We start from the raw sequence: 55,752 nt of genomic DNA, 5'->3' as shown, positions 1-55,752 counted from the left end.
GCCTCCGTATAGGCCGCACGCGCGCCATGACGCGAGCCGCAGTAAACGCAGACGGATTTCTGAGCGGTTGCGGCGGTCATGAGGCACCTCTGGGGATGATGAGCGAAAAGGGTTTCCTTGAGCGGTGATAGCGGGCTTGCTAAGGTCACTCAACCCATTGGCGCCGCAGACGTGCCTCGGGACGCAAAAGGGGACGGCGAATGACGGATAAGAACACGGGCGGCGAGACGGGAGCCAGATCGGGCGGGATGGGGCCGGGCGCTGCCGGGGCGCTGATTGGCGCCGCGGTCGTGGCGGCGGTGATGGGGTGGTTCGTGCTGACCTCTGCCCCCGAAACGCCGGAGAGCGGGGTACCGGCCGCCGCGGAGACCGGCGCAGAGGCCCCGGCGACGGGGGCCGCACCACAGGAAGCCGCAGGCAGCGCCGCCGCCACGCCGGAGGCGCAGACATCTGCCGCCAGCACGCCCGACACCGCGGCCCCGAATGCGGCCCCGAATGCGGCGCCGAATGCTGCCCCGAATGCGGGCCCCGATGCTGAGGGGGGCGACCTTCCCGCCACGGCGGCGGATGCATCCGCTTCGGGCACGCAAGACCCGGCGGCGGAGGGCGCGGCAAACCCGGCGACCGGCGCCACGGCCAGCACGGCCACAGATGCGCCTGCCGCCGACACCGCTGCGACAGCGGGCAGCGCAGCCGAGGCGGGATCCTCTTCAGACGCGGGCACCCCGGCCGGGGCGGCAGCGGTGGCGCCGCTCGGGGTGCCGAAATTCGACACGCTGCGCGCCGGGGCCGATGGCTCGGTGCTGGTGGCTGGGCAGGCGGATGCCGGGGTGGCGATTTCAGTGGTGGTTGACGGGGCTGAAACCGCACAGGCCGAAACCAATGCGCGCGGCCAATTCGCCGCGCTGTTCACGCTGCCGCTGTCGGATCAGCCGCGCATCGTGGCACTGACCGCCAAGCGCGGGACCGAGGTGCGGCAATCGGCAGAGACGATGATCATCGCGCCGCGCAGCGCGGAAGAGATCGCGGCGGCACAGGCATCAGCCCCGGTGGCACAGCCCACGGGGGCAGAGGCCCCGGCCCCGCAAGATATGGCGGCGGCAACCGGTGCCGGCGCGGCGGCGCCCACGGCAGATGGTGCGGCGACATCACCGGCGGCCGCCTTGGGTGCCGGAGCGGGCGCGGGCACGGCTGCAGGCACGGGCACGGGCGCGGATACAGGCACGGGCGCGGCCACGGTGGCGGGCGCATCTGCGGCGGCTGCCGCACCTTCGGTGCTGGTCTCCAATGCAGACGGGGTGCGGGTTCTGGCACCGGCGGCGGCGGAGCTGGTGATCGATGCGATCAGCTATGACAGCGGCACCGATGTCACCGTGACCGGGCGCGGCGCGGGCGAGGCCGGGCAGCCGGGATTCGTGCGCGCCTATCTGAACAACGCCGATGTGGGACTGGGCCATGTGGCAGCGGATGGCAGCTGGAGCCTCGCGCTCAAGGACGTGGCGCCGGGCACCTATACCTTGCGCATCGATGCGGTCAGCGCCGGGGGCCGGGTGACCGGCCGCGCCGAAACGCCCTTCCGCCGCGAGACGCCGGAAGTGCTGGCGGCGGCGCAGCCCGCAGCACCGGCGCCGGGGCAGGTGGCGGCGAAAGTGGTCACCGTGCAGCCCGGCTTTACCCTCTGGGGCATCGCGCGCGACACCTATGGCGACGGGTTCCTTTATGTGCGGGTGTTTGACGCCAACAAGGGCCAGATCCGCAACCCGGATCTGATCTATCCGGGCCAGGTCTTTGCATTGCCGCAGTGACCCCTGTGCGGCGGCGGGCCTTGGCGCGCCCCTTGCGACGGGGTAGAGGAGGTCGGGGCGGCGCGAGCGGCCCGGACCGGGCGGGGGGCTGTCTGCCCCCCGGTGCTTTTGAAAAAGCACCTCCCCCCGAGGATATTTGTACCAAAGCAAGGGGGTAGCCCCGGAGCGAGGCAGAATGCGTGGCATGTCACGAGATACGGATGCACGGGGCAAAGGTGCCGATGCTGCCGCAAAGGCGGGCGAAAAGGCCACAGAGAAGGCAGCCGCACAGGCGCGCGGGATGCGCACGATCCGCGGGGTTGTGCCCTATCTCTGGCCCGACAATGCGCCCTGGGTGAAAAAGCGGGTGGTGCTGGCGCTGTCGTTCCTGCTGCTGGCCAAGGTGATCTCGGTGTCGACGCCGTTCCTCTACAAGGCGGCGGTGGACGGGCTGGCGGGCGAGAGCCGGGATGACGGGTTCTTGCTGGGGCTCGGCGCGGTGGCGCTGACCATTGCCTATGGTCTGGCGCGGCTGGGCAATGTCGGTTTTTCCGAGCTGCGCGACGCGGTTTTCGTGCGGGTTGGGCAGCGGGCGCTGCGCAGCCTGGCGCTGGAGACCTTCACCCATATTCACCGCCTCTCGATGCGCTATCACATCACCCGCAAGACCGGGGGGCTGAGCCGGATCATCGAACGGGGGGTGAAGGGCGTCGACTTTCTCTTGCGCTTCCTGCTGTTCTCGATCGGGCCGCTGATCCTTGAACTGACCATGGTGGCCATCATCTTCGCGGTGATGTTCAACGTCTGGTATATGGCCGTGGTGGTGGTGACGATCTGGGCCTATGTGACCTATACGTTCAAGGTCACCGAATGGCGGGTCAAGATCCGCAAGGCGATGAACGATCAGGATACGGATGCCAATCAAAAGGCCATCGACAGCCTGCTGAACTTTGAAACCGTGAAATATTTCGGCGCCGAGGCGCGCGAGGCCGAGCGGTATGACGGCGCGATGTCGCAATATGAACGGCTCGCCGTGCGGACCGGCCAGAGCCTCTCGGTGCTGAACTTCGGCCAGTCGCTGATCATCACCACCGGGCTGGTGGCGGTGATGGTGATGGCGGCGCAAGGCGTGATGGCGGGCAAGCTGACGGTCGGCGATTTCGTCATGGTCAATGCCTATATGATCCAGATCACCATGCCGCTCGGCTTTCTGGGCACCGTCTACCGCGAGATCCGGCAGGCTTTGGTGGATATGGGCGAGATGTTTGACCTCTTGCATCAGCCCGCCGAGATCACCGATGCGCCCGCGGCCCCCGATCTGGAGATCCGCGGCGGTGAGGTGATGTTTGAGGATGTGCATTTCGGCTATGACGCGGCGCGGCCGATCCTGAAGGGCATCACGCTGAGCGTGCCCGCCGGGCAGACGGTGGCGCTTGTGGGGCCCTCGGGCTCGGGCAAATCCACCATCGGGCGGCTCTTGTTCCGCTTTTACGATGTGACCGGCGGCGCGCTGAAGATCGACGGGCAGGATGTGCGCGCCATCACCCAGGACAGTCTGCACAAATCCATCGGCGTCGTGCCGCAGGACACGGTGCTCTTCAACGACACCATCTATTACAACATCGCCTATGGCCGCCCGGAGGCCAGCCGCGCCGAGGTGGAGGCCGCCGCCCGCGCCGCGCGCATCCATGATTTCGTTGAAAGCCTGCCGGAGGGCTATGAGACCACCGTGGGCGAACGCGGGCTGAAGCTTTCGGGCGGCGAAAAGCAACGGGTGGGGATTGCGCGGACGATCCTGAAGAACCCGGCGATTCTGCTTTTGGATGAGGCGACCTCGGCCTTGGACACCCAGACCGAGCGCGACATTCAGGAAAGCCTGAAGGCGATGGGGCAGGGGCGCACGGTGATCACCATCGCGCACCGTCTCTCGACCATTGCCGATGCCGACCGCATCGTGGTGCTGGAGGCGGGGCGCATCGTCGAAGAGGGGCGGCATGAGGAGCTGCTGAGCCATAACGGCCGCTATGCCGCCATGTGGGCGCGGCAGTCGGCAGAAGAGGAAGAAGAGGCCGCCTGAGGCGAATCTTCTCCGGCATTCAGGGCAGGGGCGCGGCGTGGCCGCGCCCTTTGTCGTTACGTGGAGCCGGGTGAATCGGACCGAAGCCGGTGCTTTGGCTGGGTTTTTGCCTCTTTGCCGGGCGATGGCGCCCGTCTTGGCGCAACCTCTGGCAGCGCGCGATGTCAGGTGACGCAACGACAAATGTCGCAGGCCTTCGCGGCATCCCCCGCATTCCTGTGGAAATGGGCCTCTGCGGCACAAATATACCGTTCCTGATATGGATGATGCACAATTATGAATTTGTCGGTTATGCCCCCACTTGCCTATCGTGGCGGCGGACCGGTCAGGACCCTGGGCAATGCGCGCCCGGGGAAAGGGAGCCGGCATCAGGGAGGGAAATATGAAGGTTTTCACGTCATTCATGGCGACGTTGGCGGTTGGCGCCTCGCTTTGGGGCAGCACTGCGATTGCGGCCGACAAGGGCTTGGTGGGCATCGCCATGCCGACGAAATCCTCGGCCCGTTGGATCACCGACGGCGAGTCGATGGTCGAGCGCTTCAAGGCTGCGGGCTATGACACCGATCTGCAATATGCAGAGGACGACATTCCGAACCAGCTCGCGCAGATCGAGAACATGATCACCAAAGGGGTGGATGTTCTGGTTGTGGCCGCGATTGACGGCACCACGCTGACCAACGCGCTGGAAAACGCCGCCGCCGCCGACATCAAGGTCATCGCCTATGACCGCCTGATCCGCGACAGCGACGCCGTCTCCTACTACGCCACCTTCGACAACTTCAAAGTCGGCGTGCAGCAGGCCAGCTCGATCGTCGACGGCATGAAGAAGCGCTTCCCGGATCAGCATCCGTGGAACGTGGAACTCTTCGGCGGCAGCCCGGACGACAACAACGCCTATTTCTTCTACAACGGCGCCATGTCGGTGCTGCAGCCGCTGATCGACAGCGGCGACATCGTGATCCCCTCGGGTCAGATGGGCATGGAAAAAGTCGGCACGCTGCGTTGGGATGGTGCTGTGGCACAGGCCCGTATGGATAACCTTCTGTCGGCCAACTACACCGACAAGCAGGTGCATGGCGTCCTGTCGCCCTACGATGGCCTGTCCATCGGGATCCTGTCGTCGCTGAAAGGCGTGGGCTATGGTTCGGGCGATGTGCAGCTGCCGATCGTTTCGGGTCAGGATGCCGAAGTCCAGTCGATCAAATCGATCATCGCGGGCGAGCAATATTCGACCATCTTCAAGGATACCCGTGCGCTGGCACAGGTGACCGTGGGCATGGTGGACGCGCTCCTCTCGGGGTCGGAGCCGGAAATCAACGACACCACCACCTATGACAACGGCGTGAAAGTCGTGCCGTCCTACCTGCTGGAGCCGATCGAAGTCGACGCGTCCAACTGGGAGCAAGTGGTGATCGGTTCGGGTTACTACACCATGGACCAGGTGAAGTAATCTATCCCCGTCTGGCCCGCGGGGGGGAGTCCCTCCCGCGGGCCTTTCGCTTCTGTACGGAGGCAGGAATGACCCCGATTCTGGAGATGCGCGGCATCACCAAAACCTTCCCTGGTGTGAAGGCCCTCGACAATGTCAGCCTCAGCGTCGCCAAAGGCGAGATCCACGCGATCTGCGGTGAGAATGGCGCTGGCAAATCCACGCTGATGAAGGTGCTCTCGGGCGTCTATCCGGCGGGCAGCTATGATGGCGAAATCTGGTATGACGGCGCCAAAATGGCGTTCAGCGGCACGCATGACAGCGAAAAGCTGGGCCTGATCATCATCCATCAGGAGCTGGCGCTGGTGCCGCTCCTGTCCATCGCCGAGAATATCTTTCTGGGCCATGAGATCACCGAAAACGGCATGATCAACTGGGCCGAGACCTTCTCGCGCACCGAGAAATTGCTGGCGAAGGTCGGGCTGAAGGAAAATCCGGCGACGCCGGTGGGCAAGCTTGGTGTCGGCAAGCAGCAGCTGGTCGAGATCGCCAAGGCTTTGGCCAAGGAAGTGCGGGTGCTGATCCTTGATGAGCCGACCGCCGCCTTGCAGGAAAATGACAGTGCCGCGCTGCTGGAGCTGATGAAGGAATTCCGCAGCCAGGGCATCACCTCGATCCTGATTTCGCACAAGCTGAACGAGATCCGCGAAGTGGCCGACCGGGTGACGATCATCCGCGACGGCGCCTCGATCTCGACACTGGATGCGCATCAGGGCGAAGTGACCGAAGACCGCATCATCCGCGACATGGTGGGCCGCGACATGGCGCACCGCTATCCGCCGCGCACCCCCAATCCGGGGGCGGTGGTGATGGAGGTCGAGAACTGGTGCGTGCGTCACCCCGAGCAGGACCGCGCGGTGATCCGCGACATCTGCTTCAACGTGCGCGCGGGCGAGGTTCTGGGGATTGCCGGGCTGATGGGTTCGGGGCGCACCGAACTCGCGATGAGCCTTTTTGGCCGCAGCTGGGGCCGCGACATCACCGGCACCGCGCGGATGCATGGCGCCGAGGTCGATCTGTCGGATGTGCCGCGCGCGATTGATGCGGGCCTTGCCTATGTGACCGAGGACCGCAAGCATCTGGGGCTGATCCTTGAGGAATCCATTCTCAAGAACACCTCGCTGGCGAACCTTCCGGGCATCTCGACCCGCGGCGTGATCAACCCGAGCCAGGAGCAGAACGTCGCCGAGGGCTACCGGACCGCGATGGCGATCCGCACGCCGGGGGTGTTCCAGAAGGTGATGAACCTTTCGGGCGGCAACCAGCAAAAGGTGGTGCTGTCGAAATGGCTGTTCACCGATCCGGATGTGCTGATCCTTGATGAACCCACGCGGGGCATCGATGTCGGCGCAAAGTTTGAAATTTACAATATCATCAATGAGCTGGCGGCACGCGGCAAGGCCGTGATCATGATCTCTTCCGAGATGCCCGAGCTTTTGGGCATGTGCGACCGCATCCATGTGATGAATGAGGGCCGCTTTGCGGGAGAGCTGACGGCGGCGGAAGCCAGTCAGGAAAAAATCATGTCGATGATCGTCAGGGGCTGAGGGGCAGAGCGATGGCACAAGGATCAATGGGCAGTTACCTAAAGGGGCATCTGCGCGAATATGGGATGATGATCGCGCTGGTGGCGATCATGGTGTTCTTCCAGATGGCCACCGACGGCACGCTGATGAAGCCGGTGAACCTGACCAACATCTTCCTGCAAAACAGCTATATCATCATCATGGCCTGCGGGATGCTGCTGGTCATCGTGGCGGGGCATATCGACCTTTCGGTCGGCTCGGTGGTGGGGTTTGTCGGCGCGCTGGCGGCGGTGATGGTGGTGAACTGGCACTGGCCGGTGCTGGTCGTTGTGCCGGTCTGTCTGGTGGTGGGGGCGCTGATCGGCGCCGCGCAGGGCTATTGGATTGCCTATTGGCGGATCCCCTCCTTTATCGTGACGCTGGCGGGGATGCTGGTGTTCCGCGGGGCGACCCTCTGGCTTTTGGCCGGGCAATCGGTCGGGCCTTTCCCGAAAAGCTTTCAGCTGATGTCGACCGGGTTCATCCCCGACATCTTCGGCCCCGACAAACCGAACTGGACCGCCGTCATCCTCGGCGCCGTGGTCGCGCTGATCATCGTCTTTTTGTCGCTGCGCAGCCGCAAACAGGCGCTGAAATACAATATCGAGACCGAGCCGGTCGGCTTTTTCTGGGGCAAGAACATCGTTCTCTCCGCGGCGATCATCTATATCTCCTGGCTTTTGGCCACCTATCGCGGCCTGCCGAACGTGCTGATCACGATGGGGATTCTGGTTGGCGCCTATAGTTTCCTGACCTCCTCGACCACTTTGGGGCGGCGGGTCTATGCTTTGGGCGGCAATGAAAAGGCCGCCAAACTCTCGGGGATCAAGACCGAGCGGCTGACCTTCCTCACCTTCATCAACATGGGGATGCTGGCGGCGCTGGCGGGTCTGATCTTTGCCGCCCGTCTGAACACCGCAACGCCGAAGGCGGGTGTGTCGTTCGAGCTTGATGTGATCGCGGCGGTGTTCATCGGCGGCGCCTCGATGTCGGGCGGCGCGGGCAAGGTTGTGGGCGCGGTGATCGGGGCGCTGATCATGGGCGTGATGAACAACGGCATGTCGATCCTGGGGATCGGGATTGACTATCAACAGGTGATCAAGGGTCTGGTGCTGCTCGCGGCGGTGATCTTTGACGTCTGGAACCGCAGCAAACAGGGGTGATCCGATGCATGATGTGATCCTGGTGGGCGTGGGCAAGATCGCCCGCGACCAGCATCTGCCGGCGATTGCGGCCAATCCGGATTTCCGGCTGGTGGCGGCGGTGTCGCGGCATGGCACGGTGGAGGGGGTGCCGAACTTCACCGATTTCGACGACTTCCTGCAAAACGGGCCGGAGGGGGCGCTGGCGCTCTGCACCCCGCCCGCCGTGCGCACCGAAATGGTGCTGAAGGCGGTGGCGGCGGGGCGTGATCTTCTGATCGAGAAACCCCCTGCCGCGACGATGGGCGAGGCAGAGGCGATGGTGCAGGCCGCGCGCGAGGCCGGTGTGGTTTTGTTCGCCACCTGGCATTCGCGCCATGCGGCGGCAGCGGCGGCGGCGCGCGACTGGCTGGCCGAGCGGGTGCTGGAGAATGTCGAGATCACCTGGAAAGAGGATGTCCGCCGCTGGCACCCGAACCAGGAGTGGATCTGGCAGCCGGGCGGCTTTGGCGTCTTTGATCCGGGCATCAACGCGCTCAGCCTGCTGACCACCGTGGTGCCGGGGCCGATGCATGTGACCCGCGCGCAGCTCGAAACCCCCGAGAACCGCCAGACCCCGATCGGGGTTGAGATGGAGATTGCCACCGTCACCGGCGCGCCGGTGAAGGCGGTGTTTGACTGGCGGCAAGAGGGCCCTCAAAGCTGGAACATCCGCATCAACGCCTCCGGGCAGGTGCTGGATCTCAGCGATGGCGGTGCGCATATGGCGGTGGACGGCGTGGCGCATCCGGTGGCGCCTTTGGGCGAATATCCCGACATCTACCGCCGCTTTTCGGAGCTGTTGTCGTCGCGCGAAAGCGACGCCGATCTCAGCCCGCTGCGGCTGGTGGCGGATGCCTTCATGCTGGGCGAGCGGGTCACCACCGCCGCCTTTCACGACTGAGCGACCCCGCCGGGATGCGATATCGACAGGGGCCTTCGGGCCCCTTTTCGCATCTTGGCGTTTGACAGCAGGCCGCACCCGGCTTTAGCTGAGTGATATAGCGGCTTTGGTATGGAGATCCGGTTATGAAATACCCGTCACATCCGCTGAAACTGACGCATTTCCGGCTGATCGACGCGGTGGCGACGCATGGTCAGCTGAGCCGCGCGGCCGAGGTGATGGCGATCACCCAGCCCGCCGCCTCGCGCATGCTCTCGGAGATTGAGGCGCTGATCGGCGCACCCTTGTTTGAGCGGCGCTCGAAAGGCATGGAGCCGACCGAGCTGGGGGTGGCCGTCGCGCGTCGCGCGCAGGCCCTCAGCCGCGAGATGCAGGACATCGCCCGCGAGGTGGAAGAGCTGAAGGCCGGCTCGGCGGGCGAGGTGCATGTGGGCGCGGTGACCGGGGCCGCCGTGGGCTTTGTGGTGGGGGCGATCACCAAATTGCAAAACACCCATCCGCAGGTGCAGGTCCATGCCGCCGTCGCCCCCAGCCGGGCGCTGATCACAAGGCTGATGGCGCGCGAGTTTGACTTTGTTCTGTCGCGTATCCCCTTGGAAATGGACGCGACTTTATTTCACGCCCGCTCGGCCTGGCCCGAACGCGTGGCGTTTTTGGCGCATCGGAGCCATCCTTTGGCGCGACTGCGCAACATCGGGACGGCGCAGCTGGCCGCCTGGCCCTGGGTGGTGCAGCCCGCCGGAACCCCGATCCGCGAGGCGCTGACCCGCGCCTTTCTGGCCGAGGGGGTAACGCCGCCGACCAAGCTGGTGAACACCACCTCGCTGATGATGGTCGCGGCGCTTTTGGGGCGTACGCAGAGCATTGCACCGCTGGCGCGCGAGGTGGCGGATCTCTTTGCCGGGCCGGGGGTGACCTCGGATCTTGTCGCGCTTGATCTCGCGCAAGAGGTCACCATCGCCCCCTATTCGCTGGTCAGCCTGCGCGACCGTGCCCTCTCGCCCGCCGCCGCGCGGATGTATGCGATGATCGGCGAGGCGATTGCGGCGCCGATCAGCTGATTTCGTTAACATATACCCGTAATGGTATGCTTGCAGACCGATATGTAATTTGTTTGGCAAGCCATGGCCCCCTATCCTGCGGCGACCGGGTGGGAGGCTGTCCGGCGGGAGGAATACGAGGAGCTTTAAATGCATCTGTCACAGGTGATCGGCGGCGGCGTGATCTGCCGTAACGGCGCGGATGCGCGCCGCGTTCAGGGCGTGGAGACGATCTTCGCGCTGGCGCAGGCGGCCATGGCCGAGGGTGTGGGGCTGGCCGAAAAGGTGCAGGCACTGGGGCTTGGCGAGGCGGTCGACCTCTTGGCGCTGGTCGCGCGCGGTGCGCTCGACATGCCGCTGCGGCACCCGGATCCGGCGCATATGTTCCTGACCGGCACCGGCCTGACGCATACCGGCTCGGCCTCGGCGCGCGATGCGATGCATGCCGACACCAAGGGCATGAGCGATTCGATGAAGATGTTCAAAATGGGCATCGAGGGCGGCAAACCCGCCGCGGGCGAGGTCGGCGCGCAGCCGGAATGGTTCTACAAGGGCACCGGTCACGCAGCGCTCGGCACCGGCCAGCCGCTGGTCAGCCCGGGTTTCGCGCTGGATGGCGGCGAAGAGCCGGAACTGGCCGCCTATTACCTGATTGCCGCGGATGGCACGCCCTGCCGGGTGGGCTGGTCCCTCGCCAATGAATTCTCCGACCATGTGACGGAAAAGATCAACTATCTCTACCTCGCGCATTCCAAGCTGCGGCAGGCCTCGTTTGGCCCCGAGCTTTTGGTGGGTGAGCTGCCCGCCGACATTCGCGGCACCAGCCGGGTGCTGCGCGGCGGCAAGGTGATCTTTGAGGCGCCGTTCCTGTCGGGCAGCGCCAACATGTCGCACAGCTTTGAAAACCTTGAACATCACCATTTCAAATACGGCATCTTCTGCCAGCCGGGCGATCTGCATGTGCATATGTTCGGCACCGCAACGCTGAGCTTTGCGGCGGGCGTTGAGACGCAAGCGGGCGATGTCTTTGAAATTTCGGCACCCGATTTCGGGCTGCCTTTGTCCAATCCGTTGCAGGTTGCGGCGCCCTCGGGCCTCGTCACCGTGCGCGCCCTCTGATCCGCGGGAGATATTCATGGGCTTTACCCCGAAACCCTGGCCGCGCAAACTGCGCTCGCAAGAATGGTACGGCGGCACCTCGCGCGATGTGATCTATCACCGCGGCTGGATGAAGAACCAGGGCTATCCGCATGATTTGTTTGATGGTCGCCCGATCATCGGCATTCTGAACACCTGGTCTGACATGACGCCCTGCAACGGGCATCTGCGCGATCTGGCCGAGAAGGTGAAGGCCGGCGTCTGGGAGGCCGGTGGTTTCCCGATGGAAGTGCCAGTGTTCTCGGCCTCGGAAAACACCTTCCGCCCGACGGCGATGATGTACCGCAACCTCGCCGCGCTGGCGGTGGAAGAGGCGATGCGCGGCCAGCCGATGGATGGCGCGGTGCTGCTGGTGGGCTGCGACAAGACCACGCCGAGCCTGCTGATGGGCGCGGCCTCGACCGATATCCCCTCGATCGTCGTTACCGGCGGGCCGATGCTGAACGGCTATTTCCGCGGTGAGCGGGTCGGCTCGGGCACGCATCTGTGGAAATTCTCCGAAGCCGTGAAGGCGGGTGAGATGACGCAGGAGGAATTCCTGGAGGCCGAGGCGTCGATGAGCCGCTCGTCGGGCACCTGCAACACGATGGGCACCGCCTCGACCATGGCCTCGATGGCGGAAGCGCTTGGCATGGCGCTCTCGGGCAATGCGGCAATCCCGGCGGTGGACAGCCGCCGCCGCGTGATGGCGCAGATGACCGGACGGCGCATCGTGCAGATGGTCAAGGATGACCTGAAACCCTCGGATATCATGACCAAAGCGGCGTTTGAAAACGCGATCCGCACCAACGGGGCCATCGGCGGTTCGACCAATGCGGTGATCCATCTGCTCGCCATGGCGGGCCGGGTCGGCATTGATCTGACGCTGGATGATTGGGACCGCTGTGGCCGCGACGTGCCGACGATTGTGAACCTGATGCCCTCGGGCAAATACCTGATGGAAGAATTCTTCTATGCGGGCGGTCTGCCGGTGGTGCTGAAACGTCTGGGCGAGTCGGGTCTGTTGAACAAGGACGCGCTGACCGTCTCGGGGGAAACCATCTGGGATGAGGTGAAGGACGTCACCAACTGGAACGAGGACGTCATTCTGCCGACCGAAAAGGCGCTGACCGCCTCGGGTGGTGTCGCGGTGCTCAAGGGCAATCTGGCACCCAAAGGTGCGGTGCTGAAACCCTCGGCCGCGACCGCATCCTTGATGGTGCACCGGGGCCGGGCGGTCGTCTTTGAGGACATCGACGATTACAAGGCCAAGATCAACGATGAGGCGCTCGACATCGACGAGACCTGCGTGATGGTGCTGAAGAACTGCGGCCCGAAAGGCTATCCGGGCATGGCGGAGGTCGGCAATATGGGCCTGCCGCCGAAGGTCCTGCGCAAGGGCATCACCGATATGGTGCGGATCTCGGATGCGCGGATGTCGGGCACCGCCTATGGCACCGTCGTCCTGCACACCTCGCCGGAAGCGGCGGCCGGTGGCCCGCTGGCGGTGGTGCAGAACGGCGATTTCATCGAGCTGGATGTGCCGAACCGCCGCCTGCATCTCGATATTTCGGAGGATGAGCTGGCCGCGCGTCTGGCCAAGTGGACCCCGCGCGAAGCACCGCCCGAGGCGGGCTATGCCTTCTTGCACAACAGCTTTGTGGAGGGCGCCGATACCGGGGCCGATCTGAGCTTCCTCAAGGGCTGCCGTGGCGCGGAAGTCGGCAAAGACAGCCACTGAGCGGCGATAAAAGAACCGGAAACGGCGGGGCAGGGCTCCGCCGTTTTGCCATGCGGGGCGGGCGGGGCGGCAGCCCGGGTTTCACTTTTGCGCAAGGCCCCGGCAAAGATCCTGCCGATCAAGGTCTTGGCGGCAGCGCGGGGTGGGCGGATGACTTGGCAAGGCCCGCCACTTGCGTGTAAGACAGGGCCAACGGCCCGAGCGAGCCCGGGCACGAGGAGACAGGCATGAGCGATACCGACAGTTTCATTGACGAAGTGACCGATGAGGTCCGCCGCGACCGCCTGTTCGCCTTTTTCAGACGCTATGGCTGGATCGGTGTGGCGGCGGTGGTGCTCATCGTCGGTGGTGCCTCCTATGCCGAGTGGAAAAAGGCGCGGGACGCTGCCGGGGCGCAGGCCTTTGGCGATGCGGTGATGGCAGCGGTCGATTCCGATGCGCCGGGCGAAAAACTGCGCGAGATCACGGTGGATGGCAGCGGCCGTCAGGCAATGGTCGAGTTTCTGATCGCGGCTGATGCGCTCTCGGGCGATGATGCGGTGACCGCGCAAAAACAGCTGCAGACCATTGCCGAAGACGCGACGCTGCCCGACAGCCTGCGGCAGCTGGCGCAGCTGAAGCTGGTGATCCTTGGCGGTGCCGATATGCCCGCGGCAGATCGTGACGCCATCCTCGCCACGCTGGCGGCCCCCGGTGCGCCCTATCGGTTGCTGGCCCAAGAGCAGCAGGCCCTTGCGCTGGTGCGCGATGGCAAGAAAGATGAAGCCGTGGCGCTGGCCCGGCAGATCCTGCGCGAAGCGGATCTGACGGCGGGCTTGCGTCGGCGGGCGTCCGAGTTGATTGTGACGCTCGGTGCGGATCCGAAGGCAGAATGACCTCGGGCAGGGGCGCTGGGGCTGGGGGCGGCGCGACGCGGCACCCGACCCGAAGGCCCCGCAAGCCCACAAAGGAGATGACGGCGTGACCCTTACCCAACGCATCGGCCTCGTAAGCTTACTGGCGCTGGCGACCGCCTGCGCGCCCAAGGAACCCATCCTGCAGGGAGAGCGGTTGGCGCCGCGGGATTTGTTGACCGGGGTCGTCGCCGGGCCCTCCGCCACGCCGGTGCCGGGGGCCGCGCTGCCCGCGTTGCGCTTGCCGGGCGTGCAGGCCAATGCCGAATGGACGCATCGTGCGGGCAATGCCGCGCATGATCTGGTGCAGGCCGCGCTGCCGGGCGGCGGGCTGACCCCGGTCTGGTCGGCCAATGTCGGCACCGGCGGCGGCCGCAAGCACCGCATCACCGCCGATCCGGTGGTGGGGGCAGGGCGCATCTACACGCTCGACAGCCGCTCGGATGTGACGGCGACCGCCACCAACGGCGCGACGCTCTGGACCGCAGATCTCTCGCCCGCCTCCGAAAGCGCCGATGACGCCTCGGGCGGTGGTCTGGCCTATGACGCGGGCACGGTCTACGCGACCACCGGCTTTGGTGAGCTGATCGCGCTGGATGCGGCAACGGGTGCCGTGCGCTGGCGGCAGGATTTCGACGCCGCCGTGGGCGGTGCACCGACGGTGCGCGACGGGATGGTCTATGTCGTGGCGCGCGATGCTTCGGGCTGGGCGATCCGCGCCTCGGATGGCCGCGTGCAATGGCAGCTGCCGGGCACGCCCTCGCCCTCGGGGGTGACCGGTGTCTCGGCTCCGGCGGCCAATGCGACCACGGTGGTGTTTCCCTTTGCCTCCGGCGAAATGGTCACCTCGCTGCGCAAAAGTGGCCTGAACCTCTGGACCGCGAAAGTGGCGGGGGCGCGGCTGGGCCGGGCCTATGCCAGCGTCACCGATCTGACCGGCGATCCGGTCATCGTGGGCAATGTGGTCTATGCGGGGTCTTCCGCCGGGAAACTCGGCGCCTTTGATCTGGCCACGGGCGAGCGGATCTGGACGGCGCCCGAAGGCGCGGTCAGCCCGGTGCAGGTGGCGGGCGGCTCGATCTTCCTCGTCTCGGACGAATCGCAGCTGATGCGGATTGATGCGGCGACGGGGGATGCGCTCTGGTCGGTGGCCTTGCCCTATTTCACCAAGGAAAAGGTCAAGAAGCAGAACGAGATCGTGGCGCATTACGGCCCGGTTCTGGCGGGCGGTCGTCTCTTCGTGGCCTCGGGTGACGGGGCCTTGCAGGCCTTTGATCCGGCGACCGGCGCCCTGTTGGGGCAGGCGGCGATCCCGGGCGGGGCATCTTCGGCACCGGTCGTGGCGGGCGGCACGCTCTATGTTCTGGGCGAGAACGCGCAGCTTCACGCTTTCCGCTGACGGAAATTCCGTGTATGGGGGCCGCTTGCGCCCCGGAATACGTCCGGAAGGCGTCTGCCCAAGGAGGGCACCATGAGCTTTACGATGGCCATTGTAGGCCGGCCCAATGTGGGCAAATCCACGCTGTTCAACCGTCTGGTCGGCAAGCGTCTGGCGCTGGTCGATGACCAGCCGGGGGTGACGCGTGACCTGCGCGAAGGCGCCGCCAAGCTGGGCGATCTGCGGTTTGTTGTTGTGGACAGCGCCGGTCTGGAACTGGTGGATGATGACAGTCTTCAGGGCCGGATGCGGCGCCTGACCGAGCGGGCGGTGGACGAGGCGGATATCTGCCTTTTCGTCATCGACGCGCGGGTGGGGGTGACCCCGGCTGATGAGATTTTCGCCGATATCCTGCGCCGTAAGAACGCGCATGTGATTGTGGCGGCAAATAAATCCGAAGGTCACGCCGGGGAAATCGGCGCGATGGAGGCCTGGAGCCTTGGTCTGGGCGAGCCGCTGCGGATCTCGGCCGAGCATGGCGAGGGGATGGACGATCTCTACCGCGTGCTGATGCCGCTGGCCGATGAGTTCGAGGCGAAAGCCGCGCTGACCACGCCGGAAACCGATGTGGATGTGGAAGAGGGCTCGGAAGACGAAGACGCCTATCAGGCGCCGACCAAACTCAAACCGCTGCAGATCGCTGTAATTGGCCGTCCGAATGCTGGGAAATCGACGCTGATCAACAAGATCATCGGCGAGGACCGTCTGCTGACCGGCCCGGAGGCGGGAATCACCCGCGACGCGATTTCGGTGCAGACCGAATTCATGGGCACCCATATGCGGATCTTTGACACCGCCGGGATGCGCAAGAAGGCCAAGATCAACGACAAGGTCGAGAAGCTCTCGGTCGCCGATGGTCTGCGCGCGGTGCGCTTTGCCGAGGTTGTCGTCGTGCTTCTCGATGTGGATATCCCGTTCGAACAGCAGGATCTGCGCATCGCCGATTATGCGGAATCCGAGGGCCGTGCGGTGGTGATTGCCGCCAATAAATGGGACCTTGAGGAAGACAAACCCGCCAAGCTGAACGAGCTGCGCGAGGCGTTTGAGCGGCTTCTGCCGCAGCTGCGCGGCGCGCCTCTGGTCACGGTTTCGGCCAAGACCGGCAAGGGGCTGGACCGGTTGCATGACGCGGTGCTGAAGGCGCATGCGGTGTGGAACCGCCGGATCCCGACCGCGCGTCTGAACGCCTGGCTGGGCGCGATGACGGAATCGCACCCGCCCCCGGCCCCCGGCGGGCGCCGGATCAAGCTGCGCTACATGACGCAGGTCAAGACCCGGCCGCCGGGATTCGTGGTGATGGCGACGCATGTCGACAAGCTGCCCGACAGCTATCAGCGCTATCTGGTGAACGGTCTGCGCGACAGTTTTGACATGCCGGGCACGCCGATCCGGCTGCATTTCCGCGATCAGGGGACGAAAAACCCCTATAAAGACAAGAAGTTCAACACGCCTTCGCGGCTGCGCAAGCACTCGGCGGTCAATACCGGACCCGAGAAGAGCAAGCGCTGAGGCGCGGGGACATCTGGATGAAGGGAAGGGGGCGGGCCGTGAGGGTTCGCCCTTTTTCGCATCGGTCATCCCGGGGTGGGCGGCGGATGCCTCCGGCGGGGATATTTGGGACGAAGCAATTGTCAGGGGGCTCAATGCCCCGGCGGCCTCAGGCGCTGACGCGGATGATGGCAAGACCGAGGAGCGCGATCCCGGTCACGGCCATTGCGGGCAGGAGCAGCGAGGCGCCGAGATTGGCCACGATGATGCCGATCAGCGCCCAGATCACCGTCAGCGCATATTCCGGGGCGCGGTCGAGGGCGAGTTGCATCGCCATCGCGATGGCGGCGATCAGGGTCAGCATGGCGGCGCTCGTCAGAAGCGGGCTGGCGATGCCATAGCCGATGATCACCACGCCCAGAGAGACGCCGGTGGCGGCGGTCAGCCAGCCTGCATAGATCGCCAGCGGGAAGAGAAGGAGGAGGCGGTCGCGTTGATAGGGGGCGCGCCAGAGCGCCCAGAGCGCGGTGAGCAGCATGAGGATGATCTGCAGCGTGGCCAGCACGGGGGCGCGTTGGGCCACCTCCAGCCAGCTCGCGCCCAGACCGAGCGACAGGATAAGCGGCCAGCGGACCCTGTCCCAGGCGGGGTCGTTCCGCCGCGCGACAAGGCCAAAGGCCGCATGGGCGATGAGGGCGAGGTAGATCAGCCCCCAGATCGAAAAGGCCCAGCCCGCAGGTTGGATCGGCGGGTCGATGGTGGGAACGGGGAAGGCATTCCCGTCATAGCCCCGGAAGGAGGTCGCGAAAAAGGGGGCGATGGCAAAGGCCAACGTCGCGAGCAACAGGAGGGGGGCTTTGAGCTGTTTCATGACAGTAAAACGCCGCGCAGGGCGCGGCGGTTCACTTTTATCATTCTGATTTTTAAAATCAGGCGAGATGCCCCTCGGCGGTCAGGATACTCTTGCCACCGAGGTAGGGGTGCAGCACGGCAGGCAGGGTGACAGAGCCATCTGCCTGCTGGCCGTTTTCCAGCACCGCGATCAGGCAGCGCCCCACCGCGAGGCCCGAGCCGTTCAGCGTGTGCACGAATTCCGGCTTGCCGCCGCCTGCCGGTTTGAACCGCGCATTCATCCGCCGCGCCTGGAAATCACCGCAGGTCGAGACCGAGGAGATTTCGCGGTAGGTGTTCTGCCCCGGCAGCCAGACCTCGAGGTCATGGGTTTTCACCGCGCCAAAGCCCATGTCGCCGGTGCAAAGCACGATCGTGCGGTAGGGCAGTTCCAGCCCTTCGAGGATCGCCTCGGCGCAGCGGGTCATCCGGTCATGCTCGGCCATCGACTGATCAGGATGGGTGACCGACACCATCTCGACCTTTTCGAACTGATGCTGACGCAGCATCCCCGCCGTGTCGCGCCCCGCCGAGCCCGCTTCGGAGCGGAAGCATTGCGTATGGGCGACCATGCGTTTGGGCAGCGCGCTTTCCTCCAGCGTGTCGCCGTAGACGGTGTTGGTCAGCGTCACCTCGGCGGTCGGCACCAGCCACCAGCCATTGGTCGTCTCATAGCTGTCCTCGCCGAATTTCGGCAGCTGCCCGGTGCCATACATCATCTCGGGTTTCACCAGAACCGGGGTCCAGGTCTCGGTCAGCCCGTGCTGGTCGATATGGGTGTCGAGCATATGTTGTGCGAGCGCGCGCTGCACGCGGGCCACCGCGCCCGAGAGCACGACAAAGCGCGCGCCCGAGAGTTTGGCGGCGGTTTCAAAATCCATCCCGGCCTTGACGGCGGGCAGCTGGTAATGCTCCAGCGCCGCGAAATCGAGGCTGCGCGGGCTGCCCCAGCGGCGGATCTCGACATTGTCCGCCTCATCCTTGCCATCGGGCACCGAGGCGTCGGGGCGGTTCGGCAGCGCCATCAGCATGTCGCGGAGTGCGGCATCTTTTTCGCCAGCCTCGGCGTTCAGCGCGGCGATTTCGGCCTTTTTCTCGGCGACCAGTGCGCGCAGACGCTCAAATTCCGCGTCATCGCCCCGGGCTTTGGCGGCGCCCACCTCTTTGCTGGCGGCGTTTTGCGCGGCCTGCGCGGTTTCGGCGGCCAGGATGCAGGCGCGGCGCGCCTCGTCCAGCGCGAGGATCTCCGACGACAGCGCCGACAGCCCCCGACGGGAGAGAGCAGCGTCGAATTGGGCCGGGTTTTCGCGGATGGCGCGGATATCATGCATGGCAGACCTCATCAGATTGCGCGCCGGGTTTAGCGCATTGCGGCGCTTGGGAAAAGGGCGGTGATGCGCCGGGCCCCGTCGCAGCGCCGCAGGCTTGGAAAAGGGGTTGAAATCCGGGCGGCATGGATTCATATTCAAAACAATGAATGTAACGGGTCTCGGCCCGGGAGAGGGATTCTGTCATGCGCCTGCCTGTATTTGCCCTGGTCATCGGGCTGACGACGCTGCCTGCTGTGCTCCCGGCGGCCGGGGAACCGGTGGGTTTTCGGGTCGCACCACAACAGGTCACCGATTGGAAGCCGGTCTTTGGCACCATTGAGGCGCGCGACCGTTTGCCCGCCCGGGCGCGGCTCGGGGGCACGCTGACCGCGCTGAGCGTGGCGGCGGGGGATGAGGTGACGGCGGGGCAGGAGCTGGCGCGGGTGGTGGACCCCAAGCTCGACAGCCAATTGAAGGCGCTGTCGGCGGGGATCGCGGCGCTGACGGCGCAACTCTCCAATGCCGAGACCGAACTGGCGCGGGCCACCGATCTGGCCGCGCGCGGTGCCACGACGACGCAAAAGCTGGAGACGGCGCAAACGCAGGTGACGGTGCTGCGCGCGCAGGTCGCCGCGCAAGAGGCCGAGCGGCAGGTGGTGATGCAGCAGCAGGCCGAGGGCGCGGTGCTGGCGCCGATTGCGGGCCGGGTGCTGACGGTGCCGCAGGCGATCGGCGGCGTGGTGATGGCGGGCGAGACGGTGGCGGAACTTGGCGGCGGCGGCTTTTACCTGCGCCTCTCGCTGCCCGAACGGCTGAGCGCCGGGCTGCATCTGGGCGATGCGATCACGGTGGAGCTGACGGGCGGGGCCACCACGGGCCGTCTGGCGCGGATCTATCCGCTGATCGCGGGGGGGCGGGTGCAGGCGGATGTCGAGCTGCCCGATCTTGATGCCGGTTTCGTCGGCGCGCGGGTGCTGGTGCAATTGCCGCTGGCCGAACGTGCGGCGCTGATGGTGCCTGCGGATTATATCACCCTGCGCGAGGGGCTGGATTTTGTGACGCTGGCCGATGGCTCGCAGCGGCTGGTGGTGCCGGGCGCTGTGCGGCACATCGACGGGGCCGCGATGGTGGAAATTCTCAGCGGTTTGACCGCTGGCGAAACGCTGGTGCCGCATGAGTGACCTGACCCCTGCGCCCGCCGCCCCGGCCCTGCCGCCCGAGGCCAAGCTCGGGCTGGCCGGACGGCTGACCCGCGCCTTCATCACCTCGCCGCTGACGCCGCTGATGATCCTTGCGGCGCTGGCCGTGGGCCTTGTCGCGCTGATCAGCCTGCCGCGCGAGGAAGAGCCGCAGATCTCGGTGCCTTTGGTCGATATTCACATCGCTGCACCGGGGCTGAAGGCCGAGGATGCGGTGAAACTGGTGACCGAACCCTTGGAGATTCTGGTTCAGAGCATCAATGACGTCGAGCATGTCTATTCGCAAACCAGCGATGATGGCGCGCTGGTGACGGCGCGGTTCAAGGTGGGCACCGCGTCGGATGCCGCCGTCTTGCGGGTGCATGACAAGATCCGCGCCAATCTGGACCGGATCCCGAAGGGGATACCCGAGCCTTTGGTGGTGGCGCGCGGCATTGATGATGTGGCGATTGTCGGGCTGACCTTCACCAGCCCGACGCTCGGCGCCAATGACCTGACGCGGATCGCGCGGGCGGTGCAGACCGAGGTGGTCAAGACCCCGGATGTCGGCCTGACCTATCTGGTGGGCGAGGCGCATGAGGCGATCCGCATCGCCCCCGATCCAGCGCGGCTGGCACTTTACGGCATCACGCTGCAGCAGCTGGCCTATAAGGTGGAGCAGGCGAACCGGGCGTTTTCCGCCGGAACCCTGCGCGACGGGGGCCAGCAGATCGACCTTGCCGTGGGGCAGACGCTGACCGCGCCCGCCGAGATCGCGGGGCTTTTGCTGACCGCCCGCGATGGCCGCCCGGTCTATCTGGCCGATGTGGCGGATGTGGCCTATGTGCCCGATCTGAATGATGCCCGCGCGGCCTTTGTCACCCGCGATGACGCGGGGTTGCACCGGCAGCCCGCCGTGACGCTGGCGGTGGCCAAGCGTGCAGGTGCCAATGCCGTGGTCGTGGCCGAGGCGGCCCTCGCGCGGGTCGAGGCGCTGAAGGGCAATCTGATCCCCGGGGATGTCACCCTGGCCGTGACGCGCAATTACGGCGAAAGCGCCAATGAAAAGGCCAATGAGCTGCTGTTCCACCTTGGCCTTGCGACACTCTCGATCATCGGCCTCGTCTTCATCGCGATTGGCTGGCGCGAAAGTCTGGTGGTGGCGATTGTCATTCCGGTGACCATCCTGCTCACGCTCTTTGCGGCCTGGGTCATGGGCTATACGCTGAACCGGGTCAGCCTCTTCGCGCTGATCTTCTCGATCGGGATTCTGGTCGATGACGCGATCGTGGTGATCGAGAATATCGCCCGCCACTGGGGGATGGCGGGGCCCGAAGGTGAACGCACGCCGAGCCGCGCGGAACAGGCGATTGCGGCGGTGGCCGAGGTGGGCAACCCCACCATTGTCGCCACGCTGACCGTGGTGGCGGCGCTGTTGCCGATGCTCTTCGTCTCCGGGCTGATGGGGCCCTATATGTCGCCGATCCCGGCCAATGCTTCGGCGGCGATGATCTTTTCCTTCTTTGTCGCGGTGCTGATCACCCCCTGGCTGATGCTTAAAATCGCCGGCAAAGCCCCGCTGCACCATGATGCGGGGGAATATGGCGGGCGGCTGGGCCGGGCCTATGCGCGCCTCGCGCGGCCGATCCTTGCGACCAAGGGGCGGGCGCTGTTCTTCTTGCTGGCGGTGGTGGTGCTGTCCTTTGGCTCGCTGAGCCTGCTTTATACCAAGCATGTCACCGTCAAACTCCTGCCCTTCGACAACAAATCCGAACTGTCGGTGATGGTCGATCTGCCCGAAGGCGCCAGCACCGAGGCCACCGATGCGGTGGCGCAGGCGGTGGCGGCGGTGGTGACCGAACTGCCCGAGGTGATCTCGGTCCAGACGCAGGCGGGGACGGCGGCGCCCTTCAACTTCAACGGCCTCGTGCGGCATTACTATCTGCGCGCGCAGCCGCATCTGGGGGATGTGCAGATCAACCTGACGCCGAAGGGCGACCGGGTCCGCACCAGCCATGAGATCGCGCTGGACATCCGCAGCCGTCTGGCGGCTCTCGCGTTGCCCGCGGGCACCGTGCTGAAAACCGTGGAACTGCCGCCGGGACCGCCGGTGATCGCCACCCTGCTGGCCGAGGTCTATGGCCCGACGCCCGAGGCACGGCGCGCGGCGGCGGCGCAGATCCGCAAGGCGTTCGAGAGTGTGCCCTATATCGTCGATGTCGATGACAGCTATGGCACGCCCGCGCGGCGGCTGCGGGCGGTGATTGCCTCGGATGAGCTGGATTTCTATCAGGTGGCCGAGGGCGATGTCTTCGACACGCTCTCGATCCTGAACGGTGGTCAGGTGGTGGGCTATTCGCACCGGGGAGAGGGGCGCGTGCCCTTGCCGATCACCCTCGCGCGGCCGACGGCGGAGCGGGTGCTGGATGCGGCGGCGCTCTCCACGCCGATCCCCGCTGATCTTTTGCCCGGCGGGCGCGGGGTGGTGGAGCTGGGCGATGTGATCCGTGTGGCACCCGAGACCGCGAGTTTTCCGATTTTCCGCCACAACGGGCGGTTCGCCGAAATGGTGACCGGCGAGATGGCGGGGGATTATGAGGCCCCCCTCTACGGGATGATCGCAGTGGGGGAGGCGCTGGACCGCATGGACTGGGCGCCGGGCACCAAGCCTGAGGTGGCGCTGCATGGCCAGCCGGTGGATGAGCGGCAGGCGACGCTGCTCTGGGATGGCGAATGGGAAGTGACCTGGGTCACCTTCCGCGACATGGGGGCGGCCTTTGGCGTGGCGCTTCTGGGGATTTATATCCTCGTGGTGGCGCAGTTTGGCAGCTTTAAACTGCCGCTGGTGATCCTGACGCCGATTCCGCTGACCTTCCTCGGCATCATGGGGGGGCATTGGCTGTTTGGTGCGCCCTTCTCGGCCACCTCGATGATCGGCTTTATCGCGCTGGCGGGGATCATCGTGCGCAACTCGATCCTGCTGGTGGATTTCATCCGGCATGCGGACCGGACGGGGAAATCTTCGCTCGACATCCTGATCGAGGCGGGGGCGATCCGGTTCAAGCCGATCCTGCTGACCGCATTGGCCGCGATGATCGGCGCGGTGGTGATCCTGTCGGACCCGATCTTTCAGGGGCTGGCGATCAGCCTTCTGTTCGGGCTGCTCAGCTCAACCCTGCTGACGGTGCTGGTGATCCCGGCGATCTACCGGGTGTTTCGCAGCTGACACCGGCCCCCGGTCACGACAAACGCCCGCCTGTCTCAGGCGGGCGTTTGTCGTTTGCGGCCCAGGAAAACGCAGGGCCGGGAAGCGCAGGGCAGGAAAGAGCGGGGCAGGTGGCCCGCTCCTCAGGCGGCGTCGCTGGTCAGCTCTGTGCCCTGCTCGGCCTCAGGTGCGCAGAACATTTCATACATCAGGGCGATCAGGCGCTGGGCACGGCTGTCGGCCAGCGAATAATACATCGCCTTACCCTCACGGCGGCATGCCACCAGCCCCTCTTCGCGCAGACGCGAGAGCTGTTGGCTGACCGCGGCCTGTCGCACGGACAAAAGTTGCTCCAGCTCGGTCACCGAGCGTTCCCCCGCCGAGAGATGGCACAGGATCATCAGCCGCCCCTCATGCGCCAACGCCTTGAGAAAGGCCGAAGCCGCTTCGGCGCGCACCACCATCTCTTCCGTCGAGATCGCAGCGCAACCGGGCGCGTCGGTCGGGGCGGTATCGGGAAGGGGGTTCTGGTCGGCTGCCATGCGTGGCTCCTGTCGCAACATATCGGGAAAAGGTAATATATCAAAAGGGGCCAGACAAGATTGCCCGGCGCTGCTTCACGCGATTGCGCGATATGCCGCTCTCGCGGATCTTCCCCGTGTCCCGTGTCCCGTGTCCCGTGTCCCGTGTCCCGTGTCCCGTGTCCCGTGTCCCGTGTCCCGTGTCCCGTGTCCCCGCGTGCCGACCTCCGCGTCCCGTCCCTACGTGCTGCTATGCGTGTTTTGCCGGGCCAAGCGTGCCCGGCCCGTCCCATCGGGCACAAGGTGGGGGGCGGGCGCAGGGGGGGGCTGTCACATAAGTTTCGCACCTCTGCCGCCCGGCTGTAACGACGGCCCCCTATCCCTCCACCTCGAACGAGGGGCCCGCAACGGGCGCCGGTTGCTGAGGCCTGCCGCACCAACCCATCCGGGGCAGCGCGGCCTTTTGCTGGGGAATGCGATGCTGATGGAAGTGCGGGGCGTCACGCGCCTGTTTGGTCAGACGCGGGCGGTGGACAATGCCACCTTCACCGTGGAACGCCCGATGATGATCGGCATCATTGGCCGTTCCGGCGCGGGGAAATCCACCTTTCTGCGGATGATGAACCGGCTGACGGATGCCAGCGACGGACAGCTTATCGTCGACGGGCGCGATGTGCTGGCGCTGAAGGGCGCTGACAAACGTGCCTGGCAAAGCCAATGCGCGATGATTTTTCAGCAGTTCAACCTCGTCCCCCGGATGGATGTGGTCTCGAACGTCCTCCACGGCCTTCTCAACCGCCGCGGCACCTTGCAGACGCTGTTCAGCCTCTGGCCGCGCGAGGATATCCACCGCGCCATCGACATTCTGGCCCGCCTTGGCATTGCCGAGCAGGCCGGTAAACGCGCCGAGGCGCTCTCGGGCGGGCAACAGCAACGCGTGGCGATTGCCCGCGCGCTGATGCAGGACCCGAAATTCATTCTGGCCGATGAGCCGATTGCCAGCCTCGATCCGATGAATGCGCAGGTGGTGATGCAGGCCCTGCGCGACATCCATGAAGAGGATGGCCGCACCGTCATCGCCAACCTTCACACGCTGGACACCGCGCGCCGCTATTGCGACCGGGTGATCGGCATGCGGGCCGGACGCATCGTCTTTGACGGCGCGCCCGCGCAACTGACCACCTCTGCCGCGCGCGAGATCTATGGCGCGGATGCCTCGTTTTCCGAGGCCGCCACCTCGACCTCGATCGAGGCGCTGGCGGCGCATGACACCGATGGCGGCACGCCGGAGGCGGCCGATGCCGCCTATGCGCAAAAACTGCTGGCTGACTGAATTTTCACAGACCGACCCTTTCACAGACCCCGAACACCGGCACCCCGAAGGGGGCCGCAGTACAAACCGGAGAGAGACCATGAAAAAACTGCTTTTGGCGCTTTTGGCCAGCTCGACCCTCGCCGCACCGCTCTCGGCGCAGGAGATCAAGGAATTCAACATCGGCATCCTCGGCGGTGAAAACGCGCAGGACCGGATGACCTCGAACGAATGCTACCGCGCGAAAATCGAAGCGGCGCTGGGCGTGCCGGTCAAGGTTTTCACCCCGGCCGATTATGACGGCGTGATCCAGGGCCTGCTCGGCGGTACGCTTGACATGGCCTGGCTGGGTGCTTCGTCCTATGCCAAGATCTACCTGACCGACCCGGAAGCGGTTGAGCCGGTGCTGGTGAAGCAGAACGAAGATGGCTCGATCGGCTATTACTCGATCGGTTTTGCCCGCAAGGACAGCGGCATCACCACGCTCGCCGATCTCAAGGGCAAGAGCTTTGGCTTTGGCGATCCCAACTCGACCTCGGGCTATCTGATCCCGAACATCGAGATCACCGCGGCGGGCTATTCGATGAAGCCGGGCGAGTTCTTCGGCGACATCAAATTCACCGGCGGCCATGAGCAGACCATCGTTGCCGTGGCCAATGGCGATGTGGATGCAGGCGTGACCTGGGCCGACGGTCTGGGCAACTGGGAAGACGGCTATAACACCGGCGCGTTGCGCAAGGCTGCCGATGCGGGCCTCGTCGACATGAACGATCTGGTGCAGATCTGGCAATCCAACCTGATCGTCGAAGGTCCGATGGTGGTGCGCAAGGCGCTGCCGGCGGATGTGAAGGAAAAAGTCACGCAACTGACCGCGGACCTTCACGAGACTGACAAAGACTGCGCCTATGGTGTGGCTCAGGGTGATGCAAAAGACTTTATCCCCGTCACCCACGACCAATATGCCTCGATCATCGCGGCGCGCAAATCCTTGGGTAACTAAGACTTTTCAGTACCATCGGGCGGGCCTCTTGCGGGGCCCGCTCTTTTTCATGGGCCGCGTCCTTTGGGGCGGGTCCGGGTCAGGACGGGGGCGCGGATGAGCGGGCAAGTGGTACAGCGCAGCAGCGGCGCTGCGGGCGGCGGGGTCAGGGCAGAGAGCGATCTGACGGCGATCCGGGCCGACTACATGGCGATGACGCAGCGCAAGCGGCTTTATACCGGGATCCTGCTCACGATCTTTGTGCTCCTGATGGCGGGCGGTTTCGATCTGGCCGATGCGCGCAATGCGGGGGGCTTTTGGTCCGGCCTGCACCGCGTTTTTGACTTTCCGCAGGAGCTGATCTCCGAAGCCCTGCGCGACTGGCGCGATCTGCCCGCCCTGATGCTGCAATTTCTGCCCGCGCTGATCGAGACGGTGAACATCGCCGCGGTTTCCACCCTGTTGGGCGCGCTCTTTGCGGGGCTTTTGTCGCTGCTGGCCACACCGGGGCTGGCGCCCATGCCCGCGCTGGTCGGGCCGCTGCGGCGGATCCTCGACATCACCCGGGCGATGCCCGATGTGGTGATTGCGCTCGTCCTGATCTTTTTGCTCGGCGGCGGGCCGGTGCCCGCCATGCTCGCCATCGCCTTTCACAGCATCGGTGCTTTGGGCAAGCAATTCTCGGAGGTGGCCGAAAACGCCGATCTGAAACCGGTGGAGGGGCTGACCTCGGTGGGGGCCAGTTGGTTCCAGCGGGTCTGGCTGGGGATCATCCCGCAGGTGGCGCCGAACTGGCTCTCCTACATGCTGATGCGGTTCGAGATCAACATCCGCGCCTCGGCCATTCTGGGCTTCGTCGGCGCGGGCGGCATCGGTTATGAGCTGAAGATCGCCATTGGCTGGGGGCAGGGTCGTTACGCCGCCGCCGCCGCGATCTTTCTCTTGCTCTTTGCCGCCATCGTCACCTTTGACCAGCTGTCCAGCTATTGGCGCAACAAGATCACCGGGGAGAGCCACTGATGGTTGCGATGGATTTCGGGGCCGGAGAGGCCCCTGCGAAACGCGAGGCCGACCGCCTCTTTGCCCGCAAAAAGCTGCGCGCATTGGCGGTGCCCGCCGTGCTGCTGGCCTATCTGACCTATATTTTCTTTGCCTTTGACATCGGTGGTCTGGCCGGACGGCTGCGCCCGGAAAATGCCGCGATCCTTCTGTCGGATTTCTGGAGCTACAAGACCCATGTCACCCGCGACAGCCGCTCGGGCGAGACCTCCGTCTCGATCGAGGGCGAGCGCAAGGGCACCTATCCCGCCGACCGCTGGCCCGATTGGGTGACGGCCGAGGGGGAGGCGACGCGGGTCGCGCTGCCCGGCGATGAAACCGTGCTGATCGGGCCCGCGGGGGCAGAGATGCAGATCGCGGGCTATGGTGTGCTGGAGATTGCGCAGACCCCGGCGGGCATCACCCTGACCACGCCCGATGGCACGGTGCCGGACTGGATCAGCGCCAGCCGCACGCGGGTGGGGGTGACGACGGAGGGTGGCCGCCTGACGGTGACCAAATCCAAGGTCGAGGTGTTCCGCCGCTTCGCGGGCTGGGAGATGTTCTTTTTCACCCTCGACAGCCCCTATTTCGGCAAATCGCCGCTGGAACTCTTGACCCTCGCCACCACCGCGCCGCGTCTTGACCCGGCACAGAGCAACATCGCGGGAATGGCGGATGATTTTTGGCACAACGCCGTCTGGCGGCATTCGGATGTGGCCTGGGCGCTGTTCGAGACCCTCTTGATGGCGTTTCTGGGCACCTTTGGTGCCGGGCTGATCGCGCTGCCTCTGGCCTTTCTCTCGGCCAAGGGGTTCGCGCCGAGCGGCGTGGTGCGGCAGCTGATGCGGCGGCTCTTTGACTTTCTGCGCGGGGTGGACGGGCTGATCTGGACCATCGTGCTCAGCCGTGCTTTCGGGCCGGGGCCGCTGACCGGGGCGCTGGCGATCCTGCTGACCGATACCGGCAGTTTCGGCAAGCTCTTCTCGGAGGCGCTGGAGAATTCCGACCGCAAACAGGTGGAGGGGCTGCGCGCCACCGGGGCCAATGCCCTGCAGCGCAACCGCTTTGGCGTCTTGCCGCAGATCGCGCCGGTGATCCTGTCGCAGCTGCTCTATTACCTCGAGTCAAACACCCGCAGCGCCACGGTGATCGGGGCAATTGTCGGCGGCGGCATCGGGCTGTTGCTGACGCAGGCGATCATCACCCAGCGCGATTGGGAGGAGGTCAGCTATTATATCGTGCTGATCATTCTGCTGGTGATGCTGATGGATTGGGTTTCCGGCAAGATCCGTCGGAAACTGATCGGCGGGTCGCGCTAGGGTCCCGGCCGGGGAAGCCTCCGGCGGGGATATTTGGAACGAAGCAAAGGGGGGCGGGTGTGCCCTTCCGGGGAGCGGGATGATGGCGAAACTATCCGAAGGGCGGCCGCTGCTGCATGCGGGGGCCGAGGTTGTGGCCTCGACGCTGGGGCGGTTTTGTGAGGTGGGTGAGGGCGCGCGGTTGCTGAATTCCGAACTGGGGGATTACAGCTATTGCGAGCGGTTTTGCGACATTGCCAATACCCGGATCGGCAAGTTCGCCAATATCGCGGCCTTTTGCCGGGTGGGGCCGACGGATCATCCGATGGACCGCGCCAGCCTGCACCATTTCCTCTATCGTTCGGAATATTACTGGGATGATGTCGCGGCGGATGCGGATTTCTTTGCCGCCCGCGCGGCGCGGCGCTCGGTGATCGGCCATGACACCTGGCTGGGGCATGGGGTGATCGTCAAGCCCGAGGTGACCATTGGGCATGGGGCGGTGGTGGCGGCGGGCGCGGTGGTGACCCGCGATGTTGCCCCTTACATGATCGTGGCGGGGGTGCCCGCCGTGCCCCTGCGGGCGCGTTTTGCCGCGCCGATTGCCGAGCGGCTGATGGCGCTGGCCTGGTGGGATTGGGACCATGCCCGTCTGCGCGGCGCCTTGCAGGACTTCCGGTCGCTGGAGATTGAAGCGTTTCTGGAGGCCTACGGCGGCTGAGGGATCTGCCTGCCGGGCGTCAGCGCCTCGCCGGGCGGTCACTCCGCGGCGAGTTGCAGCCCGGCATCCGCGCCCAGAAACCGCCGCCCGGCCTCGCCCGCCAGATAGGTCAGGCGGCCACCGGAGATGGTCGCTTCAACGCTGCGGGTCTCGGCATTCACCACCGTCACATCGGCGCGCATGCCGTAGCCCAGATGCCCGCGGTCGGCGAGGCGGAGGATCTCGGCGGGGCGGGTCGAGATCATCGCCCAGGCTTCGGCCAAGGTTTTCAGCCTGAGATCGACCAGCCGGAAGGCCGCCTGCACCAGCGCGGGGTAGTAGTAATCCGAGACCAGCGCATCGCAAAGCCCGGCGGCGATCAGATCGGTCGCGGCGATATTGCCCGATTGCGAGCCGCCGCGCACCACATTCGGCGCCCCCATCAGCACCGGATCACCCATCGCCCGCGCCGCCGCCGCCGCCTCATGCGCGGTGGGGAATTCCGAAATCCGCGCGCCGATCATGGAAAAACGCTCGCGGGTTTCGCCGTCCATATCGTCATGGCTGCCATAGGCGACGCCCAGGGCGTCAAAGGCCTCGGCCAAAGTGCACAGATGCCGGGGCACCTCGCGTTTGCGCTCAGAGGCATAGCGGATCGCGGCGTGATGCGCCTCGGTGCTGCGGCCCAGTTTGCGCGCCCAGAGAGCGAAATCCTCGGGCGAGCGGCGGGCGATTTCCAGCGCCTCATCCAGATGGTTGTTGAAGACCACATAATCGACATCATAGCGCTGCACGGCCGCGATCAGGCGGCGGCCATGGTCGACCAGATGCGTCTCGGCGCGCAGCTGCACGCGGATGTCGGTCAGGGCGCGCGGGCGGTAATCGCTCACTGCCTGCAGCACCGCTTCGGCATGGTCGGGGCCGCGGTGACCGCCCTCCCAGCTCCAGCCCTGCGCGAACCAGGCGGTGGTGACGCCATTCGCCGCCGCCTCGCGGTCGGCGCTGGCGATGCCGTCAATCAGCGGAAACGGGGCGGAGGGGCGGGGCGCGATATGCCGCTCAAACGCGTCGCCATGCAGGTCGATCACGCCGGGCATCAGATAATAGCCGCTCAGATCCACCGCCGGAAGCGGCCCTTTGGTGACCCGACCCTCGGCTAGGGCCAGTGACCGCCGCTGCATCTGGCCGTCGCGCAGGATCTCGGCGCCAACCAGACGCAGGGGGGGAAGGGGCGGGCACATCACGGGGACAAAAACTCCAGAAACCTTTTCGATGGGGTACTTGATGACTGTATCGCGGGCGTGACAATGCGCCGCGCATCGGCCCCCGTTGGCGATTTCATGCCCGCGGCGCCGCCTCGGCCGCATCGCCCGCCAGCACCAGCGTCACCCGGTCGCCTGCAAACCAGGTGATCCCGTATTCCACCGGCACGCCACCGGGGTCGATGTTGACCGAGGTCGTGCGGATCAGCGCCGCCCCTTCGGGCAGGCGCAGATGCAGCGCCTGCGTGGCGCTGGCGGTGGTGGCGGTCAGCCGCGTCTCGAGCCGCGTGTAATCCTGCACCCCCTCGGCCTGCAGCGCGGCGGTGATCGAGCCGCTCTCGCTCAGCGCCTGCATCAGCCCCGGCAAGCGCTCCGCCGGAAAGGCCGAGCGGAAAACCGCGAGCGGCTCGTTGTCGGCAAAGGAAATCCCCTCGCTCACATGCAGCGGGGCGCCGGGGGCGAGGTCGAGGGCGCGGGCCTCGGTGGCATCGGCGGGGCGGGTGATCAGCGACAAGAGCTTGCGCCCCGGCAGCCGCCCGGCCAGCGCCAGGTTCTGGTGAAAGCGCACGCGCGCGCCCAGGGGGTAATCCACCGGCCGCGCGGCCACAAACACCCCGGAGCCGCGCCGCGAATGCGTGAGACCTGAGTCGCTGAGGCTGGCCAGCGCCTGCCGCACCGTGTGCCGGTTGACCCCGAAACGGGCGGAGAGTTCGGCTTCGGTCGGCAGTTTCGCGCCGGGGGGGAAATGCCCCTCGGCCATCTCGGATTTCAATGCGCTGGCAATGGATTGCCAGAGAGGCGTGCGGGTTTTGGGGGGCTTTGGAGCGGCGGGCATCTGCGACCTGTCATCAAAATTTCACCAAAAGCCGCTTGCCATTCCGGGCCGGGCGGCGCAACATTTGTCTAGTTGTATAGTGTTCTAGACAAATCTGCAAGCTGTCTGGAGCGGGAAAGCTGAAAAGCAAAAAGCGGAACGGCGAGGATCGGCGGATATGGACCGGAAAACCTGGATGGGGCTGATGGCGCGGGCAGAGCCGCCGCAACTGGCGGCGCGCCTGGCGGATCTTGGGGCGGAGCCTGCGCATGAGATGCTGCGCGCGCCCGAGGTCGGATCGGTGATGGTGCAGGGGCGGATGGGCGGCACCGGCGCGCCGTTCAATCTGGGCGAGATCACCGTCACCCGCTGTGTGCTGCGGCTGACGGAAACGGAAGCGGCGGGCGCTGAGGCGGTGGGCCATGCGCATGTGCAGGGCCGCGACCGGGCGCATGCGCGCCGCGCCGCCCTTGTGGATGCGCTGATGCAGACACCGCAGGCCGGGGCCGTGCGGGCCGCCGTGCTGACCCCTCTGGCAGAGGCTGAGGCGGCTCGTCGGGCCAGCCGCGCGGCCAAGGCCGCAGCGACGAAGGTTGAATTTTTCACCATGGTGCGGGGAGAGGACTGATGGCCGCGATGATGCACATGGCCGCCTTGCAGGGCGGATTTTCCGAGGCGCCGCAGGAATCCGCCGCCGCCTTCCGCGCGGCGATGGAGGCGATGGCGCGTCCGGGCCGCCTGCAAGAGGTGCGCGGGGCGACGCCGCCCGAGGGGCTCTCGGTCGCTGCCGCCGTCCTCTTGCTGACGCTGGTGGACCGGACCACGCCGCTCCACCTCGCGCCGGGGCATGACGGCGCGGCGGTCCGCGACTGGATCACCTTTCACTGCGGCGCGCCGCTGGTCGCGGCAGAGGCGGCGGTGTTCGCGTTGGGTGCTTGGGCGGGATTGATGCCCGCCTCGCGCTTTGCCATCGGCACGCCGGAATACCCGGACCGCGCGGCGACGCTGATTGTCGAAATGCCGGAATTGCGCGCCGAAGGGTTGACGCTGACCGGTCCCGGCATTCGGACGACCGCCGCGTTGAACCTGCCGGAGACAGAGGCTTTCGCGGCAAATCATGCTTTGTTTCCCTTGGGGTGGGATGCGTTTTTCACCTGCGGCACGCAGCTTGCGGCGCTGCCGCGCTCAACCCGGATCGGAGCTTTCTGATGTATGTGGCGGTAAAGGGTGGCGAGCGCGCCATCGACAATGCGCATGCCTGGTTGGCCGAAGAACGGCGCGGCAATCCCGAGGTGGCCGAGTTGGGCTGTGACCAGATTGCCGAGCAGCTCAGCCTCGCGGTGAACCGGGTGATGGCCGAAGGCTCGCTCTATGATCCGGAACTGGCGGCGCTGGCGATCAAACAGGCGCGGGGCGATCTGATCGAGGCGATCTTTCTGATCCGCGCCTATCGCACGACGCTGCCGCGCCTTGGGGCCTCGCGTCCGGTCGAGACCGGCGAAATGGCCTGCATCCGCCGGATCAGCGCCACCTTCAAGGATGTGCCGGGCGGGCAGGTGCTGGGGCCGACCTTTGACTACACGCATCGCCTGTTGGATTTCAAACTGCTGGCCGAAGGCGGGGATCTGCCGCCGGTGCCGCAGGCAGAACCGCTGGGCGCCGAAGTGCCGCATGTTCTGGAATTTCTCAACAAAGACGGGATGATCGAGGATGAAGTTCGCGCGGATGACCTGCCGCCCGATCTGACGCGCGAGCCGATGGAGCTGCCCGCCGCCCGCGCGCTGCGCCTGCAGGCGCTGACGCGCGGGGATGAAGGGTTTGTGCTCGGCATGGCCTATTCCACCCAGCGCGGCTATGCGCGCAACCATGCCTTTGTCGGCGAGCTGCGCATCGGCACCGTGCCGGTCGAGATGGAGATCCCCGAGCTGGGCTTTGCCGTCGAGATCGGCGAGATCACCCTCACGGAATGCGAAACCGTCAACCAGTTCAAAGGCTCAAAGACCGAGCCCGCGCAATTCACCCGTGGCTATGGCCTCTGTTTCGGCCAGACCGAGCGCAAGGCGATTTCGATGGCGCTGGTCGACCGGGCTTTGCGCTGGCGTGAACTGGGGGAAGAGGATCAGGGGGCCCCGGCGCAGGACGAGGAATTCGTGCTGATGCATGCCGACAACATTCAGGCGACGGGCTTTCTCGAGCATATCAAACTGCCGCATTACGTTGATTTCCAATCGGAACTGGAACTCGTGCGGCGGCTGCGGGCGGATGCGGCCCGCGCGGCAGCGCTGTCTCAGGAGGAGCTGTCTTGAGACATCCGCAACAGGGGCGCGCGCCGGGGGCGGCGGATCCAGACCTCACGGGCCGCGGCCAGCGAAATCACGATCAGGGCCAGCGTATCAAAGGAAATCATCGGTCTGCCGGCTCCGTCTTGGGGTGTTCGGTTAAGACTTCGCCAGAGAATGAGGCAAGACTATGACCGCATCAGGGCAATACAATTTCGCCTATCTGGATGAGGATACCAAGCGGATGATCCGCCGGGCGATCCTGAAGGCACTGGCGGTGCCGGGCTATCAGGTGCCCTTTGCCAGCCGGGAAATGCCGATGCCCTATGGCTGGGGCACCGGCGGCGTGCAGGTGACGGCGGCCTGTCTGACGCCGGGCGATGTGCTGAAGGTGATTGATCAGGGCGCCGATGACACCACCAATGCCGTCTCGATCCGGCGGTTCTTTGAGCGGACGGCAGGGGTGGAGACCACCACCCGCACCACTGAGGCGAGCGTGATCCAGACCCGCCACCGCATCCCGGAAGTGGCGCTGCGCGAGGGGCAGATCCTCGTCTATCAGGTGCCGATCCCGGAACCCCTGCGGTTTCTGGAACCGCGCGAGGTCGAGACGCGGCGGATGCATGCGCTGGCCGATTACGGGCTGATGCAGGTGCGGCTCTATGAGGATATCGCCCGGCATGGGGCGATTGCCACCGCTTATGCCTATCCGGTGAAAGTGGCGGGGCGCTATGTGATGGACCCCTCACCGATCCCGAAATTCGACAATCCGAAGCTGAACGATTGTCCGGCGATTCAGCTCTTTGGTGCCGGGCGCGAGCAGCGCATCCATGCTTTGCCGCCCTATACCGAGGTGGTGAGCCTCGACTTCGACGATTACCCGTTTGAGGCCTCGAAGGCGGATCATGCCTGTGCGCTCTGCGGGGCGGGGACGAGCTATCTTGATGAGGTGATCGTCGATGATGCGGGCGGGCGGATGTTCGTCTGTTCGGACACGGATTTTTGCAAGGACCGCCAGGTGGCGGCGGAGGCAGCAGCATGAGCGGCGTGCAGATACGGGGTGCGGGAGCCTCCGGCGGGGATATTTTGAACGAAGCAAGCCTGGGGTTTGGCGCGGGGGTCAAGGGCGAGCGGCCCTTGTTGCAGGTGCGCGGGGTCGGGAAGTTTTATGGCGCGCGGATCGGCTGCACCGATGTTTCCTTTGATCTTTACCCCGGCGAGGTGATGGGGATCGTGGGCGAGAGCGGATCGGGGAAATCGACGCTGCTCTCGTGTCTCGCGGGGCATCTGGCGCCGGATGCGGGGCAGGTGATTTTTGACACAAGGGATCACGGGCCGCGCGACACGGTGGCGATGGCCGAACCGGAGCGGCGGCAGCTGGGGCGCACCGATTGGGCCTTTGTGCATCAAAATCCGCGCGACGGTTTGCGGATGGGGGTCTCGGCGGGCGGCAATGTCGGCGAGCGGCTGATGGCCGTCGGCGCGCGGCACTACGGGGATATTCGCGCCACGGCCGAGGATTGGCTGGGCCGGGTGGAGATTGATCCGGGCCGGATCGACGACCGCCCGCGCGCCTTTTCCGGCGGCATGCAGCAGCGCTTGCAGATTGCGCGCAATCTGGTGACCGGGCCGCGCCTTGTGTTCATGGACGAGCCGACGGGGGGCCTTGATGTCAGCGTGCAGGCGCGGCTTCTGGATCTGTTGCGCGGGCTTGTGCGGCGGATGGGCCTCTCGGCGGTGATCGTGACGCATGATCTGGCGGTGGTGCGTTTGCTCGCCGATCGGCTGATGGTGATGAAGTCCGGCCGGGTGATCGAGACCGGCCTGACGGATCAAGTGCTTGACGATCCGCAGCATGGGTATACCCAGTTGCTCGTCTCTTCCGTTTTGCAGGTATGATCCCATGCTCTTTGCCTATGTCCCCGGACCGCGCGGCCTGAAACTCCTGCCCCCGGGCGAGGATATTTCCAAGGCGCGTTGGGTCGATCTCTACCGTCCCCTCGATGCGCAGGTGGCGGCGGTGACCGAATTGGGGATCGAGGTGCCCAGCCTGGCCGATATGGAGGAGATCGAGATCTCGAACCGCCTCTACCGCGAGGAAAAGGCCGATTACATGACGGTGGTGCTGCCGGGCCTGTCGATGACCAAGACCGCGATGTCGGGGCCGGTCACCTTCATCCTGACGCCCGAGCGGCTGGTGACCGTGCGCCACCATGCGCCGCGCCCGTTCGAGACCTTCCCCGAGCGGTGTGAGCGCTCGGCGGCGGGGGTGGCCAGTGCCGAGCGGCTGTTTCTGGGGCTGATCGAAGAGATCGTCTCGCGCATGGCCGACCTTTTGGAGGGGGCGGGGCGGGCGCTTGACGGGGTTTCGGGGGCGGTGCTGAGCGGTGCCGGGCAAAAGGCGGAACAATTGCAGGCCGCGCTGGAGGAAGTCGGGCGGCAGGGCGAATTGCTGGGCAGGGTGCGGCTGTCGCTCCTCACGCTGGAGCGGGCCCTGTCCTTCTTTGGCCAGACCCTCGGGGCGCGGCCGGAGAGCGAGGAGCTGAAGGAGCTTTTGAAGGGCGAGATGCGCGACATTCAGGCACTCTCGGTGCATGGGGATTTCCTCTCCTCGCGCGTCAGCCTGGCGGTGGATGCGACGATGGGGATGATCAACCTGGCGCAGAACGCCACGGTGCGGATCCTGTCGGTGGTGGCGGCCTTGTTCCTGCCGCCAACGCTGATCGCCAGCATTTATGGAATGAATTTCCGGGTGATGCCGGAGCTGGATTGGAGCTGGGGCTACCCCGGCGCCTTGCTGCTGATGGTGGCCTCTGCGGTGGCGACCTGGGCCTTTTTCAAATGGAGGGGTTGGTTATGACCGATCCGATGATCGCGCTCTCGGGCGTGGGAAAGCGTTTTACCCTGCACAATCAGGGCTCTGCCGTGATTGCGGTGATGGAGGGGGCCGCGCTGACGGTGGCGGCTGGTGAATGTGTCGGGCTGACCGGTGCCTCGGGGGCGGGGAAATCCACGCTGATGCGGATGGTTTACGGCAATTACCGCACCGAGGCGGGCAGCCTGCTGGTGGCGGGGCTTGATGTGGCGCAGGCCAGCCCGCGCGAGATCACGCAGCTGCGGCGCGGCACTTTGGGCTATGTCAGCCAGTTCCTGCGGGTGGTGCCGCGGGTGCCGACGCTCGACGTGGTGGCCGAGCCGCTTCTCAGCCTTGGGGTGGATGAGGTCACGGCGCGGGCGCGGGCGGCGGATCTTCTGGCGCGGCTGCGGATCCCGGAGCGGCTCTGGTCGCTCTCGCCCACCACCTTTTCGGGTGGCGAGCAGCAGCGGGTGAACATCGCGCGCGGTTTTGCGCATGATTATCCGGTGCTGTTGCTGGATGAGCCGACCGCCAGCCTCGATGCCGCCAACCGCGAGACGGTGCTGGGGCTGATCGAGGAGGCCAAGGCGCGCGGCGCGGCGATCCTCGGGATTTTCCACGATGAGGCGGCGCGCGCGCGGGTCTGTGACCGCTTTGTCGATGTGGGGGCCTTCACCCCGGCGCGGGCGGCCTGAGATGCCGGGGCGGATCTTTGCGGTGGTCGGCCCGTCGGGGGCGGGCAAGGACACGCTGATCGCGGCAGCGGTCGCGGCGCTGCCGGATCTGATCTGGCTGCGGCGGGTGATCACCCGTCCGGAAGTGGCGGGGGGCGAGCCCTTTGAGGGGGTGAGCACCGCCGAGTTCGCCGCGCGGCAGGCGGCCGGGGCCTTCGCGCTGCATTGGGAGGCGCATGGGCTGCACTACGGCGTGCCGCCGGTACCGCAGGCGGCGCAGGGAAAAACCGTGGTTTTCAACGCCTCGCGCGCGGTGCTGGCGCAGGCGGCGCGGGCCTATCCGGGGCTGCAAGTGATTGAGATCACCGCCCGGCCCGAGGTTCTGGCCGAGCGTCTGATGGCGCGGGGGCGGGAAAGCCGCGCCGATATTCTGCGCCGTCTCAGCCGCCAGGTGCCGCCTTTGCCCGCCGATCTGCCGGTGCAAAGGGTGGACAATTCAGGCGCGCTGGAGGAGGGCGTGGCGGCGCTGGTGGCGCGGCTTCAGCCGGTGAGTTTGGCGCGATGAAGCAGGTGGAAGCGCCCGTCCGCGGCCTCTCCGAACAGCGCGATCTGCGTGATGCGGAAGGGGCGGGGCAAAAGCGGTTCCAGCACGGGGGCCAAAGCGGCGGCGGTGGCGCGGGCCTCGGCCTCCGGCAGATTGCCGGTGAGGGTGATGTGGAACTGAAACTCTTCCATCACATAGGGATAGCCCCAGCGGTCCAGATGCGCGCGCTGCGCCGGGCTCAGCCGCTCAGGGCGGCGGCGGGCACGGTCGGCCTCGGTCAGGGGGGCGCGGAAAGCGTCGAGTTCGGCGACCAGGGTGGCGGCCAAAGCGCTCAGCGCATCGGTGTTGCCCAAAGGCGTCAGCGCCAGAAAGCCGCCGATCTGGCTGAGCTGCAATCCGTCGAGGGTGACGGGGGGCAGGCTGGCCGCCAGAACCTCAACGGCGGCGCGCAGGCCCGCTTGATCGCGGCCCTCGGCCAGGGCAAAGGGCGGCTTCAGCGTCGCGTGCAGCCCGTATTTGCGCGGCGTTTCGGTTAGCAGGTCGGCGGGGCGCGGCAGGCCGGGCAGATCGGGATGCGGGCAGGCCTTTCCCGCCACCGGATCCCAGCCCAGCCAGGCTGCGCCGAAATCCGCCAAGGGTCCGGCTTCGGGGGCGAAATACAGGGCGAAGCGCTTGAAAAGGGGCATGATCGGGCCTTTCTGAATTTTCTCTGCTTTGCCTGTTCAGTGTCACACGGCGGTGACAGTTAGCTGCCAAAGCCATGTTTTTCCGGGGGTTTACCCCAGTATCTTTTGCGCTATCCAAGGGGAAGGCGCGCCGAATTTCAAGGATGGAATGATGTCTGACCGCAGCAAGACCCCAACGGGTGAAACCCTGCTCGCCAATGCCACTTTGGTGCTGCCCGACCGGGTGATGCGCGGCGTGCTGCATCTTCAGGGCGACCGCATCATCGGCATCACCGAAGGCGATGCGGTGCCGACGGGCGCCGTGGATCTGGGCGGCGATCACCTCGCCCCGGGGCTGGTCGAACTCCACACCGACAATCTTGAGCGGCACATCCAGCCGCGTCCCAAGGTCGACTGGCCGCATGATGCCGCGATCATCGCCCATGATGCCGAGCTGGCCGGGGTGGGGATCACTACCGTCTTCGACGCGATGCGCGTCGGCTCCGTGCCCTCGGGCAAGCGGGGGGATTATGCGAAATACGCGCGCGGCCTCGCCTCGGAACTCCTGGATCTGCGCGGGCGCGGCGCGCTGCGCATCAGCCATTTCCTGCATCTTCGGGCCGAGGTCTGCTCGCAAACCCTGCTCGAGGAGCTGGCGGAATTCGGGCCCGAGGACCGGGTGGGGATCGTCAGCCTGATGGACCATACCCCCGGCCAGCGGCAGTTCCGCGACCTGAGCAAGCTCGCGCAATATGTGAAGGGCAAGCACGGGCTGACCGATGCCGATTTTGACGAACATGTCGCCACGCTGATGGCGCTGCGGGCCGAGAATGGCGCCGCGCATGAGGCGGCGGCGGTGGCGGCGGCGGCGCGGTTTGGTGCGGTGCTGGCCAGCCATGACGACACCACCGCCGGGCATGTGGCGACCTCGGCCGCCTATGGGATCCGGCTGGCGGAGTTTCCGACCACGATCGAGGCGGCGCAGGCCTGCCACGATCATGGCATTGCGGTGATGATGGGCGCGCCGAACCTGATCCGCGGCGGCTCGCATTCGGGCAATGTCGCGGCGGCAGAGCTGGCGGAGATGGGGCTTTTGGACATCGTGTCGTCGGATTACGTTCCGGCGGCGCTGCTCTCCTCGGCGGTGCGGCTGGGGGCGATCTGGAACGACCTCGCGCGCGGTATCGCCACGGTGACGGCGGCGCCCGCAGCGGCGGCGGGTCTGGCGGACCGGGGGCGGCTTGCGCCCGGCGCCCGGGCCGATCTGATCCGCTTCCGCCTCTTGGGCGAGACGCCGGTGATGCGCGAAACCTGGGTCTCGGGCCAGCGCGTCGCGTGACACGCGCGGGGCCCGGGATCTGGCGGCGGGCTTCAGCGGGTCAGGATCATCCTGTCGGGCTGCATCTGGATGTTGGAAAACCGGCTCAGATAGCGCATCCCGAGGAGTGAGCCATCCATCGGCCCGTTGTTGACCACCGCGCGCAGACCGCTGTCGGTCACCCCCTCGACGGTGAAACTGTCGAGGGTGACCGGGGCCGTCGCCACCACGCCATTCGCGGTCTGCGCCTGTCCGAAATAGCTGAGCATATCGGGGTTGATGCCCACGCGGCGCGCGTCGTCCCGGCTGAGGACAATGTCAGAAGCCCCTGTATCCACCGTGAAATTCAGCTTTTGACCATTCACCACCGCCGTCAGGTGGAAATGCCCGTCGCGGCCCAGAGGCAGCTCGATCTGGCCGCCCTCACCAGCGGATTGCCGGGGCATCGCCTTTTGCGAAATCTGGTCCCAGAGCCCGGCAGCACCGATCACCCCCACAAAGATCAGGCCCCAGACCAGCGCCTGTTGCAGCACCCGGCCCGGGCGGCGGCGCATTTCGGCCACCACATAGCCGCCCACCGCAATCAGGATCAGGCTGAAATAGCCCAGCTGCGCCAGCATGTCGCCGCTCATGCCGTCACCATGCCAAAAAGGCCCGCGCCGCGCAGCCCGTCCAGAATGAACTGGATCGACAGCGCGGCGAGCAGCATGCCCAAAAGCCGGGTGACCACCATCGTGCCGGTGCGGCCCAAGGCGCGCTCAAGCGGTCCGGCCAGCAGGAACAGCCCGAAGACACAGGCCAGAACCGCGAACATCACCAGATGGACCATCGCCACATGGCCCCAATCGCCGCCCGACTGCCCCACCAGCAGGATCATCGTCGCCATCGCGCCCGGCCCCGCGATCAGCGGGGTGGCCAGCGGAAACACCGAGGGGTCATTCTCGGCGGGGTCGGCTTGCTGATCCTCGCGTCGCTGGGTGCGGCGTTCAAACAGCATGTCGAGCGCGGTCAGGAACAAAAGCACGCCCCCCGCGATGCGGAACGCGGGCATCGAAATGCCGATTCCTGCCAGAAGCTGATCGCCGAACAGACCGAACAGCGTCAGCAGACCGGCCGCAATGGCAATCGCCCGCCAGCCGATGCGCCGCCGCTCGCGCGTCGTCATTCCCCGCGTCAGCGCGATGTAGAGCGGCGCGAGGCCGATCGGGTCTACCACCACGAACAGGGTGGCAAAGGCGGTGATGTAATAGGCGGTGTCCATCGTGCAACTCCCGGTGCCGTCTGGACGGCCTTCGGCAAAGACTACGCCAGAGGCCGGGGCAAAAACCAGCCCATCCGGGCGGTTAGCGCACAACGATCGCGCGATTGCGGGCGCAACCGGCGGCTTTGGAGCAAAATATTCGTGAGATTGGCGGAATCGGGCTTTGATTGCCGCCCCCGAGGTCATAAATGTTTCGTGAGACAAATTCGGTGCGACCAATCCGCGCCAGGGGAGAATGACATGCTTAACAATATTGGTATTCCCGGCCTGCTGCTGATCGCAGTTGTGGTCTTGGTGCTGTTCGGCAAAGGCAAAGTGTCGTCGCTGATGGGTGAAGTCGGCAAAGGCATCAATTCCTTCAAGAAAGGCATCAAGGAAGAGCAGGACGAGATCGACAGCGCGGCGAAAGCAAAGCCGTTGTCGGATGCTGAAAAAGACAAGGTTTGAGACCGGTCCTTTTTGCACGACCCTTGCGATGATCTGGCCCGGGGGCTGAAGACCAATGTTTGATATCGGCGGAAGTGAGCTTCTGGTGATTGGCGTCGTTGCGCTGATCGTTGTGGGGCCAAAGGATTTGCCCGGCATGTTTCGTGCATTGGGGCGGATCACCGCCAAGGCGCGCGGCATGGCACGCGAGTTTTCGCGGGCGATGGAAGATGCCGCAAAAGACAGCGGTATCAGCGATGTGGCGGGTGATCTTAAAGGGATGACCTCGAAGAAATCCTTGGGTCTGGATGCGCTGGAGGGGGCTGCGGCCCGCTTTGAGAAATGGGAACCGAAGCTGCCGGGGAAAACCACGGCGGCTCAGCCCGATCCTGATGCCGTGGCGCCTGCGGGGGATCTGACCGCCGCCGCGCCGGTGGTGGAAACGCCGCCCAGCATTCTGCCGGTGATGTCGCCGCCGCTGACACCGGTCAGCACCCCGGCTCCCGCCGCCGCAGCCCTCGCGGCCGATCTCGACGCGGCGGAGCTCGAGGCCGAACCGGCCTTGCCAAGACCCGCCAAGGCACCGCGCAAGAAAGAGGCCAAGGCCGAGGCGGCTTCGCCCGCCGCGAAAGCAGCCGCCGAAAAGGCCGCGCCCAAAAAGGCCGGCGAGAAGGCGAGTGTCAAAGCCGCCAAGCCGGAAGCCGCTAAGAAGACCACCAAAGTCCGGGCCAAAACGCCCGCGGAGCAGGGCGCAACCACCGTGACACGCGCCAGCGAAAAGCCCAAGAAACCTGCCCCGAAGGCTGCGCCCGCGAAAGCGGCGAAGGCCGGGCAGAACGACACGCCGGTTGCGGAAGGTGAGGCATGAGCGCGCAGGACAATATCGACGACAGCGCCGCCCCGCTGATCGAGCATCTGACCGAGCTGCGCAAACGCCTGATGTGGTCGGCGGCCGCCTTTCTGGTGGCGATGTGCATCTGTTACTCGGTCTCGACGCCGATCTTCAACTTTCTGACCGAGCCGATCTGCGGCGCGCTGGCCGAACGCGGCCAGAATTGCCAGCTGGTGCTGATCAAGCTGCAGGAAGGCTTTTTCGTCGCCATCAACATCTCATTCCTGGGCGGCTTTGTGCTGGCCTTTCCGGTCATCGCCTTCCAGCTCTGGCGTTTTGTGGCGCCGGGTCTCTACAAGTCTGAGAAGAATGCGTTTTTGCCTTTTCTGATCGCCTCGCCGGCGATGTTCTTTCTGGGCGCCTGCTTTGCCTATTACGGCGTTCTGCCGCTGGCCTTCGACTTCTTCCTCGGGTTCCAGCAGGGCGCTGTCGAGGCGACGGGGCCGGGCAGCACGGCCATGGCCGGGGTGACCTTCCAGGGCTCGGTGCAGGAATATCTGGCGCTGACCACCAAATTCATCATGGCCTTTGGCCTCTGCTTCCAGCTGCCGGTGCTGCTCTCGCTGATGGGCAAGGCGGGGTTGGTCAGTGCGGCGGGCCTTTCCGCGGTGCGCAAATATGCCATCGTGGTGATTCTGATCGTGGCCGCCATCGTGACACCGCCGGATGTGGTGACGCAGGCGATCATGTTCACGGTGATCTACGGGCTCTATGAAATCTCGATCTTCCTCGTGCGCCGCATCGAGAAAGAGCGCGAGGCACTCCTGCGGGCCGAGGGCCTCTGGGATGAGGACGAAGACGAGGACAAATAAGATGGATGCTCAGGCCCCCACCACCGATGCGCTGACCCGCATTGCCGCGGCGCTGGAGCGTCTGGCCCCCGCGCCCGAGCCCGCGCCGGATTTCACCGCCGCTTCGGCCTATATTTGGCACACGGCGCCGGACCGGCTGGTGCCGGTGCCGCAGGTGAACCGGGTGGCGCTGGATCTGTTGCAGGGCATCGACCGCTCGCGCGATACGCTTTTGGCCAACACCCGGCAGTTCGCGGCGGGGCATGCGGCGAATAATGCGCTGCTCTGGGGCGCGCGAGGCATGGGGAAATCCTCGCTGGTCAAGGCGGTGCATGCCGCCGTGCGGGCCGAGGGCCTGCCGCTGGTGCTGGTGGAACTCGCGCGCGAAGATCTGCCCTCGGTCGGGCGGCTTCTGGGGCATTTGCGCGCGGCACCCGAGCGGCGCTTCGTGCTCTTTTGCGATGATCTCTCCTTCAGCCATGACGATCAGCATTACAAATCGCTGAAGGCGGTGCTGGACGGCGGGATCGAAGGGCGGCCGGAGAATGTGCTCTTTTATGCCACATCGAACCGCCGCCATCTGATGCCGCGCGACATGATCGAGAATGAGCGTTCGACCGCGATCTCCCCGTCAGAGGCGGTGGAGGAAAAGGTCTCGCTCTCCGACCGTTTCGGGCTGTGGCTGGGGTTCTATGCCTGCGATCAGGACACCTATCTGTCGATGATCCAAAGCTATTGCGACAGCTATGGCATTGCCATTGCGCCCGATGTTCTGCGCGCCGAGGCGATTGAATGGCAGGCGACGCGCGGCGCGCGCTCGGGCCGGGTGGCCTGGCAGTATTTCACCGATCTGGCCGGGCGGCGCGGGATTTCGGTCGGCTGAGGCCGCCGGATTGACGTCGTAGCGCACAGAAAAAGGGCCCCTCGCGGGGCCCTTTGGTCATTTGACGTAAGGCGTGGGATCGACGCTGTCGAAGCCGTCGCGCACCTCAAAGTGCAGGAAGCCCGGATCGCCCGCACGGACCTTGGCGATGGTCTGGCCGCGCTTGACGCTGGCGCCCTTGGCCACGGTGATGCCGTCAAGATTGGCATAGACCGTCAAGAGGCCATTGTCGTGGCGCAGCACGAGGATCGGCACCTGTTCGGTGTCTTTGGTGATCGCGGCCACGGTGCCATCGGCGGCGGCCTGCACCGCGGTGCCGGGGGCGGCGGCGATGTCGATCCCGTCGTTCTTTTTCTTCACATAGGGGCGGATGATCGCACCCTGCACCGGCATCTGCATGCGGCTGGTGCTGGCGGCCGCCGGGGCCGGGGCGGGGGCTGCTGGTGCGGCAGGGGCCGCCGCCGCAGGGGCGGCCGGGGCGGGTGCCGGGGCCGCGGCTGTCTCGACAACCGCCGGCGCGGGCGCGGGCGCGGGCAGGCTCGAACCGCTCGGCGGGGCCGATTGCGCGGTGACCGGCACCAGAAGATACTGGCCTTCGCGCACGCTCAGATCCGAGCCGAGGCCGTTCCATTCGGCCAGCGATTTCACGTTCACATCGTAGTAGCGCGCGATGGAGAAGGCCGTCTCGCCACGGGCGACTTTATGGCGGATGGGTTCCGGTCCGGCGGGCGTGGCGGGTTTGGGCGCGCTCGCCGGGGTGACGGTGGCGCTGGCCGGGGCGGGCAGGGTGGTGGCGCTGATGGTGCCGCCTCCGACCGAGGTGCCGCCCGCCGCCGCGCGGTCCAGCGCACCCGAGGCGAGGGTGGTGATATCCACCCGCTCGCCGCCGCCGATCATGCCGGTGCTTTCGGCGACCCGGCTGGGCAGCGCGATGATCTCGCCCTGATTGAGCGGCGCCGAAACCTCAACCGCATTGTAGCGCGCCAGCGCGCCCGCATCGAGCCCGACCCGGGTGGCGAGCGTGGCGACGGTATCGCCGCGTTGTGCCACGGCGACCTGATAATTCGGATAGGAAATCACCCCGCGCGCATCCGGGCTGGGCCGGTTGGCGCTGGCCTGACGGGCGGCCGCGGAAGTGTCGAAACCACCTTTGCCGAAATGCCGCAGATCAGGGTCAAAGCTGCCATCGGTGGCACAGCCCGCCAGCGCCAAGAGCGCGGCCCCCAGCACAAGCGGCTGCCGCAGCCCGTGCAGGCGGCCCGTGCTCGGCAGCAGCGCGCCGGATGCGGCGCTCCGGCGCAGGGCGGACGGCGTCAGGGGACGGGTGATGGTCATCAGCTCTTCCTCACTTCTGCGGGCCCGTTGGTCGGGCCCTGCGGCTTGGGGGCGCGGGTCATTCCTGACCCAACCCTTCGACAAGCGGCACGAAACGCACGGGCCGCAATTCTTCATAGTCAAAGCCCGTGGTCAGCCGGGTGACCCGGATCAGGCTTTGCACCGCATCGGACTGGCCGACCGGCACGATCATGATACCGCCGATCTTCAACTGCGCCAATAGGGGGCTGGGGGGGTCTTCGGCGGCGGCGGTGACCAAAATCCGGTCAAACGGCGCTTGATCGGGCAGACCATAGCAGCCATCGGTGGTCTGGGCGATGATATTGGGCAGCGAGAGGCTGCGAAACACCGCCTCCGCCTCGCGCACCAGCCGCCGGTGACGGTCGACCGTATAGACCCGCCGCGCCAGACAGGCGAGGATCGCCGCCTGATAGCCCGAACCGGTACCCACCTCGAGCACGGTGTCGCGCGGGCCGACATTCAGCGATTGCGTCATCAGCCCTACGACCGAGGGCTGCGAGATGGTCTGGCCACAGGCGATGGGCAGGGGCATGTCCTCATAGGCGCGCTCGGCAAACAGGCCACGCACGAAGAGGCCGCGGTCGATCCGCTCCATCGCGGACAGAACCCGTGCGTCGGTCACGCCTTTGGAGCGCAATGCGTAGAGAAAGCGCATCTGGCGTTCCGCGGTCCCCTCATCCCCGGCGCCCAGATCGTTCATGCCAGGCGCGCCGTCAGATCTTCAAGCAGGTCATGCGCCGTCAGATCGGCACGCATCGGGGTGATGGCGATATAGCCGTCAAGATTGGCGTTGATGTCGCTGCCGTCGCCCGCGCGGACATGCTGCGGCCCGCCCTTGATCCAGAGGAACCGGCGGCCCGAGGGGGATTGATGCGGCTCGACCCCGAACCGGGTCTCGGCGCGGAAACCCTGATTGGCAACCTTGTGCCCCTTGACCGCCGAGGCGGGCAGGGCGGGGAAGTTGACGTTGTAAAACACCCGGTAATGCTCGGCGTCCCAGCGGCCCTTGTCCAGAAGCGCGCGCACGATGCCCGCGCCATGCACCCGCGCCGCCTCGAATGGATCGTCGAGGCCGGCGTTGTCGGGCCCCATGAACTGCGACAAAGCGATTGAGGGCACGCCCTGCAGCGCCGCCTCCATCGCGCCACCGATCGTGCCGGAATACAGCGTGTTCTCGCCCGCGTTATTGCCGCGGTTGACGCCCGAGAGCACCAGATCGGGGCGCGCATCGGGCATCACGTCGTAAAGGCCCGCCAGCACGCAATCGGCCGGGCTGCCCTCAGCCGCGAAACGGCGGGGGCCCAGTTCGGCAATCATCATCGGATGCGTGTAGCTGATGCAATGGCCGACACCGGATTGCTCAAATGCCGGGGCAACGGTCCAGACCTCGCCCCCGGGGCCCGCGATCTCGGCGGCGATTTCCGCCAGAACCTCAAGCCCCGGCGCGTTGATGCCATCGTCATTGGTAATCAGAATCCGCATGCGCCACCTGCTTAAAACCCGTTGCCACCTGATTAGACAAAGCGGGGGGCCGGGTAAACCGCTGCAAGCCGACAAGGGCGGTTCGGCGGGATTTTTTGAGGGGGCGTGGCGCGGCTGCCCATGCGGGGCGCGCGGAATTCGAGGCCCGGCGCGCTGCGTGCCGCCGGGCCGGAAGGTCTCAGCCGGTCAGAGCAGCGCCAGCAGGCGGGCGGCTTCCACGCGCGGATCGGTCAGCGGGCTGCGGTCTTCACCGGGGAAGAAGCGGGCGCGGGTGGCGGTGGGCATCGGCGCCGGGGTCTCGATCAGCACGCGCGGGCCGATCTTGGCGGTTTCCGCCTGCCAGCTGCGTGCGAGCGCGATCTGCGCGGCTTTGGTGGCGCCATAAGCGCCAAAGAACTTCGTGCCCGGGCGCGGATCGTCAAAGAACATCGCGGTGCCTTTGCCCGCCTCGAGGAGCGGCGAGATCAGCGGGATCAGATGCGCGGTGGCGGTGACATTGGTGACCACGGATTTCGACATGTCCTTGGCATCGACATAGGCCGCAGGGGCCATCGGGGCCGCATGCACCGCCGTGTGCACCCAAAGCTGCAAACTGCCCCAGCGCGCGCCGATCGAGGCGGCCAGATGCGCCATCGCCTCGGGGTCATTCACATCCATCGGCGCCAGCGTCGCCTGTCCGCCCGCCGCCTGAATGCGGTCGTCGAGTTCCTCCAGCGCGCCGGTGGTGCGCGCCACGGCCAGCACATGCCAGCCATCGGCCGCCAGGGCCTCGGCCATGGCCGCCCCCAGCCCGCGCGAGGCGCCGGTGACAAGAGCCAGTTTCTCAGGGTTCAGCGGGGGGTTTTGGATGTCGCTCATGGCGAAAGCCTTTGCCATTCCGCCCGCTTTCGCGCAAGGGGGCGCGGTGACGCAGCGTTGACATTGGCTGCAACTGCGGCAAAACTGCGCGCAAGTAACAAAACGCTGAAAGGCCCGTGACATGACACTCTCCCATGCAGTGATGCCGACCAAGACCCTTGCCGACCGCGCGCTGATGGTGGTGGGCGGCTCGCTGTTCATCGCTTTGGCCGCACAGGTCAGCGTACCGATGCTGCCGGTGCCGATGACCCTGCAAACGCTGGCGATTCTGATCGTCGGCTTCAGCCTCGGCGCCCGGATGGGCCTGGCGGCGATGCTCGCCTATCTCGCCGAAGGCGCCGCCGGCATGCCGGTCTTCGCCAATGGCGGTTCGACCGCGGCCTTCTTTGGGCCGACCGCGGGCTTCCTGCTGGGCTTTGTCGCGATGGTTGCCATCGCGGGTTATGCCGCTGACCGTGGCGTCAAAGGCTTTGCCGGCACCGCGCTGGTCGGCGTTCTCGCCTCGGCGGTGATCTATGTGCCGGGCCTGGCCTATCCGGCCCTCGTCATGGGCAAAGCGGTTCCGGATCTGCTGGCGGGCTGGATGATGCCCTTCCTTGCGGGCGATCTGCTGAAAACCCTGCTGGCCGCGCTGATGGTCTCGGGCGCCTGGGCGGCACTGGCACGCCGCAACGCCTGATCTGCACGTCAGATTGACTGTGAGCGCCGCGTTCCCCCGGGGGAGCGCGGCGTTTTTCATGGCGGGAGGCATTGGGATGCACAGACAGGTGGCCCTGATCCGGGCGGTGAATGTGGGCGGGCATGGCACGCTCGCGATGGCGGATCTGCGCGCGCTCTGTGCCGCCGCGGGCGGGCATGCGGTGCAAAGCTATATCGCCAGCGGCAATCTGGTCTATGAGACGGATCTTGGCCCGGAGGCGATGCAGGCCGCATTGACAGAGGCGCTGGAGCGGCATTGTGGCCAGCGGTTCGGGGTGATGGTGCGCGGGGCAGAGGCCTTGGCAGAGGTGCTTGCCGCGCAGCCCTTTGGCGCGGCGGACCCTGCGAAAGTGGCGGTGATCTTTCTGCCCGGCGCGGTGCCCGCGGCGCTGACCGCCGACCTTCCGGCGGCGCTCAAAGGGCAGCGGGATGAGGTGGTGGTGCTGGGCGCGCATGAGATTTATGTGCATTATCCGCAGGGTATGGGGCGCAGCAGGTTGGTGATCCAGGGGGCAGAGGTGGGCACGGCGCGCAATCTCAACACGGTTGCAAAGCTGGTGGCGCTGTCGTCAGGCCAAACGTCCGCTCGGGGGTAAGCTCAGCCCTCGGATTGCGCGCGCAGCCGGGCCAGCGCGGCCTCACACATGCCATAGGCCAGCCACTGGCAGGGGGCGCAGATCTCGCTCAAGATCCCCTCGGGCAGCGCGCGCATCCGGTCCAGCGCCGCGCCCCAGCGCAGCCGGTCGCCCGCCGTAAGGCCAAGGGCTGCCGCATGCGCCCGGTCGAGCTTTTCGATCTTGCCCTGACTTTCGCAGCCCTGACCGATCCGCGCCGGGCAGGGGGTGCAGATGTCATCCGCGGTGGTCGTCACCTCGATCTCCACCTCGGGCCCGCCTGCCGCGCGCAGGCGGCCCATGACGATGGCGGTCATATTGGCGGTGAATTCCGGGGAATAGCCCTTGCCCTCAAATCCGAGCGAACAGAGGAAGTGATGCGGCCGGTAGCGCAGCGGCCCCGGTGCCGGAGAGGTCGCCATGGGGGATTTCGCCACGGGAGACGGTGCCACGGGAGACGGCGCCATAGGCGAGGTCACCTCGGGGGATGTCGCCGCTGGCGTGGTTTGCGCCGTCGCCCCGGTGGCTGTCTTCTGCCCGCGGGACTGCTGAGCCAGTGCCGCACGCGCCAGCCGGGCGCGGCGCTCGGCGGCGGCGCGGGTCTCGGGGCGGGGCGAGGGGGACAGGCGCATGGGGGAAGGCTCGGTCACAATGGCAAAGGCCGGAGGTTTCCCCCCGGCCTGATCCTAACATGTTCTGCGCTCAGCGGGCAGCCACATCGGTGTAATCGCGCGCGGGCGACCCGGTGTAGAGCTGACGCGGGCGGCCAATCCGGCCCCCCGGCTCGCCGATCATCTCTTTCCACTGCGAGATCCAGCCGACGGTGCGCGACAGCGCAAAGATCGGCGTGAACATCGAGGTGGGGAAGCCCATCGCCTCGAGGATGATGCCCGAGTAGAAATCGACGTTCGGATAGAGCTTTTTCTCGATGAAATAGGGATCGCTCAGCGCGATTTTCTCAAGCTCTTTCGCCACTTGCAGCAGCGGGTTGTTGTGCACGCCCAGAAGTTCGAGAACCTCGTCGGCCGATTCCTTCATCACATTGGCGCGCGGGTCGAAGTTCTTGTAGACGCGGTGGCCAAAGCCCATCAGGCGGAACGGATCGTTCTTGTCCTTGGCGCGCGCCACGAATTCCGGGATGCGGTCGACGGTGCCGATCTCGCGCAGCATCTCGAGGCAGGCCTGATTGGCGCCGCCATGCGCCGGACCCCAGAGACAGGCGATACCGGCGGCGATACAGGCAAACGGGTTGGCGCCCGAGGAACCCGCCAGACGCACGGTCGAGGTCGAGGCGTTCTGCTCGTGATCGGCGTGCAGCATCATGATCCGGTCCATGGCTTTCGCCAGCGCCGGTTTCACGACATAGGTTTCGGCCGGAACCGAGAAGCACATGTGCAGGAAGTTCGACGCATAATCGAGGTCATTGCGCGGATAGACGAAGGGCTGGCCCACCGAATATTTATAGGCCATGGCGGCAATGGTCGGCAGTTTGGCGATCATCCGCATGGCCGCAACTTCGCGCTGCCATTCGTCGTTGATGTCGAGGCTGTCGTGGTAGAAGGCCGACATGGCGCCAACCACACCCACCATGGTTGCCATCGGATGCGCGTCCCGACGGAAACCGCGGAAGAAGTTGTGCATCTGCTCATGCACCATCGTGTGGCGGGTGATGCGGAATTCGAAATCTTCCAGCTTTTCCTTGGTCGGCAATTCGCCGTTCAGAAGCAGGTAGCAGACTTCGAGGTAATGCGACTTGTCTGCCAGCTGCTCGATCGGATAGCCGCGATACAGAAGCTCGCCCTTGTCGCCGTCGATATAGGTGATGGCCGATTCACAGGCCGCGGTCGAGGTGAAACCGGGGTCATAGGTGAAGACGTCGCCCTGCGCATAGAGCTTGCGGATGTCGATCACATCGGGGCCAACGGTGGGGCTCATCATCGGCAATTCGATGGTTTTTCCGTCAAAAGTCAGCGTGGCGCTCTTCGTCGTATCAGCCATGGCAGTCCCTTTCATGTCATCCGGCGCAACGGCCGGGAAATCGCCATCGGGTTTCCCCGGAAGGGCGGCCTGCGTTCAGGCCGCCTGATCGTTCAACCGGGCCAATGACTCATCGCGGCCCAGCACCAACATCATATCAAAAACACTGGGCGTCACTGCACGCCCTGCAAGCGCCGCCCGTAGGGGCCCTGCGATCTTGCCAAAGCCCAGGCCATGCGCCCCGGCAACGGATGCCGCAGTGGCCTCCAGTTCGTCACGCGTCCAATTAACACCCGCCAAGGCTGCCGTCAATTCTACCAGTATACCACGGGATACCGACTCAAGTGATTTCGCGGCCTTCTCCTCAACCTCCAGCGGGCGCTCGGTCAGCGCAAAGTGAGCCTTTTCAAGGAGTTCACCAAAGGTCTTGGCGCGCTCCTTCAGGCAGTACATCCCGGCCAGCATCCGTGATTGCTGCAGTGCGGTGAAAGGTTCTTTCGCGGACGCAGCAAGAAATGCCTCAATTTCAGGCAGAAGTGCGGCATCGTCACTGGCGGCGATGTGCTGACCGGAAATGTTTTCCAGCTTCTTGAAATCGAGCCTTGCGGGCGCGCGACCGATTCCCGTCACATCGAACCATTCCAGCGCCTGCGCATCGGTGAAGAACTCATCATCCCCATGGCTCCAGCCCAGCCGCGTCAGATAGTTGCGCATCCCCGCCGCCGGGTAGCCCATCACCTGATATTCCTCGAGGCCAACCGCGCCGTGGCGTTTCGACAGCTTTTTGCCATCCGGCCCGTGGATCAGCGGGATATGGGCAAAGACCGGCACGTCCCAGCCCATGGCGTGATAGATCTGCACCTGACGCGCGGCATTGGTCAAATGGTCATCCCCGCGGATCACATGGGTCACGCCCATGTCATGGTCGTCCACCACGACGGCCAGCATATAGGTGGGCGTACCATCCGAACGTAAACAGACCATGTCGTCGAGCTGGTCATTGCGGAAAGTGACATCGCCCTGCACCTGATCGGCGATCACCGTCACCCCCTCGCGCGGGGCCTTCAGGCGGATCACATAGGGCGCATCGGGCAGGCTGGCGGGATCGGCGTCGCGCCAGGGGCTCTGGAATAGGGTCGATTTGCCCTCGGCGCGTGCCGCCTCGCGGAAGGCTTCGATTTCTTCCTGAGTCGAAAAGCACTTATAGGCATTGCCACGCGCCAGCATTTCGCGCGCCACCTCGGCATGGCGTTCGCGGCCCTCGAACTGGCTGACCGCCTCGCCGTCCCAATCAAGGCCAAGCCAGGTCAGCCCTTTGAGAATCGCCGCCGTTGCTTCGGGGGTCGAGCGTTCGCGGTCGGTATCCTCGATCCGCAGCAGGAATTTTCCGCCCCGGCCGCGCGCATAAAGCCAGTTGAACAGCGCTGTGCGCGCGCCACCGATGTGCAGATAGCCGGTGGGCGAGGGGGCAAAACGGGTGACGACTTGGGTTTGGGCGCTGGCCATGGGCGTGCTATCCTTTTCGGTAATCGGGCCTTGCGGCAATCGGGGGCCCAACGGAGGGGCTGGTGCCTTTCGGCGTTGCCAGATGCATAGGCAGAATGGGGCGGAGACACAAGAAGTGGCACTCTTTGCCGATCCGGAGGAAGACGAGGGCGCGGCTGCCCCGGGGACCGCGCTGCCGGGTCTGCCGGGCCAGCCGGTGCGCGGCGGTGCGATGGCCCGGGCGTGGCAGCGGCTGCGGGTCTGGGCCGCGCCGCAGGCACAGGCAAGGCGCGGCGGCTGGCTGTTGTCGGCGCCGGTCGTGCTGGCCTGCGGCATCGGCACGTGGTTTGCGCTGCCCGTCGAACCGGGGGCGCTGAGCTATGCCGCGGCGGTGGCGGGCATTTTGCTCGGGGTCGCCCTCTTCTGGCGGGGCTGGCGCGTGGGGCATGCGGGGGCGGCGGCCTGTGGCTTTGCGGTGGCGGTGCTGGCGCTGGGATTCGTGCTGGCGGGCGCGCGGGCGCATCTGCTGTCGGCGCCGGTGCTGGGATTTCGCTATTTTGGCCCGGTCGAGGGGCGGGTGGTTGAGCTGGACCGCTCCAGCCGCGACCGTCTGCGGCTGACGCTGGATCAGGTGGTGTTGCGCGACGTGGCGCCCGAGCGGCGTCCCGCCCGGCTGCGCGTGGCACTCGAACGGCCAGAGCTGGCGGCGGGGGTGGTGCCGGGGCAGCGGGTGATGCTGACGGCCCTGTTGTCGCCCCCGGCGGGCCCGGCCGAGCCGGGGGGCTATGATTTCCGCCGCAATGCCTGGTTTGACCGACTGGGTGCCGTGGGCTTTGCCCGCGCGCCGGTGCTGAGCGTCGCACCGCCCGATCCGGCCGACCATCTTCTCGCGGGGCACCGGTTGCGGATGCGTCTTTCGGCCGCGATGCAGGCGGCGATGCCGGGTCAGCCGGGCGCGGTGGCGGCGGCACTGATGACCGGCGACCGCTCCGCGATCAGCGAGGCGACCAATGCCGCCATGCGCGCCGCGAACCTCTATCACATCGTCTCGATTTCCGGCCTGCACATGGGGATGCTGACCGGATTCGTCTTTGCGATGCTGCGCTATGGGCTGGCGCTGGCGGGGCCGCTGGCGCTCTATTGGCCCGCCAAGAAGATCGCGGCGCTGGTCGCGCTGGCGGCGGCGAGCCTCTATCTGTGGATTTCCGGGGCCGAGGTGGCGACCGAGCGCGCCTATGTGATGGTGGCGGTGATGCTGCTCGCGGTGCTGGCGGACCGGCGGGCGATTTCGCTGCGCAGTGTCGCGCTGGCGGCGCTGGTGATCTTGCTCCGGGCGCCGGAAAGCCTGGTGTCGCCCGGGTTTCAGATGAGTTTTGCGGCCACGGTCGCGCTGATCGTCATCTATCCGCCCGCCGCGCGGCTGGTGGCGCGGCTGCCCGTGCTCCTCCGCCCGCCGGTGCTGTTGGTGCTCTCCTCGCTCGCCGCGGGGATGTCGACGGCACCGATCGCGGCGGCGCATTTTCACCGCATGGCGGAATATGGCCTCGTGGCCAATCTGGCGGCGGTGCCGGTGATGGGGGTGCTGGTGATGCCCGCGGGCGTGGTCGCGGCGCTGCTGGCCCCGTTTGGGCTGGCCGCCCCCGCGCTGTGGGTGATGGCCGAGGGGACGCGCTGGATGATCTTCGTGGCGGCCACGGTGGCGGGGTGGAGCGGTGCGGTGCGGGTGGTGGCCACGCCCGGTCCGCTGGTGCTGCCGCTGCTCGCGCTGGGGGCGACCATGGTCCTTCTGGCATCGGGGCGGCGGCTCGTGCAACTGGCCGGACTGGTCGGCTGCCTTACGGCTTTTGTCCTGTGGGGCAGGGAGGATCGTCCTTTGCTCTTGATTGCGGAGGCGGGGGATCTGGTGGGGCTGATGACCGCTGAAGGGCGGGCAATGTCGAAAACCGGCGCGGCCTTTGTGGCGGAAAGCTGGCTGGAGGCCGATGGCGATGGCGCGGCGGCGGGTGTCGCGGCCGCACGGGCCGGGTTTGCCGGGCCGCGGGGGCAACGGCGCGCGGAGGCCGCGGGGTGGGAGATCTGGCACCTGACCGGCAAAGCCGCGCCGGCGCATCTGGCAAAGGTCTGCCGGCCCGGCGCTTTGGTGGTGCTCGGGGGGCGTCTGACCCCCGAAGACCGGGAAGGCGCTGTTCTCATGGGTCAAATTCTTGACGCCCGGAGTGGGGAAGCTGCGGGCTTGACCATGGGGGCCGGGGCCATCCGGGGCGCTGAGCCGCCGCCAGTCGCACCCCCTGCCGCCGATGTCGCGGGGCCGGAGCAAGCGAGCGCCATGCCCTTTGCGGACAGAAGAAGCGCGGTTGATCAGCTGTTCGGCGCAGCGGTGTGGCGGCCCGCGCCGGGGGCATCGCCGGATCTGCCGCTCTCTGACCCGGGCCGCGCAACCGCAGCCCCGGGGCTGGCGCGGATGGGGGCATGGGCGGGGCCGGTGCCTGTTCTCGCTGTGGGCGCGGTGAACGTCACCCGGGGGGCGGGCCATGCGGTGACGGCGCGCGGATGCGGTATTGCCCGGGCGGATGGCGCGGGGCAGGGCGACGGCGCGCGGCGTGCGGGGGGCACCGCCGTGTCGGGCGGAGGGACCCGCCCCGGCCATGCGGCAAAGTTTGCGCGGGTCGCCCCGAATGGCGCGGCGGCGCGGCCAGAAGCTTCAGCCCCCAGCGACACTGCGGGTGCAGTGGCAAGGGCGACCGCATCAGATGCGCCTGTGTCACGCCCCGGCATGTCGCAGGCCGGGGCGATGACGTCGCTCCGCGAGGCGCCTCCGACGACGTGGAGCGCCTTGCACGGGATGCCGCTTCACCGCATCGGCGAGATACCGGGGCGCGCGCCGCGCAGGACCGATGTGGCCTTGCGCGGCGCTGCGGGGGGGCTGACCCTCAGACCGACAGCAACGCCAGTGTCGCCACATCCGTCGCCGCCATTGTCGTCGCGATGGGGGGTGCAAAAGACCGACGCGGCGCAAAAAGCGGGGCCGCTCCGGTTGCGCGCGGGATGCCTTGTCTATGATCAGGTTCAACTCGCGGCCAGTGGCGCGGTGGCGCTGCGGCTGGCCGAGCGTGCCGTTTGGGAGGCGTATTCGACCCCAGCCGAAGCTGCGCTGCCCGCCGACGCCGTTGCAAGCGCGCTTGCCGGTGACCCGCTGGTTGCCGAAACGAACGGGCCTGATCTGGCCGCCGCCGGTCTTTCCCACGGGGACAGCCGGGAACCGGTCGGCGAGAACCCGGACCTCATGTCTGCAATGCCGCTGACCGCGATTCACAGTGCCGATCTGGGTCAAAGGCTCTGGTCAGGCACCCGGCGTTGAGCGATTTTCCCGGCACCCGGCACCCGGCACCCGGCACCCGGCACCCGGCACCCGGCACCCGGCACCCGGCACCCGGCACCCGGCA

The 55,752-nt window shown here is 66.2% G+C and carries 50 protein-coding genes; 35 read left to right on the top strand and 15 right to left on the bottom strand.

Annotated elements, in window-relative coordinates; translation table 11 throughout:
* Positions 1–200 precede the first annotated feature (200 nt).
* From ACEN2S_RS20375 to der, 12 genes are all read left to right on the top strand, one after another.
* Positions 201–1,805 (top strand): LysM peptidoglycan-binding domain-containing protein, encoded by a 1,605-nt coding sequence (locus tag ACEN2S_RS20375; protein WP_441869930.1) that lies wholly within the window; start codon positions 201–203, stop codon positions 1,803–1,805.
* Between the two features lie 280 nt (positions 1,806–2,085).
* Positions 2,086–3,861 carry an ABCB family ABC transporter ATP-binding protein/permease gene (locus tag ACEN2S_RS20370; protein ID WP_441869940.1) on the top strand — a complete coding sequence of 592 codons (1,776 nt, stop codon included), beginning with the start codon at positions 2,086–2,088 and terminating at the stop codon, positions 3,859–3,861.
* Between the two features lie 403 nt (positions 3,862–4,264).
* Positions 4,265–5,311, top strand: a complete 1,047-nt coding sequence (gene chvE / locus ACEN2S_RS20365) for a multiple monosaccharide ABC transporter substrate-binding protein (RefSeq protein ID WP_441869938.1) — start codon at positions 4,265–4,267, stop codon at positions 5,309–5,311.
* Between the two features lie 68 nt (positions 5,312–5,379).
* Entirely contained in the window at positions 5,380–6,897 is a 1,518-nt protein-coding gene (mmsA, locus tag ACEN2S_RS20360; protein WP_441869928.1) for a multiple monosaccharide ABC transporter ATP-binding protein, read from the top strand.
* 11 nt (positions 6,898–6,908) lie between these two features.
* The gene (mmsB, locus tag ACEN2S_RS20355) at positions 6,909–8,078 is read left to right on the top strand and encodes a multiple monosaccharide ABC transporter permease (protein ID WP_441869926.1); all 1,170 of its coding nucleotides are present in this window, start codon (positions 6,909–6,911) and stop codon (positions 8,076–8,078) included.
* Between the two features lie 4 nt (positions 8,079–8,082).
* On the top strand, positions 8,083–9,000 hold the full coding sequence (locus ACEN2S_RS20350; protein WP_441869924.1) for a Gfo/Idh/MocA family protein: 918 nt from the start codon (positions 8,083–8,085) through the stop codon (positions 8,998–9,000).
* Between the two features lie 125 nt (positions 9,001–9,125).
* Positions 9,126–10,061, top strand: coding sequence for a LysR family transcriptional regulator (locus ACEN2S_RS20345; RefSeq protein ID WP_441869922.1), 936 nt, complete (start codon positions 9,126–9,128; stop codon positions 10,059–10,061).
* Between the two features lie 129 nt (positions 10,062–10,190).
* A complete protein-coding gene (araD1, locus tag ACEN2S_RS20340) occupies positions 10,191–11,159 on the top strand; it encodes an AraD1 family protein (RefSeq protein WP_441869921.1) in 969 nt (322 codons plus the stop codon).
* Positions 11,160–11,175: 16 nt separating this feature from the next.
* Positions 11,176–12,918: an L-arabinonate dehydratase gene (araD, locus tag ACEN2S_RS20335; RefSeq protein ID WP_441869919.1), complete on the top strand. Its 1,743-nt coding sequence runs from the start codon at positions 11,176–11,178 to the stop codon at positions 12,916–12,918.
* A 227-nt stretch (positions 12,919–13,145) separates the two neighbouring features.
* Positions 13,146–13,793 carry a tetratricopeptide repeat protein gene (locus ACEN2S_RS20330; protein ID WP_441869918.1) on the top strand — a complete coding sequence of 216 codons (648 nt, stop codon included), beginning with the start codon at positions 13,146–13,148 and terminating at the stop codon, positions 13,791–13,793.
* A gap of 85 nt (positions 13,794–13,878) precedes the next feature.
* Complete coding sequence (locus ACEN2S_RS20325) at positions 13,879–15,210, top strand: outer membrane protein assembly factor BamB family protein (protein WP_441869915.1); 1,332 nt, start codon at positions 13,879–13,881, stop codon at positions 15,208–15,210.
* 72 nt (positions 15,211–15,282) lie between these two features.
* The gene (der, locus tag ACEN2S_RS20320) at positions 15,283–16,758 is read left to right on the top strand and encodes a ribosome biogenesis GTPase Der (RefSeq protein WP_441869912.1); all 1,476 of its coding nucleotides are present in this window, start codon (positions 15,283–15,285) and stop codon (positions 16,756–16,758) included.
* Between the two features lie 148 nt (positions 16,759–16,906).
* On the opposite strand, the gene ACEN2S_RS20315 is transcribed toward der, so the two are convergent.
* Both ACEN2S_RS20315 and serS read right to left on the bottom strand, forming a co-directional pair.
* Positions 16,907–17,608 carry a hypothetical protein gene (locus tag ACEN2S_RS20315; RefSeq protein WP_441869909.1) on the bottom strand — a complete coding sequence of 234 codons (702 nt, stop codon included), beginning with the start codon at positions 17,606–17,608 and terminating at the stop codon, positions 16,907–16,909.
* Positions 17,609–17,666: 58 nt separating this feature from the next.
* Positions 17,667–18,959 (bottom strand): serine--tRNA ligase, encoded by a 1,293-nt coding sequence (gene serS, locus ACEN2S_RS20310; RefSeq protein WP_441869907.1) that lies wholly within the window; start codon positions 18,957–18,959, stop codon positions 17,667–17,669.
* Between the two features lie 182 nt (positions 18,960–19,141).
* On the opposite strand from serS, the gene ACEN2S_RS20305 reads away from it, so the two are divergent.
* Together ACEN2S_RS20305 and ACEN2S_RS20300 are read left to right on the top strand one after the other, a co-directional pair.
* Positions 19,142–20,119: an efflux RND transporter periplasmic adaptor subunit gene (locus tag ACEN2S_RS20305; RefSeq protein ID WP_441869904.1), complete on the top strand. Its 978-nt coding sequence runs from the start codon at positions 19,142–19,144 to the stop codon at positions 20,117–20,119.
* Complete coding sequence (locus ACEN2S_RS20300) at positions 20,112–23,342, top strand: efflux RND transporter permease subunit (protein WP_441869901.1); 3,231 nt, start codon at positions 20,112–20,114, stop codon at positions 23,340–23,342. The genes ACEN2S_RS20305 and ACEN2S_RS20300 overlap by 8 nt, the downstream gene beginning before the upstream one ends.
* Before the next feature lie 122 nt (positions 23,343–23,464).
* Here the strand turns inward: ACEN2S_RS20300 and ACEN2S_RS20295 are convergent, their stop codons facing one another.
* On the bottom strand, positions 23,465–23,863 hold the full coding sequence (locus ACEN2S_RS20295; protein WP_441869898.1) for an ArsR/SmtB family transcription factor: 399 nt from the start codon (positions 23,861–23,863) through the stop codon (positions 23,465–23,467).
* A 457-nt stretch (positions 23,864–24,320) separates the two neighbouring features.
* Between ACEN2S_RS20295 and phnC the strand changes: the two genes are divergently transcribed.
* The 5 genes from phnC to ACEN2S_RS20270 all read left to right on the top strand — a co-directional run bounded on the left by phnC (position 24,321) and on the right by ACEN2S_RS20270 (position 29,193).
* Positions 24,321–25,175, top strand: a complete 855-nt coding sequence (gene phnC / locus ACEN2S_RS20290; RefSeq protein ID WP_441869895.1) for a phosphonate ABC transporter ATP-binding protein — start codon at positions 24,321–24,323, stop codon at positions 25,173–25,175.
* Between the two features lie 79 nt (positions 25,176–25,254).
* Positions 25,255–26,154: a phosphonate ABC transporter substrate-binding protein gene (gene phnD, locus ACEN2S_RS20285; protein WP_441869892.1), complete on the top strand. Its 900-nt coding sequence runs from the start codon at positions 25,255–25,257 to the stop codon at positions 26,152–26,154.
* Between the two features lie 186 nt (positions 26,155–26,340).
* The gene (gene phnE, locus ACEN2S_RS20280) at positions 26,341–27,153 is read left to right on the top strand and encodes a phosphonate ABC transporter, permease protein PhnE (RefSeq protein ID WP_441869936.1); all 813 of its coding nucleotides are present in this window, start codon (positions 26,341–26,343) and stop codon (positions 27,151–27,153) included.
* Positions 27,153–28,493 carry a phosphonate ABC transporter, permease protein PhnE gene (gene phnE, locus ACEN2S_RS20275; protein ID WP_441869889.1) on the top strand — a complete coding sequence of 447 codons (1,341 nt, stop codon included), beginning with the start codon at positions 27,153–27,155 and terminating at the stop codon, positions 28,491–28,493. The genes phnE (ACEN2S_RS20280) and phnE (ACEN2S_RS20275) overlap by 1 nt, the downstream gene beginning before the upstream one ends.
* 82 nt (positions 28,494–28,575) lie before the next feature.
* The gene (locus ACEN2S_RS20270; protein ID WP_441869886.1) at positions 28,576–29,193 is read left to right on the top strand and encodes a chloramphenicol acetyltransferase; all 618 of its coding nucleotides are present in this window, start codon (positions 28,576–28,578) and stop codon (positions 29,191–29,193) included.
* A gap of 38 nt (positions 29,194–29,231) precedes the next feature.
* Here the strand turns inward: ACEN2S_RS20270 and ACEN2S_RS20265 are convergent, their stop codons facing one another.
* Positions 29,232–30,413, bottom strand: a complete 1,182-nt coding sequence (locus tag ACEN2S_RS20265; RefSeq protein WP_441869884.1) for an alpha-D-ribose 1-methylphosphonate 5-triphosphate diphosphatase — start codon at positions 30,411–30,413, stop codon at positions 29,232–29,234.
* A gap of 97 nt (positions 30,414–30,510) precedes the next feature.
* Positions 30,511–31,269, bottom strand: coding sequence for a phosphonate metabolism transcriptional regulator PhnF (phnF, locus tag ACEN2S_RS20260; RefSeq protein WP_441869882.1), 759 nt, complete (start codon positions 31,267–31,269; stop codon positions 30,511–30,513).
* 157 nt (positions 31,270–31,426) lie between these two features.
* On the opposite strand from phnF, the gene phnG reads away from it, so the two are divergent.
* The 8 genes from phnG to phnN all read left to right on the top strand — a co-directional run bounded on the left by phnG (position 31,427) and on the right by phnN (position 37,623).
* Positions 31,427–31,876: a phosphonate C-P lyase system protein PhnG gene (gene phnG, locus ACEN2S_RS20255; protein ID WP_441869879.1), complete on the top strand. Its 450-nt coding sequence runs from the start codon at positions 31,427–31,429 to the stop codon at positions 31,874–31,876.
* Between the two features lie 11 nt (positions 31,877–31,887).
* On the top strand, positions 31,888–32,457 hold the full coding sequence (gene phnH / locus ACEN2S_RS20250) for a phosphonate C-P lyase system protein PhnH (RefSeq protein WP_441869934.1): 570 nt from the start codon (positions 31,888–31,890) through the stop codon (positions 32,455–32,457).
* The gene (locus tag ACEN2S_RS20245; RefSeq protein ID WP_441869876.1) at positions 32,457–33,554 is read left to right on the top strand and encodes a carbon-phosphorus lyase complex subunit PhnI; all 1,098 of its coding nucleotides are present in this window, start codon (positions 32,457–32,459) and stop codon (positions 33,552–33,554) included. The genes phnH and ACEN2S_RS20245 overlap by 1 nt, the downstream gene beginning before the upstream one ends.
* Before the next feature lie 163 nt (positions 33,555–33,717).
* Complete coding sequence (locus ACEN2S_RS20240; RefSeq protein ID WP_441869873.1) at positions 33,718–34,569, top strand: alpha-D-ribose 1-methylphosphonate 5-phosphate C-P-lyase PhnJ; 852 nt, start codon at positions 33,718–33,720, stop codon at positions 34,567–34,569.
* A gap of 44 nt (positions 34,570–34,613) precedes the next feature.
* Positions 34,614–35,426, top strand: a complete 813-nt coding sequence (gene phnK / locus ACEN2S_RS20235) for a phosphonate C-P lyase system protein PhnK (protein WP_441869870.1) — start codon at positions 34,614–34,616, stop codon at positions 35,424–35,426.
* Between the two features lie 4 nt (positions 35,427–35,430).
* Positions 35,431–36,387 carry a magnesium transporter CorA family protein gene (locus ACEN2S_RS20230; protein WP_441869867.1) on the top strand — a complete coding sequence of 319 codons (957 nt, stop codon included), beginning with the start codon at positions 35,431–35,433 and terminating at the stop codon, positions 36,385–36,387.
* Positions 36,384–37,079 (top strand): phosphonate C-P lyase system protein PhnL, encoded by a 696-nt coding sequence (gene phnL, locus ACEN2S_RS20225; RefSeq protein WP_441869864.1) that lies wholly within the window; start codon positions 36,384–36,386, stop codon positions 37,077–37,079. Before ACEN2S_RS20230 ends, phnL begins: the two co-directional genes overlap by 4 nt.
* Before the next feature lies 1 nt (position 37,080).
* Positions 37,081–37,623 (top strand): phosphonate metabolism protein/1,5-bisphosphokinase (PRPP-forming) PhnN, encoded by a 543-nt coding sequence (gene phnN, locus ACEN2S_RS20220; protein ID WP_441869861.1) that lies wholly within the window; start codon positions 37,081–37,083, stop codon positions 37,621–37,623.
* Here the strand turns inward: phnN and ACEN2S_RS20215 are convergent.
* Positions 37,599–38,288 carry a DUF1045 domain-containing protein gene (locus ACEN2S_RS20215; RefSeq protein WP_441869858.1) on the bottom strand — a complete coding sequence of 230 codons (690 nt, stop codon included), beginning with the start codon at positions 38,286–38,288 and terminating at the stop codon, positions 37,599–37,601. The genes phnN and ACEN2S_RS20215 overlap by 25 nt on opposite strands.
* A gap of 151 nt (positions 38,289–38,439) precedes the next feature.
* Here ACEN2S_RS20215 and ACEN2S_RS20210 point away from each other — a divergent pair, with 151 nt between their 5' ends.
* Complete coding sequence (locus tag ACEN2S_RS20210; protein ID WP_441869855.1) at positions 38,440–39,606, top strand: alpha-D-ribose 1-methylphosphonate 5-triphosphate diphosphatase; 1,167 nt, start codon at positions 38,440–38,442, stop codon at positions 39,604–39,606.
* A gap of 32 nt (positions 39,607–39,638) precedes the next feature.
* On the opposite strand, the gene ACEN2S_RS20205 is transcribed toward ACEN2S_RS20210, so the two are convergent.
* Together ACEN2S_RS20205 and ACEN2S_RS20200 are read right to left on the bottom strand one after the other, a co-directional pair.
* Positions 39,639–40,217, bottom strand: coding sequence for a retropepsin-like aspartic protease family protein (locus tag ACEN2S_RS20205; RefSeq protein WP_441869852.1), 579 nt, complete (start codon positions 40,215–40,217; stop codon positions 39,639–39,641).
* Positions 40,214–40,846 (bottom strand): MarC family protein, encoded by a 633-nt coding sequence (locus ACEN2S_RS20200; protein WP_441869849.1) that lies wholly within the window; start codon positions 40,844–40,846, stop codon positions 40,214–40,216. The genes ACEN2S_RS20205 and ACEN2S_RS20200 overlap by 4 nt, the downstream gene beginning before the upstream one ends.
* Positions 40,847–41,086: 240 nt before the next feature.
* Here ACEN2S_RS20200 and tatA point away from each other — a divergent pair, with 240 nt between their 5' ends.
* From tatA to ACEN2S_RS20180, 4 genes are read left to right on the top strand one after another with little or no spacing between them, the layout of a single operon-like run.
* Complete coding sequence (tatA, locus tag ACEN2S_RS20195) at positions 41,087–41,293, top strand: twin-arginine translocase TatA/TatE family subunit (RefSeq protein ID WP_441869846.1); 207 nt, start codon at positions 41,087–41,089, stop codon at positions 41,291–41,293.
* A gap of 55 nt (positions 41,294–41,348) precedes the next feature.
* A complete protein-coding gene (tatB, locus tag ACEN2S_RS20190) occupies positions 41,349–42,140 on the top strand; it encodes a Sec-independent protein translocase protein TatB (RefSeq protein ID WP_441869843.1) in 792 nt (263 codons plus the stop codon).
* On the top strand, positions 42,137–42,976 hold the full coding sequence (gene tatC / locus ACEN2S_RS20185; protein ID WP_441869840.1) for a twin-arginine translocase subunit TatC: 840 nt from the start codon (positions 42,137–42,139) through the stop codon (positions 42,974–42,976). Before tatB ends, tatC begins: the two co-directional genes overlap by 4 nt.
* Position 42,977: 1 nt before the next feature.
* Complete coding sequence (locus tag ACEN2S_RS20180; protein ID WP_441869837.1) at positions 42,978–43,838, top strand: ATP-binding protein; 861 nt, start codon at positions 42,978–42,980, stop codon at positions 43,836–43,838.
* A 57-nt stretch (positions 43,839–43,895) separates the two neighbouring features.
* Here the strand turns inward: ACEN2S_RS20180 and ACEN2S_RS20175 are convergent, their stop codons facing one another.
* From ACEN2S_RS20175 to ACEN2S_RS20160, 4 genes are all read right to left on the bottom strand, one after another.
* A complete protein-coding gene (locus ACEN2S_RS20175) occupies positions 43,896–45,065 on the bottom strand; it encodes a peptidoglycan DD-metalloendopeptidase family protein (RefSeq protein ID WP_441869932.1) in 1,170 nt (389 codons plus the stop codon).
* A gap of 166 nt (positions 45,066–45,231) precedes the next feature.
* The gene (locus ACEN2S_RS20170) at positions 45,232–45,894 is read right to left on the bottom strand and encodes a protein-L-isoaspartate(D-aspartate) O-methyltransferase (RefSeq protein WP_441869835.1); all 663 of its coding nucleotides are present in this window, start codon (positions 45,892–45,894) and stop codon (positions 45,232–45,234) included.
* Positions 45,891–46,676: a 5'/3'-nucleotidase SurE gene (gene surE / locus ACEN2S_RS20165; RefSeq protein WP_441869834.1), complete on the bottom strand. Its 786-nt coding sequence runs from the start codon at positions 46,674–46,676 to the stop codon at positions 45,891–45,893. The genes ACEN2S_RS20170 and surE overlap by 4 nt, the downstream gene beginning before the upstream one ends.
* Before the next feature lie 186 nt (positions 46,677–46,862).
* The gene (locus ACEN2S_RS20160) at positions 46,863–47,534 is read right to left on the bottom strand and encodes an SDR family NAD(P)-dependent oxidoreductase (RefSeq protein ID WP_441869832.1); all 672 of its coding nucleotides are present in this window, start codon (positions 47,532–47,534) and stop codon (positions 46,863–46,865) included.
* Between the two features lie 121 nt (positions 47,535–47,655).
* Between ACEN2S_RS20160 and ACEN2S_RS20155 the strand changes: the two genes are divergently transcribed.
* Positions 47,656–48,213 (top strand): biotin transporter BioY, encoded by a 558-nt coding sequence (locus ACEN2S_RS20155; RefSeq protein WP_441869829.1) that lies wholly within the window; start codon positions 47,656–47,658, stop codon positions 48,211–48,213.
* Between the two features lie 76 nt (positions 48,214–48,289).
* Positions 48,290–48,829, top strand: a complete 540-nt coding sequence (locus ACEN2S_RS20150) for a DUF1697 domain-containing protein (RefSeq protein WP_441869827.1) — start codon at positions 48,290–48,292, stop codon at positions 48,827–48,829.
* A gap of 2 nt (positions 48,830–48,831) precedes the next feature.
* On the opposite strand, the gene ACEN2S_RS20145 is transcribed toward ACEN2S_RS20150, so the two are convergent.
* The 3 genes from ACEN2S_RS20145 to gltX form a co-directional block, all read right to left on the bottom strand.
* Positions 48,832–49,479, bottom strand: a complete 648-nt coding sequence (locus ACEN2S_RS20145; RefSeq protein WP_441869824.1) for a DUF1284 domain-containing protein — start codon at positions 49,477–49,479, stop codon at positions 48,832–48,834.
* Between the two features lie 70 nt (positions 49,480–49,549).
* Positions 49,550–50,845, bottom strand: a complete 1,296-nt coding sequence (locus ACEN2S_RS20140) for a citrate synthase (RefSeq protein WP_441869822.1) — start codon at positions 50,843–50,845, stop codon at positions 49,550–49,552.
* A gap of 75 nt (positions 50,846–50,920) precedes the next feature.
* Entirely contained in the window at positions 50,921–52,330 is a 1,410-nt protein-coding gene (gltX, locus tag ACEN2S_RS20135; RefSeq protein WP_441869819.1) for a glutamate--tRNA ligase, read from the bottom strand.
* Positions 52,331–52,445: 115 nt separating this feature from the next.
* On the opposite strand from gltX, the gene ACEN2S_RS20130 reads away from it, so the two are divergent.
* Positions 52,446–55,667, top strand: coding sequence for a ComEC/Rec2 family competence protein (locus ACEN2S_RS20130; RefSeq protein WP_441869816.1), 3,222 nt, complete (start codon positions 52,446–52,448; stop codon positions 55,665–55,667).
* The last annotated feature ends 85 nt before the right edge of the window (positions 55,668–55,752 follow it).

Source organism: Phaeovulum sp. W22_SRMD_FR3, assembly GCF_052113705.1.
GTDB lineage: Bacteria > Pseudomonadota > Alphaproteobacteria > Rhodobacterales > Rhodobacteraceae > JBGQOG01.
The sequence above is the reverse complement of the archived record's forward strand: the minus strand, read 5'-3'. Positions and strand labels throughout refer to the sequence as shown.

Excerpts from the sequence above, each read along its gene's own strand:
- ACEN2S_RS20375 (WP_441869930.1), top strand. The coding sequence starts at position 201 with ATGACGGATAAGAACACGGGCGGCGAGACGGGAGCCAGATCGGGCGGG.
- ACEN2S_RS20370 (WP_441869940.1), top strand. The coding sequence starts at position 2,086 with ATGCGCACGATCCGCGGGGTTGTGCCCTATCTCTGGCCCGACAATGCG.
- chvE (WP_441869938.1), top strand. The coding sequence starts at position 4,265 with ATGGCGACGTTGGCGGTTGGCGCCTCGCTTTGGGGCAGCACTGCGATT.
- mmsA (WP_441869928.1), top strand. The coding sequence starts at position 5,380 with ATGACCCCGATTCTGGAGATGCGCGGCATCACCAAAACCTTCCCTGGT.
- mmsB (WP_441869926.1), top strand. The coding sequence starts at position 6,909 with ATGGCACAAGGATCAATGGGCAGTTACCTAAAGGGGCATCTGCGCGAA.
- ACEN2S_RS20350 (WP_441869924.1), top strand. The coding sequence starts at position 8,083 with ATGCATGATGTGATCCTGGTGGGCGTGGGCAAGATCGCCCGCGACCAG.
- ACEN2S_RS20345 (WP_441869922.1), top strand. The coding sequence starts at position 9,126 with ATGAAATACCCGTCACATCCGCTGAAACTGACGCATTTCCGGCTGATC.
- araD1 (WP_441869921.1), top strand. The coding sequence starts at position 10,191 with ATGCATCTGTCACAGGTGATCGGCGGCGGCGTGATCTGCCGTAACGGC.
- araD (WP_441869919.1), top strand. The coding sequence starts at position 11,176 with ATGGGCTTTACCCCGAAACCCTGGCCGCGCAAACTGCGCTCGCAAGAA.
- ACEN2S_RS20330 (WP_441869918.1), top strand. The coding sequence starts at position 13,146 with ATGAGCGATACCGACAGTTTCATTGACGAAGTGACCGATGAGGTCCGC.
- der (WP_441869912.1), top strand. The coding sequence starts at position 15,283 with ATGAGCTTTACGATGGCCATTGTAGGCCGGCCCAATGTGGGCAAATCC.
- ACEN2S_RS20315 (WP_441869909.1), bottom strand. The coding sequence starts at position 17,608 with ATGAAACAGCTCAAAGCCCCCCTCCTGTTGCTCGCGACGTTGGCCTTT.
- serS (WP_441869907.1), bottom strand. The coding sequence starts at position 18,959 with ATGCATGATATCCGCGCCATCCGCGAAAACCCGGCCCAATTCGACGCT.
- ACEN2S_RS20305 (WP_441869904.1), top strand. The coding sequence starts at position 19,142 with ATGCGCCTGCCTGTATTTGCCCTGGTCATCGGGCTGACGACGCTGCCT.
- ACEN2S_RS20300 (WP_441869901.1), top strand. The coding sequence starts at position 20,112 with ATGAGTGACCTGACCCCTGCGCCCGCCGCCCCGGCCCTGCCGCCCGAG.
- ACEN2S_RS20295 (WP_441869898.1), bottom strand. The coding sequence starts at position 23,863 with ATGGCAGCCGACCAGAACCCCCTTCCCGATACCGCCCCGACCGACGCG.
- phnC (WP_441869895.1), top strand. The coding sequence starts at position 24,321 with ATGCTGATGGAAGTGCGGGGCGTCACGCGCCTGTTTGGTCAGACGCGG.
- phnD (WP_441869892.1), top strand. The coding sequence starts at position 25,255 with ATGAAAAAACTGCTTTTGGCGCTTTTGGCCAGCTCGACCCTCGCCGCA.
- phnE (WP_441869936.1), top strand. The coding sequence starts at position 26,341 with ATGGCGATGACGCAGCGCAAGCGGCTTTATACCGGGATCCTGCTCACG.
- phnE (WP_441869889.1), top strand. The coding sequence starts at position 27,153 with ATGGTTGCGATGGATTTCGGGGCCGGAGAGGCCCCTGCGAAACGCGAG.
- ACEN2S_RS20270 (WP_441869886.1), top strand. The coding sequence starts at position 28,576 with ATGGCGAAACTATCCGAAGGGCGGCCGCTGCTGCATGCGGGGGCCGAG.
- ACEN2S_RS20265 (WP_441869884.1), bottom strand. The coding sequence starts at position 30,413 with ATGTGCCCGCCCCTTCCCCCCCTGCGTCTGGTTGGCGCCGAGATCCTG.
- phnF (WP_441869882.1), bottom strand. The coding sequence starts at position 31,269 with ATGCCCGCCGCTCCAAAGCCCCCCAAAACCCGCACGCCTCTCTGGCAA.
- phnG (WP_441869879.1), top strand. The coding sequence starts at position 31,427 with ATGGACCGGAAAACCTGGATGGGGCTGATGGCGCGGGCAGAGCCGCCG.
- phnH (WP_441869934.1), top strand. The coding sequence starts at position 31,888 with ATGCACATGGCCGCCTTGCAGGGCGGATTTTCCGAGGCGCCGCAGGAA.
- ACEN2S_RS20245 (WP_441869876.1), top strand. The coding sequence starts at position 32,457 with ATGTATGTGGCGGTAAAGGGTGGCGAGCGCGCCATCGACAATGCGCAT.
- ACEN2S_RS20240 (WP_441869873.1), top strand. The coding sequence starts at position 33,718 with ATGACCGCATCAGGGCAATACAATTTCGCCTATCTGGATGAGGATACC.
- ACEN2S_RS20230 (WP_441869867.1), top strand. The coding sequence starts at position 35,431 with ATGCTCTTTGCCTATGTCCCCGGACCGCGCGGCCTGAAACTCCTGCCC.
- phnL (WP_441869864.1), top strand. The coding sequence starts at position 36,384 with ATGACCGATCCGATGATCGCGCTCTCGGGCGTGGGAAAGCGTTTTACC.
- phnN (WP_441869861.1), top strand. The coding sequence starts at position 37,081 with ATGCCGGGGCGGATCTTTGCGGTGGTCGGCCCGTCGGGGGCGGGCAAG.
- ACEN2S_RS20215 (WP_441869858.1), bottom strand. The coding sequence starts at position 38,288 with ATGCCCCTTTTCAAGCGCTTCGCCCTGTATTTCGCCCCCGAAGCCGGA.
- ACEN2S_RS20210 (WP_441869855.1), top strand. The coding sequence starts at position 38,440 with ATGTCTGACCGCAGCAAGACCCCAACGGGTGAAACCCTGCTCGCCAAT.
- ACEN2S_RS20205 (WP_441869852.1), bottom strand. The coding sequence starts at position 40,217 with ATGAGCGGCGACATGCTGGCGCAGCTGGGCTATTTCAGCCTGATCCTG.
- ACEN2S_RS20200 (WP_441869849.1), bottom strand. The coding sequence starts at position 40,846 with ATGGACACCGCCTATTACATCACCGCCTTTGCCACCCTGTTCGTGGTG.
- tatA (WP_441869846.1), top strand. The coding sequence starts at position 41,087 with ATGCTTAACAATATTGGTATTCCCGGCCTGCTGCTGATCGCAGTTGTG.
- tatB (WP_441869843.1), top strand. The coding sequence starts at position 41,349 with ATGTTTGATATCGGCGGAAGTGAGCTTCTGGTGATTGGCGTCGTTGCG.
- tatC (WP_441869840.1), top strand. The coding sequence starts at position 42,137 with ATGAGCGCGCAGGACAATATCGACGACAGCGCCGCCCCGCTGATCGAG.
- ACEN2S_RS20180 (WP_441869837.1), top strand. The coding sequence starts at position 42,978 with ATGGATGCTCAGGCCCCCACCACCGATGCGCTGACCCGCATTGCCGCG.
- ACEN2S_RS20170 (WP_441869835.1), bottom strand. The coding sequence starts at position 45,894 with ATGAACGATCTGGGCGCCGGGGATGAGGGGACCGCGGAACGCCAGATG.
- surE (WP_441869834.1), bottom strand. The coding sequence starts at position 46,676 with ATGCGGATTCTGATTACCAATGACGATGGCATCAACGCGCCGGGGCTT.
- ACEN2S_RS20160 (WP_441869832.1), bottom strand. The coding sequence starts at position 47,534 with ATGAGCGACATCCAAAACCCCCCGCTGAACCCTGAGAAACTGGCTCTT.
- ACEN2S_RS20155 (WP_441869829.1), top strand. The coding sequence starts at position 47,656 with ATGACACTCTCCCATGCAGTGATGCCGACCAAGACCCTTGCCGACCGC.
- ACEN2S_RS20150 (WP_441869827.1), top strand. The coding sequence starts at position 48,290 with ATGCACAGACAGGTGGCCCTGATCCGGGCGGTGAATGTGGGCGGGCAT.
- ACEN2S_RS20145 (WP_441869824.1), bottom strand. The coding sequence starts at position 49,479 with ATGCGCCTGTCCCCCTCGCCCCGCCCCGAGACCCGCGCCGCCGCCGAG.
- ACEN2S_RS20140 (WP_441869822.1), bottom strand. The coding sequence starts at position 50,845 with ATGGCTGATACGACGAAGAGCGCCACGCTGACTTTTGACGGAAAAACC.
- gltX (WP_441869819.1), bottom strand. The coding sequence starts at position 52,330 with ATGGCCAGCGCCCAAACCCAAGTCGTCACCCGTTTTGCCCCCTCGCCC.